Origin of the sequence: Enterocloster alcoholdehydrogenati (assembly GCF_013282095.1) — a bacterium.
Taxonomy (GTDB): domain Bacteria; phylum Bacillota; class Clostridia; order Lachnospirales; family Lachnospiraceae; genus Enterocloster; species Enterocloster alcoholdehydrogenati.
In genome coordinates this window covers 173014-230684 of record NZ_BLTJ01000007.1, presented here as the reverse complement: position 1 = coordinate 230684, position 57671 = coordinate 173014, and the positions used below count along the sequence as shown (strand labels likewise).

Sequence of the window (57671 nt, the reverse complement as noted above, 5' to 3'; positions counted from 1 at the left end):
TCGGACTGTATTTCTCTACCATCAGCAAAATGACATCGCCCTATGTTCTTCATGATGTGCTGACGGGGGTTTACAGCATCACGGGAAGTAAGTATAATGTAGTAGTCAAGGGTATTGATATGCATGAGCCGGGTACATTGAATCCCAGCTACTATGACGGCATCATCGTTCTGTCCCAGAAAAATGAGGATATGGATTTTATGAATGAGGTCATGGCGAAGGAGATCCCCATGGTGGTGATCTGCCGTTCTGTGGATATCGACGCTCCCAATGTGACCACTGACGAGGCCAGAGCCATGGAGCGGGCCATGTCGTACCTGTTGGATAACGGCCACAGGAAACTGGCAGTGATCGAGGGAAGGCCGGAGCTGGATTCCAACCGCCTGCGCCACCGGGGCTGGAGAATGGCCATGCGAAACCGTGGGATGGATCCCGATGCGGTGCCTGTGATCAATGGTACTTACCGCTATGCCAGCGGATACAGCGCGGCAAAACAGCTTCTGTCCTATGGGCCTACGGCCATCCTCTGCTTTAATGATGAGATGGCCTTTGGCGCCAGGACAGCCATCACTGAGGCGGGCCTGGCGGTGCCGGAGGATATTTCCCTGATCGGCTTTGATAACTGGGATTTGTCCGGGTATTCAGATATGCATCTGACTACCATAGAGCGGAATATGGGTGAGATCGCAAAAGAGGGAGCCAGGGTGCTCCTGCGCCGTCTGGACGAGGGCGTTATAGACAACCGGCGGATCTATCTCAACAACAAGCTCATTATTAGAAATACCGTGCGGAATCTAAATGAGGATTTATCCGACGAGAATGTTGTAAAACAAACAAAAAGAGAGGGCGAATCATGAAGAAACTGGAAGATTATGTAAGAAGTATCCCTGACTTTCCAGAGCCGGGGATCATTTTCAGAGATGTGACTTCTATTCTGCAGGACGCCGATGGCCTGCAGCTGGCTGTTGACAGCCTGAGAGCCATGGTAAAGGAACTGGACTATGATGTGGTCGTAGGACCAGAGTCCAGAGGCTTTATCTTCGGCGTGCCGGTGGCTTATGCGGAGCACAAGAGCTTTGTGCCGGTGCGCAAAAAGGGCAAGCTGCCCTGCGAGACTATTTCCGCAGAGTATGAATTAGAATACGGCACTGCCGAGATTGAGATTCATAAAGATGCTATCCGTCCAGGCCAGAAGGTTGTGATCGTAGACGACCTGATCGCCACCGGCGGCACCACAGAGGCGATCATTAAGCTGGTCGAAGAACTGGGAGGCCAGGTAGTGAAGATCTGCTTTGTGATGGAATTAGCCGGTTTGAAGGGCAGAGAAAAACTGAAGGACTATGCTGTAGATTCGGCGATTGTTTACGAGGGAAAGTAAGCAGGAAAGAATGCAGGAATATATAAGAGAGGCTGACATTTTATGGAAGCCTCTTTTTGTGTTTGCCCCATCTGAAGAGGACACATATTTTTCACAATTTTCCCCAAATAAAATGGCTTGACAATAAAATATAATCTCTGTATAATACCAAAAGTTAGGACACTAACTAATTGGATGAATACAAAGAGGTGGAAGGATGCAGGATATTGAGTGCAGAATGGAAACAATGCATATGGGGCGAATGATCCATATGCTGTCTCACCAGCTGAAACGCAGGAATGTTCTTGAAGAACTGGCGCCGGACGAGGGACTTACAGGATCTCAGAGGCATATTATGAGATTTATCCTGCTGCGTACGCTTCATACAGACGTTTACCAGAAGGATATTGAGGAGGAATTTCGGATCCGCAAATCAACAGTGACGGGGATTCTGAAGCTTCTGGAAAAAAATGGGTTTATCCGAAGAGAAAGTGTCCAAAAGGATGCCAGATTAAAGCGCATCGTGCCTACGGCCAGGGCGGAGACGCTGCGCCCTCAGATCCAAGAACAGCTTAAGAGGACAGAGATTCTTCTGATGGAAGGCATACCGGAGGAAGAGATCAGAGTCTGGCGCAGTGTGATGTGCAGGATGTTCGGCAATCTTGTGCGGGCAGAAAAGGAAGCATTAAAAGCAAATAAAGACATAAAGGAGGAAGCAGGAAAAGATGAATAAATTACTGTTAAAATCGGTTCGGGAATACAAAAAGCAGTCGATTCTGGCTCCGTTTTTTGTATTGCTGGAAGTGCTTATGGAAGTTATGATACCTATGGAAATGGCAAAGATCATTGACATCGGCATCGCAAAGGGCAATCTGCCCTATATCATTCAGAGAGGCCTGATCCTGGTGGTGATGGCTATGCTGGCGCTGTATTTCGGCGTGGTAGCCGGAAGGATGGCCGCTGTGGCGGCGGCAGGCTACGCAAAGAATCTGCGCCACGATATATTCTACCGGGTACAGGAGTTTTCCTTTAAGAATATTGACCATTTCTCTACGTCCGGCCTTGTTACCCGTATGACTACGGATATCACAAATATCCAGATGGCTTATATGATGAGCCTCCGCCTGCTGGCCAGAGCGCCCATCATGGTAGTATTATCCTGGTTTATGACCCTGGTGATCAACCCGAAGATTGCTCTTTTGTTTCTGGTCGTGATCCCGGTTCTGGGCGGAGCGCTGATCTTTATCGCGAAAAAGGCCCATCCTCATTTTGTAAAGGTTTTTGATGAGTACGATATTTTAAATAATTCCGTTCAGGAAAATGTAAACGCTTCCCGCGTAGTAAAATCCTTTGTAAGGGAAGGCCATGAAATCGACAAGTTCCACGGCATTTCCAAATACGTGTATAAGCTGTTTACAAAGGCAGAGGGCATTGTGGCCTGGAACTCTCCTGTAATGCAGTTTGTAATGTATACAGTGATCCTTCTTTTAGTGGCGATCAGCGGAAAGAGCATTGCGTTTGGAACCATGGAGACCGGAGAGATGACGAGCGTCCTTGTCTACGCTATGCAGATTATGATGTCTCTTATGATGGTAACTTTTGTATTTGTGCTGATCATGATTGCTGAGGCGTCTACAGACCGTATCACCGGCGTACTCACTGAGGAACCGGAGATGCAGCCGAAGGAAAATGCGGTGAAAGAGGTTTTGGACGGAGGTATTGTCTTTGACCACGTAGACTTCAGCTACGCCGGCGAAGGCGGAACCCTTTCCTTAAAAAATGTGAACCTTTCCATCAAGCCGGGCCAGACCATAGGCATAATCGGCGGAACGGGAAGCTCCAAATCCACTCTGGTGCAGTTAATCCCAAGGCTTTATGACGTAACAAAGGGAAGCGTAAAGGTAGGCGGTATTGACGTAAGAGAGTATGATCTGGAATCACTGAGAGATCAGGTTTCCATGGTGCTTCAGAAAAATGTGCTCTTTACGGGGAGCATTTATGAAAACATCCGCTGGGGTGATGAAAACGCCACGGACGAAGATGTGGAGAGAGTATGCCGCCTGGCTCAGGCCGACGGTTTCGTAAAGGAGTTCCCTAACGGATATAATACAATGATCGTTCAGGGCGGCAATAATGTATCTGGCGGTCAGAAACAGCGTCTGTGTATTGCAAGAGCCCTGTTAAAGAAACCGAAGATCCTGATTTTAGATGACTCCACCAGCGCCGTGGATACAAAGACAGATGCCCTGATCCGCAGGGCGTTTAGGGAGGAGATCCCTGATACTACAAAGATCATCATTGCTCAGCGCGTTTCCTCGATAGAGGACGCAGACCAGATCATCGTTCTGGATGAAGGCGAGATCGTAGGTATCGGTACTTCTCAGGAGCTGCTGCGCACCAATGAGATCTATCGGGAAGTATACGAGTCACAGGTAAAAGGAGGCGGAGACGATGAGTGATAAGAAATCGAGAATTTCCAAAAATACCCTTCAGACGGCAAAACGTCTTTTGAAATATGTGACAGAGACCTATAAACTGCGCTTTTTCCTGGTGTTTATCTGTATCTTTATCAGCGCCGGGGCAAGCATTTCCGTATCTTTGTCTTTAAAATTCATGCTGGATGATTTTATCATCCCTCTGATCGGGCAGCAGAACCCGAATTTTGCCGGACTGTATCACGCTCTCGGCATTTTAGGCTGTATCTTCCTTGCGGGCGTGCTGGCTACGTTTACCTATACAAGGCTGATGGTTTATATTGGTCAGGGTGTGCTTAAGCGGATTCGCGACGATATGTTTGAGCATATGCAGACCCTTCCTATCCGGTATTTTGACCAGAATACAAACGGCTCTATCATGAGCCTTTATACCAATGACACCGATACCCTGCGCCAGATGATCAGCCAGTCTATCCCCCAGGCGCTCACCTCCTTCTTTACCATCATAGTGACCTTTATTTCCATGCTGGTATTAAGCCCGATTCTGACGGCTCTGGCGGTTCTGGTCATCTTCCTGATGCTGTTTGTGTCCAGGAAGATCGGCGGAAACAGCGGAAAGTATTTCGTGCGCCAGCAGGTGGCTCTGGCGGATGTGACCGGCTTTGTAGAGGAGCGCATGAACGGCCAGAGAGTGGTAAAGGTATTTAACCATGAGAGCAAGTCCAAGGAGGAGTTTGACCGGTTAAACGAGTCCCTCTTTGAGTGTGCTTCTCAGGCAAACACATTTGCCAACATTATGGGACCTGTAATCGGAAATATCGGAAACCTGCAGTTCGTGCTGACGGCAGTATTAGGAGGTTTCCTGTCTGTTATGGGAATTGGCGGCATCACTCTGGGTGTGATGGCTTCTTACCTGCAGTTTACAAAGAGCTTTACCCAGCCATTTATGCAGGTGGCGCAGCAGTTTAACTCCATCATCATGGCCCTGGCGGGCGCAGAGCGCATTTTCGCCCTGATCGATGAAAAATCAGAGACGGATGAGGGCTATGTAACCCTGGTAAATGCGAAAAAGGATGCAGACGGAGTGATCTCCGAGTGCAGAGAGCGCACCGGTATGTGGGCATGGAAGCATCCTCACAATGACGGCAGCGTGACCTACACGGAACTGACCGGTGACGTACGGTTTGAGGATGTGACCTTCGGCTATGATGAGGAGAAGGTGATCCTTCACAATATCAGCCTGTTTGCAAAGCCTGGACAGAAACTGGCTTTCGTAGGCTCCACAGGTGCAGGAAAGACTACCATTACCAATCTGATCAACCGTTTTTACGATATTCAGGAGGGCAAGATCCGCTACGACGGCATCAATATCACAAAGATCAAAAAAGACGATTTAAGACGTTCTCTGGGAATCGTGCTTCAGGATACCCATTTATTTACGGGAACGATCCGTGACAATATTCGCTACGGAAAGCTGGATGCTACGGATGAGGAGATTTATGCAGCTGCAAAGCTGGCCCATGCAGACCAGTTTATCCGTATGCTGCCAGACGGATACGATACCATGCTCAGCGGAGACGGCGAGGAACTGTCCCAGGGGCAGAGACAGCTTTTGTCCATTGCCAGAGCGGCCGTGGCGGATCCGCCTGTACTGATCTTAGACGAGGCTACCTCCAGTATTGATACGAGAACGGAGAGCATTGTACAGAAGGGCATGGATAACCTGATGAAAGGACGTACTGTCTTTGTCATCGCTCACCGTCTGTCCACCATTCGGAACAGCGATGCCATCATCGTTCTGGATCACGGACGGATCATTGAGCGGGGCGACCATGAGGATCTGATCCGCTTAAAGGGAACCTACTATCAGCTTTATACAGGAAAGCTGGAGCTTTCATAATATTATTTTAAGAAAAAACATCCGATGCAGGATAGGCGTCAGGTCTGCTGATGGCCGGCTGCTGTATCGGGTGTTTTTTTGTTTGAAGCCGCAGGTAGGGCGGACGCCGCCCGGCGGAGCCTGGTTCTTCCCTTTTTTCAAGGCGGGCCTTGCTTTTTCGCAGAAATAAAATTATAATGTAAACTAAACTATTTCTAGGAAAAAAGGTGACCACACATATGGGAAAAGAGGGAACAAAAGAAAAACTGGATATTGAACTGGAAGCGCCGGCTGATTTTACCAGCCCGGAGGTACTCTATCAGGATCTGATCCGAGCGATCCGCAAGTATCATCCGTCCGACGACCTTACCATGATCGAAAAGGCATATAAGATCGCCGATGAAGCTCACAGGGAGCAGAAGCGCAAATCAGGAGAGCCCTATATCATCCATCCGCTCTGCGTGGCGATTATTCTGGCCGATCTGGAGATGGATAAGGAGACTATTGCGGCAGGCCTTCTTCATGATGTGGTGGAGGACACCATTATGACACTGGAGCAGCTGACAAAGGAGTTTGGCTCCGAAGTGGCGTTTCTGGTAGACGGCGTTACCAAGCTGACACAGTTAAACTGGGATAAGGATAAGGTAGAGATCCAGGCGGAAAACCTGCGCAAGATGTTTCTGGCTATGGCAAAGGATATCCGCGTAATTATCATCAAGCTGGCGGACCGCCTGCACAATATGCGAACCGGAAAATACTGGAAGCCGGAGAAACAGAAGGAAAAGGCAAGAGAGACGCTGGAGATCTATGCTCCCATTGCGGACCGTCTGGGTATTTCAAAGATCAAGATCGAGCTGGATGATCTGTCCTTAAAATTTCTTCATCCGGAGGTATATTATGACCTGGTGGAGAAAGTGGATCTTCGCAAGGACGCCAGAGAGGCCTTTGTACAGTCTATTGTGGACGAGGTCAGGGAGCATATGAAGGAGGCAGGCATCGACGCCACCGTAGGGGGACGGGTGAAGCATTTCTTCAGCATTTATAAGAAGATGGTGAAGCAGAACAAGACCCTGGACCAGATTTATGATCTGTTTGCGGTTCGGATCATGGTGGAGACGGTGAAGGACTGTTATGCAGCCCTGGGCGTGATCCATGAGATGTATAAGCCCATTCCCGGCCGTTTTAAAGACTATATTGCCATGCCGAAGCCTAATATGTACCAGTCCCTTCACACTACACTGATCGGCAGTACGGGCCAGCCCTTTGAGATCCAGATCCGCACCTATGAGATGCACCGCACGGCAGAATATGGTATTGCGGCGCACTGGAAATACAAGGAAAGCGGCAGCGGCCAGGTGGCGGCCGGCAAGGAAGAAGAGAAGATGAGCTGGCTGCGCCAGATTCTGGAGTGGCAGAAGGATACAGACGATTCAAGGGAATTTTTAAATATGGTAAAGGGCGATCTGGATTTGTTCTCCGACAGTGTATACTGCTTTACGCCCTCAGGAGACGTAAAGACGCTGCCAAGCGGTTCTACGCCCATTGACTTTGCCTATTCGATTCACAGCGCTGTGGGCAACAAGATGGTTGGCGCAAGGGTCAATGGAAAGCTGGTTCCTATCGAATATGTGATACAGAACGGCGATCAGATCGAGATTATTACCTCCCAGAACTGCAAAGGCCCCAGCAGGGACTGGTTAAAGCTGGTGCGCAGCACCCAGGCAAAGACAAAGATCAACCAGTGGTTCAAGACCCAGATGAAGGAGGATAACATCGTCAGAGGCCGGGAAGCAGTTGAGCATTACTGCAGGGCCAAGGGGATCAACTGGGCGGAGCTTGGCAAACCGGAATTTATGGAAAAGGTTATGAACCGGTATGCCTTTAAGGACTGGGATTCCGTTCTGGCTTCCATCGGCCACGGCGGCCTTAAGGAAGGCCAGGTTGTCAACAAAATGGTGGAGGAACGGGAGAAGAAGCGCAAGCGAGAGATCACTGACGCGGATGTATTAGGCGGGATCGCCGATACGGACGGACGGGCCGGAGAAGCGACTGTTCGTAAGAATAAGAGCGGCATTGTGGTAAAGGGCCTTCACGATCTGGCGGTGCGCTTTTCCCGCTGCTGCAATCCGGTGCCGGGGGACGAGATCGTGGGATTTGTCACAAGAGGCCGGGGCGTCTCGATTCACCGGACGGACTGCATCAATGTGATCAATCTGCCGGAGGACGAGAGAGGACGCCTGATCGATGCGGAGTGGCAGGTGGCGGAGGCTGCGGGAAGCACGGAGCAGTATTCCACCGAGATCCAGATCTTTGCCAACAACCGGATCGGTATGTTTGCGGATATTTCCAAGGTATTTACGGAAAAACAGATCGATATTACTTCTATGAATGTGAGAACCAGCAAGCAGGGCAAGGCCACTATTATTATGACCTTTGATATTCATGGAACGGAGGAGCTGAACCGGATCACAGAGAAGATCCGTCAGATCGAAGGCGTGCTGGATATCCAGAGAACTACGGGTTAAATCAGCGCCGGGCTGGATCTCTTATACCGGAAATAAAGCCGGCATGGGAAAATACAGATATACCTGGGTATCTTTAAAAGGAGAATATATATGAGCGATTTCAGGATAAAAACGTGTGTGGTGGGATCTGTGAGCACGAACTGCTATCTGGTATACAATGAGAGCACCAAAGAAGCGGTGGCAGTAGATCCCGGAGACAATGGGGATTTTATTTTAAATAAATGCAGTGAACTGGGAATCCGTCTGACGGCGGTGCTGCTGACCCACGGCCATTTTGATCATATTTGCGCGGCGCCTCAGGCAGCCAGGGCCTTCGGCATCAAAATATACGCCTCTGAGACAGAGGACGCCATGCTGGCAGATACATCATTGAACCTGACCGGCCGTTATTTTGAGAGCGGGGTGAGCTTTCATGCAGACTGCCTGGTTCATGACGGGGAGGAGCTTGAGTTTCTGGGATACAAATGGAAGGTCATTGCCACGCCGGGTCATACGTCAGGATCTGTGTGCTATTATGTGCCGGAGGAGGATGTGATTTTTGCAGGAGATACGCTGTTTCAGGACTCCTATGGAAGGACGGATCTGCCTACGGGAAGCAGCAGGGAGTTAGTGGATTCTGTGATCCATAAGCTGTTTGTACTTCCAGAGGATACCATGGTATATCCGGGACACGGGGAGCCCACGACGATTGGATACGAGGCTGGGAATAACCCCATCGCGTGCTATAGATAAAAGAATCCATTTTTCTGTAAATGGATGTATCATCAAGAGAAAGCAGGAACAAAATGATCGGTTTACTGATACAGGATAATGCATACGAACAGGACATCAGAGAACTTCTGATGTCTTTTTATCCGGGTGAGACATACGCCCATGAAATAAAGGACGAGGTGGATTTCTATGTGCAGACCCGCTTTGCTGGAGAAAGCGCTGAAATCGCCCTCTGGGAACGGGCGGTGGAAGGCCAGGCGGCAGACGGCAATCCTCATTTGCCTGTGCCCGAGGGGCTGGAGGGCTGGAGGATGAGCGCATTTTCCAGAGCCTTCTGCGACCTGTCAGACCACAGTGAGACGAAGAATGTGATTAAACAGGCGTTCTACAGTATGCTGACACAGCGTACAGGCCATGAACTGCCCTGGGGGTCTCTGACCGGGATCCGTCCTACCAAGATTGCTCTGAGCCGTCTGGAAGAAGGCTGGAAGGAAGAGGAGATCCGTTCCTTTATGAAAAAGACCTATCTGGCAAGCGACGAAAAGATCGACTTAAGCATTGAGATCGCCTCCAGAGAAAAAAGACTGCTGGAGCCCCTGGATTATGACCGGGGCTACAGTCTTTATGTGGGAATCCCATTTTGTCCCACGACCTGTCTGTACTGTTCTTTTACCTCATACCCCATCAGCAGGTGGAAGGGCCGCACAGGCCTTTATCTGGAGGCCTTATTTAAGGAAATGGAATATGTGGCAAAGAAGATGAAGGGCCGTCCTCTGGACACCATCTATTTTGGAGGCGGAACGCCGACCTCCCTTCCTGCAGAGGATATAGATGCCATTCTGACAAGGCTGGACCGCCTTTTTGATACAAAAAATGCCCTGGAGTTTACCGTGGAGGCGGGCCGTCCCGACAGCATTACAGAGGAAAAGCTGCAGGTACTTAGAAACCACGGCATCACGAGGATTTCCATCAATCCCCAGACCATGAACCAAAAGACGCTGGATCTTATCGGCCGCCATCATACCGTGGAAATGGTAAAGGAAACGTTTCATATGGCGCGGGAGCTGGGCTTTGACAACATCAACATGGATCTGATTATGGGGCTGCCGGAGGAGGACCTGGATGATGTGAGCCGCACACTGGAAGAGGTCGAGGCCCTGCGTCCTGATTCCCTTACGGTTCATTCCCTGGCGATCAAGCGGGCCGCCCGCTTAAATATGTTTAAGGAAGAATACGGAGGTTTAAAGATCAGCAATACCCCTGAGATGATCGCCTTAAGCGAGGCCAGCGCCCGCCGTCTGGGGATGGAGCCGTATTACCTGTACCGCCAGAAAAACATGGCCGGAAACTTTGAGAACGTAGGCTACTCTCTTCCGGGCAAAGCGTGCATTTACAATATCCTCATTATGGAGGAACTTCAGACCATTGCCGCCTGCGGCGCGGGAACCACCACAAAGGTTGTATTTCCTGCAGAAAACCGCAGAGAACGGTGCGAGAACGTAAAGGAAGTAGAGCAGTATATCAGCAGGATTGATGAGATGATTGGGAGAAAGGAGAGGATACTGGGGGGATGCTTATAAACCGGCCTCTATGATTTTCCCGTTAATTTCCTCAAAACACTTGCAAAATAGAAAAAGTACATTACAATAGTAATCACGAAACAACCGTTCACAGCACATGACGAGTATGATTAAGATAATGGAGAAAATACTATGCCGTTAACAAAAAAACCAGTAACCGGAATGAAAGACATCACGCCTGCGGAGATGCAGATCCGTGAGTACGTTATGAACCAGATCCGTGAAACCTATAAAAGCTTCGGCTTTTCCCAGATTGAGACTCCCTGTGTAGAGCATATCGAAAACCTGACCAGCAAACAGGGCGGCGATAATGAGAAACTGATCTTCAAGGTATTAAAAAGAGGCGACAAGTTAAACCTGGAGACGGCGCAGGATGAGAATGACGTAACCGACAGCGGCCTGCGTTATGACCTGACGCTTCCCCTGTCCCGCTACTACGCAAACAATGCCTCCAGCCTTCCAAGCCCCTTTAAGGCTCTGCAGATGGGCAGCGTATGGAGAGCGGACCGTCCACAGAAGGGCCGTTTCCGTCAGTTTACCCAGTGCGATATCGATATCCTAGGCGATCCCAGCAATTTAGCGGAGATCGAGCTGATTCTGGCAACCACCACTGCCCTTGGGAAAATCTGCCCTAAAAACGCATTTACCGTCCGTATCAATGACCGGGGCATCCTCTTTGGCATGGCCCGCTGCTGCGGATTCTCAGAGGAGTCCATGGACAGCGTGCTCATCACTCTGGACAAGATGGACAAGATTGGCTTTGAGGGCGTAGAAAAAGAGCTGCTGGAAAATGGCAATGCCAGGGAAAGCGTAGACCGCTATCTGGAACTTCTTCGTACCGTTACAAGAGACGCTGAGGGAGTAAAGGCGCTGGGCGAGACCTTAAAGGATGTGATGGATCCGGCAGTCTGCCAGGGACTGGTACACATTATGGAGACGGTTAAGGACGTAGCGGAAACAGACTTTGGCCTGGAATTTGATCCAACCCTGGTGCGCGGTATGTCCTACTATACAGGAACCATTTTCGAGGTATCCATGGAAGGTTTCGGCGGCTCTGTGGCAGGCGGCGGACGCTACGATAAGATGATTGGCAAGTTCACTGGCATGGAGACGCCGGCCTGCGGTTTTTCCATTGGTTTTGAACGCATTGTCACCATCCTCTTAGACAATGGCTTTACCGTTCCGGGAGCCGGAGAAAAGAAGGCATTTCTCTTTGAAAAAGGCATCGGTTCCGGGGAGCTGGCGGCAGTGATCCGGGAAGCCATGGAGGAGAGGAAAAAGGGAGTTCAGGTGCTGGTAGCCCAGATGAACAAAAACAAGAAGTTCCAGAAGGAGCAGCTTGGCAAAGAGGGATATGGGGAATTTAAGGAATTTTACAGAGAAAGCCTGAAACATTAAACGGTTATAAATCTTTACGATGATAAAGGAGAATAGAGCATGGCAGAATCAATGGCAGGGTTGAAGCGCACCCACAGATGTACAGAGGTAACTGCGGCGCAGATCGGTGAAAATGTCACCATCATGGGCTGGGTTCAGAAGAGCAGAAATAAAGGCGGCATTATTTTCGTGGATTTAAGAGACCGTTCCGGTATCTTACAGCTGATCTTCGAGGAGAGCGACTGCGGCGCTGAGAGCTTCGCAAAGGCTGAACGGTTAAGAAGCGAGTTCGTAGTGGCAGTGGAAGGCCGCGTAGAGGCCCGTTCCGGCGCTGTCAATGAAAATCTGGCGACAGGAGCCATCGAGGTGCGGGCAAAGTCCTTACGCATCCTGGCAGAGTCTGATACCCCGCCATTCCCGATCGAGGAAAAGAGCAAGACAAAGGAAGAGCTGCGTCTGGAGTACCGTTTCCTGGATTTAAGACGGCCTGACATCCAGCGCAACCTGATCACACGCAGCCGCGTGGCTACCCTTACAAGAGCGTTTCTGGCAGAAGAGGGCTTTCTTGAGATTGAAACGCCTACCCTGATCAAGAGCACCCCGGAGGGTGCGAGAGACTATCTGGTACCCAGCCGTGTGCATCCCGGCTCCTTCTATGCTCTGCCCCAGTCTCCCCAGCTGTTTAAGCAGCTGTTAATGGTATCCGGCTATGACCGCTATTTCCAGCTGGCCCGCTGCTACCGTGACGAGGATCTGCGTGCAGACCGTCAGCCAGAGTTTACACAGATCGATATGGAGCTGTCCTTCGTAGACGTAGACGACGTTTTGGATGTAAATGAGCGCCTCTTACAGAAACTCTTTAAGGAGATCTGCGGCTATGACCTGCAGCTTCCTATCCAGCGCATGACCTGGAGAGAGGCCATGGACCGTTTCGGCTCTGACAAGCCGGATCTGCGTTTTGGAATGGAATTAAAGAACGTTTCCGAAGTGGTAAAGGACTGCGAATTTGTGGTATTTAAGGGTGCTTTGGAAAATGGCGGTTCTGTCCGCGGCATTAACGCTGAGGGCCAGGGCCATATGCCGAGAAAAAAGATCGACGCTCTGGTAGAGTACGCAAAGGGCTTTGGCGCAAAGGGCCTTGCATATACTGCCATCAATGAGGACGGCACTTATAAGTCCTCCTTTGCAAAATTCATGAAGGAAGAGGAAATGGCCGCCCTTATAGCAGCTATGGACGGAAAGCCGGGAGATCTCCTTCTCTTTGCCGCTGATAAGGACAAGGTGGTATTTGACGTACTGGGCAACCTCCGTCTGGAGCTGGCAAGACAGCTGGAACTGCTTAAGAAGGATGAATTTAAGTTTCTGTGGGTAACAGAGTTCCCGCTTCTTGAGTATTCCGAGGAAGATAACCGCTTCGTGGCAATGCACCATCCATTTACCATGCCCATGGAGGAAGATCTGCAGTACCTTGACTCTGATCCAGGCCGTGTCCGCGCAAAGGCATACGACATCGTATTAAATGGTGTGGAAATGGGCGGAGGCTCTGTCCGTATCCATCAGGCCGACATCCAGTCCAGGATGTTTGAGGTTCTGGGCTTTACGCCTGAGAGGGCCCAGGAGCAGTTTGGCTTCCTGTTAAAAGCATTCAAGTACGGTGTTCCTCCTCACGCAGGCCTGGCATACGGCCTGGACCGTATGATCATGCTGATGGTTGGAGCAGACAGCATCCGCGACGTTATTGCCTTCCCGAAGGTAAAGGACGCCTCCTGTCTGATGACCGAGGCTCCTGCTCCGGTAGACAAAAAGCAGTTAGAGGAGCTGGGAATCCAGTTGGAAGAGGAAGAAAAGTAAAATAGACAGCTGCATAAGAAAATGGCGCAGCAAAGAGCAGTGCTCTCCGGGGACAGGAAACCGGAGAGCATTTTTGCGTTCATTTGTCATTTGAAAAAAGCTGGATGCGAACAAACTGATAAAAAATATCATTTTATTTTTTGAATACGGGTTGACTTTAAAAAAAAAGTGAATATACTGTAGATATAAACATATGAACATCTATTCATATGAATGGGCGTATGAATGAGATTTTCTGACCTATATGAAAGAGAAAGGAGGAGAATTATGGCGTTAAATGATGTAGAGTGCTGTGATTTTTATCAGGTTCATGAGGATGTGGTGCGGTCAGTGACAGAAAAGATGCCCAAAGAGGATCAGCTGTATGATCTGGCTGAGATTTTTAAGGTATTTGGAGACTCTACCAGGATCAAGATCCTGTATGTGCTGTTTGAGGCAGAGATGTGCGTGTGTGATATCGCCCAGCTTCTTAACATGAACCAGTCGGCCATTTCTCATCAGCTTCGTATCTTAAAGCAGAATCGTCTGGTGAAAAACCGGCGGGAGGGCAAGGCTGTGTTCTATTCCCTGGCAGACAGCCATGTAAAAACCATACTCAGTCAGGGTATGGAGCATATTTCAGAATAATTTAAAAACAGAGCAAAATATATCAGGAGGAATAAAAGAATGAAGAAGAAATTTAAATTAACCGATCTGGACTGCGCCAACTGCGCCGCAAAAATGGAGGATGCCATTAAGAAAATCGACGGGGTGACGGACGCAAATGTAAGCTTTATGATGCAGAAGATGACTATTGAGGCGGATGAAAGCCGTTTCGATGACATTATGAAAGAGGTTGTTGATGTGTGCAAAAAGGTAGAGCCAGACTGCATCATCAATATGTAGCAGGAGGATGACCATGACAACGAAGCAGAAACATATGCTCATAAGGATTCTTGGAACCTTTGTGATCTATCTTGGCCTGACGGCTGCGGATCATATGGGAGCGCTTCCCTTTGAGGAGGGGAGCCTTCCATTGCTGGTTCTGTATCTGGTGCCTTATTTTCTCATTGGATGGGATATCATTTACAAGGCCCTGCGCAATATCAAAAACGGCCAGGTATTTGACGAGAACTTTCTGATGGCTCTGGCAACCGTTGGCGCATTTGCGGTAAGCCAGTATTCAGAGGCCGTAGCTGTTATGCTGTTCTACCAGGTGGGCGAACTGTTCCAGAATTACGCGGTAAACCGCTCCCGTCAGTCCATCACCGCTCTCATGGACATCTGCCCGGAATATGCAAATGTGGAAACAGACGGAGAACTGGAGCAGGTGGATCCGGATGATGTGTCTGTGGGGGACGTGATCGTGGTCAAGCCGGGAGAGCGGATTCCTCTGGATGGAACCGTCATTTCAGGGGAGTCTATGATTGATACCTCAGCGCTTACAGGGGAATCGGTTCCAAGAAGGGCAAAAGCCGGAGACGAGGTGATCAGCGGCTGCGTCAATGGAAGTGGTCTTTTGCGTGTAGAGGTCACAAAGGAATTTGACGATTCCACGGTGGCCCGGATCCTGGAACTGGTGGAAAATGCCAGCAGCAAAAAAGCGCCTGTGGAAAACTTCATTACCCGGTTTGCCAGATATTATACTCCTGCGGTAGTGATCGGAGCCGTATTGCTGGCGATTCTGCCGCCGCTTCTTCTGGGGCAGAGCTGGAATGAAGGAATCCGCAGAGCCTGTACGTTTCTGGTAATCTCCTGTCCCTGTGCTCTTGTGATCTCCGTACCCATGAGTTTCTTCTCCGGCATCGGAGCCGCATCGAGAAATGGAGTTCTGGTAAAGGGAAGCAACTATCTGGAGGCGCTTGCCAGTGTCCATACGGTAGTGTTTGACAAGACGGGAACACTGACAAAGGGAGAATTTAAGGTGACGGGGATTTATCCGGCGTCGTCTGTAAAAAAGCAGGAATCTGTTTCTAACCAAAACAGCTGGTCGGATCGCCAGCTGGCCCTTCTGGAACTGGCGGCTTTGGCGGAAAGCTGCTCTGAGCACCCGATTTCCCGTTCTATCCGCGATGCCTGGGGGAAACCACTAGACCACAATCGGGTAGAACAGGCCGAGGAGATCTCCGGTCACGGAATCCGTGTTCAGGTAGACGGACATACGGTACTGGCCGGAAATGGACGCCTGATGGAAAAAGAGCATATTTCTTATGATTCTTGTTCTGAGGCCGGAACAGTGGTTTATATAGCTGAGGAAGGGACATTTCTGGGAGCTATCCTTATTTCCGATGTGATTAAGGATGGCATACCTGAGGCAATAGGCGCTCTCAAAAATGCCGGAGTGGTAAAGACGGTTATGCTTACGGGAGACCGGAAAGAGACCGGAGAAGCAGTAGCGGGGCAGATTGGCCTGGACGAGGTTTATGCAGAGCTTCTTCCTGGCGATAAGGTCGATCAGGTGGAAAAACTGCTCACAGAGTGCAAAGGCAGGGAAAAACTGGTATTCGTAGGTGACGGCATCAATGATGCTCCGGTTCTTTCCCGTGCGGATGTGGGAATTGCCATGGGAAGCATGGGTTCAGATGCGGCGATCGAGGCTGCGGATATTGTTCTTATGGATGATGACCCCCGAAAGATCGCATCTATCGTCCGCATTTCCCGCCGTACTCTGCGGATCGTGATGCAGAATATCGTATTCGCTTTGGGCGTAAAGCTGATCGTTCTGATCATGGGCGCATTTGGAGCGGCCAATATGTGGGAAGCAGTGTTCGCAGATGTGGGTGTGTCTGTGATCGCGATTTTGAATGCTATGAGGGCGCTGAAGGGGTAAAAAATTAAAACAAGAAAAGGACATGATATCTAGTACGCAGGGGTTGCGTATGGATGCCATGTCTTTTTCATTTGGAAATTATAGAAGCCCCGGCTCTGTTCTCCTGATATAGGATTCAAGAGTGTGGCGGTCTACAAGGGCAGAGGTGGTTCCCTGGCGTGTGGTGCTGAGTCCGGCGGCATAGCCTGCTATTTTTGCAGCTGAAAGTAGGCTGTAGCCGTATAGAAGGTAAGATACAAGGGCGCAGATAAAAGCGTCTCCGGCTCCCGAACTGTCCACGGTTACAACATCAATAGCTGGAAAGCTGTAGGTAAGTGAGCCAGAACGGATATAACATCCCTGATCCCCAAGTGTGACAATAACGGTTTGTACACCGCATGAAAGGAGAAAATCAGCTTTTGCTTCCATGGTCTGGTTTCCGGGACAGATTTCATTGAGCTCGTCCAGATTGGGAACAAGAATATCGGTAAACTGGAGGAGCCTGTCTGGAATCTGAGAACAAGCGCTGGGCTTTAAAACTGTAGTGAGGCCATATTTTCTGGAGAGCTCTCCGGCTTTGATGAGTGCATCGATGGGAACCTCCGTTTGCATCAGACAATAGCTGGCATTTGCAAACATATGCTCGCTGTCGGCAACATCTTTGGAGGACAGGCTGTTATTAGCTCCGGCCATAATGGAAATCATGGAGTTTCCGTCCTCCTGAACGAAGATGTAGGCCTGGCCGGTTTTCTGCCCTTTGCTCCGCCGGATGCCGGAAGTGTCCAATAGATAGTTTCGGGCATATTGGTACAGAAAATCTGCATCTGCATCATCACCCACACGACCGATGGCGCAGGCGCTGTGCCCCAACTTGCAGATGCCAACTGTTTCGTTCATACATTTTCCGCCGGGGAGTGTAACAGAGGCAGGTGAAGTGACGGTTTTTCCGGTATGCGGCAATTCTTTGAAGTTCATATAATTATCAATGTTGATACTGCCCAGTGAAATCACCTTTTTCGTGCGCGAATGGTAGGGGATGTCGATGGAATGGGTATGGTTTAGCTTTGAAAAAGGGGGAGCAGACAACGCCTCTTCTTTTTTTTTTCTACGATTTGAATCAGAAGTTCTGCGATATGTCTGGCAAAGGTAGTACAGGGAATCGTCAGGGCAGAAATATCAAAGCAGTAGCTTTCCTGAATATCTGTTTTTAGCGATACGACAGAGAAATCGCAGGGAATATGGTAATGCAGTGTTTCCGCTGTTTTAACCAGCTGTATGGCGGCGGAATAGTGGAATACGATAATGCCGCTGAAAAGATGGCTGGATAAGCGTTCAGAAGGGAACAGGCTTTCCTCGTGGAAAATCAGTTCTTCATTTAACGGTATATTGTGTTCAAATAAACATTGCTGATAACCATGGAGGAAGGAAGCGGATTTGCCAGTCTGGTCGATCAGACAGGCAATTTCCCTGTGGCCAGCGTTTACAAGAGCTTCGGCAGCCGTATAGCCCATTTGCCGAAAATCCAGATTGTACGCATCTGTGCGGTCGGTATCAAAGAGAAGGTAGGGGATCGCGGCAGTCTGCAGCTGCTTGATGGAAGAGTCACAGTCAGGGACAACTGGATCTAAAAGGATTCCGTCTACATTCATATTGATGAGAGCAGAAATATTTTTTATCTCTTCTTCAGACGAATCGCTGCTTTCACGAAATATAACACAATAGCCGTAGTTCTGGGTCGCTGTGAGAATACCGCTGGCATACAGACTCATTTGATTGACATTTTGCAGGATCACACCAATACACAGGCTTTTGGCAGAGTAGGAAGTCATGATTGAGGCGTAAGGCTTATAATTGTATTCTTTTGCAATCTGAAGTACGTGTTCGCGTGTTTCGGCGCGGATGCTGTCATCCTTTCCGTTCATAATTTTGGATACTGTAGAGACAGATACTCCGGCAAGTTGGGCAATTTCACGGATGGTCATTGTTATTTTATCATACTCCTTTACTGAATATATATTTATTATACAATAAAAAAACAAAAAAGTAAAATAAAATATAAAATATGACAAAATACTATTGACACAAAGATAAAAGTTAGGTATTTTAGATTTAAGAAAATGATTTCGGAAAGCATTTTATTATTAAATTATAACAATACATGGAGGGGCAGAAAAATGAGGGTTCTAAACATTGGTTCTTTGAATATAGATCGAACCTATACAGTCAGGCGATTTGTCCGGCCAAAAGAAACCATTCGCGCTTTAAAATATGAAGAGTTCTGCGGAGGGAAAGGTCTGAATCAGTCCATTGCGCTGGCAAAAGCAGGGGTAGAGACGTATCATGCAGGGGCAGTAGGGTGCGATGGAGAAACTTTAGTTGATATGCTGACAGATTCGGGAGTACATACGGAATATATTGAACATCTGGAAGGGCCGAGCGGCCATGCAGTGATTCAGGTAAACGAAGAAGGCCAGAATAACATCATTATCGTAGGCGGGGCAAACGAAAAAGTAAGCCGGGAATATATTTATCAGATTTTGCAGAAATTTGAGCCGGGTGATATGGTGCTGCTGCAGAATGAAGTGCCTAACATAGGATTTGCCATGGAGGAGGCAAAGAAAAGAAAGATGTTGGTCGCTTTTAATCCGTCGCCAATAAATGAGGCGATTGACCAGTGTGACTTGGGGCTTGTGGATTATTTTATTTTAAATGAAGTGGAAGGAGGTGCGCTGGCAGGGGAGTCAATGGATGATATTGAGGGAATCCAGATAAAATTGACAGAAATGTATCCCGATGCGTCATTTGTACTGACTCTTGGGGAGAAGGGAGCTGTGTTTTTTAATAAGAAAGAAGTACACAGACAGAACGGTTTTCAGGTAGAAACTGTGGATACTACAGGGGCAGGAGATACTTTTTGTGGATATTTTCTTGCAGGAGTAGCTACAGGAAACACTTATGGGGAATGTCTGAGGGTAGCCTGTTCAGCGGGTGCTCTCGCGGTGGGAAAGAAGGGAGCCGCAGCGGGAATACCGGAGAAAACAGAGGTTTTTGAATTTTTAGGCAGTAAATAACAGAGGTTATTTTAAGAATACAGAACAACAAATGATCAATTAGGGAGGGTTTACTATGAAGAAAATTGCAGCAGCGGTTTTGGCAACAGCGATATGTTTTAGCCTTACAGCGTGCGGAGGAGGAAAGGAAACTCAAAAAGCTGAGTCAGACGCAACCACAGTGGGGAAAGAGGCTGAAGAAGCGGATGGAAAAAAAGCGATCTTGATTGTAAACGGAAATTTGGGAGATTTGGGATTTTTCGATTCGGCAAACAGGGGAATGCAGAGGCTTAAAGAGGAACTTGGGCTTGATATTCAGGTGATTGAGACAGGTGATGATGAAGCCAAATGGGAACCGGCTCTGGCAGATGCGGCAGATGAGGATGCGGAATGGATTATAGCGGTTTCACCTTCTATGGTAGAGCCAATTCAAAAACTCGCTCCTGAGTATACAGATAAAAAGTTTATTTTGATTGATAATACGGTGGATTTTGAATCAGAGGATTTAAGTAACGTGTACTGCGCAACATTTAAGCAGAATGAAGGGTCTTTCCTCGCTGGAGTGGCAGCAGGACTGTCTGTAGAGGCAGGAGGAACTATTGGATTTATTGGGGGTATGGATATTCCTCCTATCAATGACTTCTTGATTGGATACATTGAAGGGGCTCAGAGCGTAAACCCGGATGTGAAGGTGATCAATACCTATACAGGAGACTATTATGATCCTGCAAAGGGGAAGGAACATGGTATTGTTCAGTTTGATCAGGGGGCAGAGGTGATTTTTGCAGCGGCAGGTCCTTCAGGTTTGGGAGCAATCGAGGCTTCTGTAGAGAAGGACCGCAAGATGATAGGAGTAGACTCTGACCAGTCGGCAGCATATGCGGAAAACGGTGATACTGCAACAGCAGAGCATATTGTGACATCCATGGTAAAAAACGTAGGAGACGCTATCTTCATGGCGATCCAAAAAGACTTAAACGGCGAGCTGCAATGGGGAACGGCAGAGAGCCTTGGCATTGCAGAGGATGGAGTAGGACTTGCGAAAAATGATGTGTATGAAGCATCCTTTACAGAGGAACAGAAGGCCAAAATTGAAGAAATGCAGGAAAAAGTGGTAGCGGGAGAAATTCAGGTAAGTTCTGCAATTGGTATGTCTACAGAGAAACTTGATCAGATCCGTAATGCTGTAAAACCCTGATATGATATGAAATGGGGCTGGTGTTCAACATATGGCAGCCCTATTTCTGCTAAAAGGACAAGGAGAAAGATGGGACAGAAGGTTGTTTTAAAAGCGGAAAATATTTTAAAGGTTTATCCCAACGGCGTGGTGGCAAATAAAGATGTAAATCTGGAGGTTTATGAGGGGGAAATTCATGCTCTGATTGGAGAAAATGGGGCAGGAAAATCCACTTTGATGAAAATACTCTTCGGAATGGAGACACCGGAGGGCGGAAAAATCTATTTGAACGGGCAGGAAGTTAAAATAGACAGTCCTAAGAAGGCTATTTCAATGGGAATTGGAATGGTGCACCAGCATTTCATGCTGGTAGATTCTCTGACGATTGCAGAAAATATTGTGCTTGGTGCGGAGCCGAAAAAATATGGTGCATTGATGAATCACAGGGAAATGCTTAGGATATCAGAAGTGTGTGCAGAGAAATACAAATTTGATATCAATGTCAATGAAAAAGTTGAGAATGTCAGCGTAGGAATCAAGCAGGAGACGGAAATTCTTAAGGCATTGGTGAGGGGGGCCAGGATCCTGATTATGGATGAACCGACAGCAGTGCTGACACCTCAGGAGACAAAGAAACTGTTTGAAGAGCTTCGCATTTTAAAAAGCCAGGGCCATACGATTATTTTTATCTCCCACAAGCTGAATGAAATTATGGAGATCTGCGACCGTGTGACGATCATGCGCCATGGAACAACAGTTGAAACCACTTGGGTAAAGGATACCAGTCCTCAGGATATTTCAAATAAGATGGTGGGGCGTGAGGTGGTGCTTCATATTGAAAAGAAACCGGCGAATATTGGAAATGTATGCCTGGAAGCAAAAAATCTTACTTATATCAATAGCATAGGAAAAAAGATGCTGGATCATGTAAGTCTGAAACTGCGATCAGGTGAAATTATGAGCGTTGCCGGTGTAGAGGGAAACGGGCAGTCAGAACTTGCATCCGTTTTAACTGGTGTTACAAAACCAATGCAGGGAGAAATCCATATTTTTAATAATCAAATAGAAAAATATGAACCTGCTGAGTTCCGTAAAAACCATGTGGTATATATACCAGAGGATCGAATGGAAGTGGGCTGTGCTGTTGGAATGACAATTAAAGAAAATATGTTTGCAGATAAGGTGGATCGCTATTTAAAGGGCAGGATTTTTTTGAATGGAAAGGTAATGAATGAAAAAGCAGAGCAGTGGGTAGATGATTTCAGTATTTTGTGTACTTCAGCGGAACAGACAGTCTCCATGCTGTCGGGCGGAAATATGCAAAAGGTTGTGGCGGCAAGAGAATTGACAGAAAATGTAGAAATTATTATTGCAGAGCAGCCTACCCGCGGGATTGATGCAGGGGCGTCAGAACTGATCCGCCATAAGCTGGTAGAACTTCGTGATCAGGGGGCGGCAGTGCTTCTGATTTCTGCAGATCTTAACGAAATTCTGGAACTGAGCGACAGCTGTATTGTAATGTATAATGGGAAAATTAATGCGTACTTTGAAGATACAACACATCTTACAGAGGAAGAACTGGGATATTATATGCTTGGCGTGAAGAACCAGAGTGAAGAAGAAGTGAGGGCGATGTTATGATAAAAAATAGCAAAAAATCAAAGGTTGACAGATTTAATGCCTGTTTTGCAGTTGTGCGTTTCGCCCTTGCAATTCTGATTGCGTTTGCCATTTCTTTTGTGATCATGAGTTTTTCATCCAGCGATTCGCTGACTGCAATTGGGAATTTATTTATCGGGCCGCTGACTACAATCCGGCGTTTCAGCACCGTTTTAGAAACAGCTATTCCTCTGACCTTTGCAGGCCTTGCGACTTGCGTTATGTTTAAGGCTAACCAGTTTAATATGGCTGCAGAGGGAGGTTTTTTTCTAGGAGCATTGGGAGCTGCAATGGTTGCAATCTATATGCCCGGCCCTCCTATTCTCGTAATTATCACAGCAATGCTGACGGCTGGTATTATTGGTTCCCTTGTTTGTGCGGTTCCGGGATTTTTGAAAGTAAAGTGGAACAGCAGTGAACTGGTTGTATCTCTGATGTTAAATTATGTGGCTCTGTATTTTGGAACCTTTATCTTTAATCAGTTTGCTAAAGACCCTAATTCTGCATACAAAGCCTCTCTGCCTTTCAGGGATGGTGTCAGTCTGGGAAAGCTGATTCCCAAGACAAGGCTCCATGCGGGAATTTTTATCGTAGCTGTGGCTGTGATTCTGGTTTATATCTTTATGTTTAAAACAAAATGGGGATATAAGCTCAGGGTGGTGGGAAGCAATCTTAGATTTGGTCAGTATGTAGGAATCGGAACGGCTGGAGTCATTATGATGGCGCAGCTTCTCGGCGGATTTATCGCAGGAGTGGGCGGAGCAACGGAGATGCTGGGAATGTATACACGTTTCCAGTGGTCAGCTCTTCCAGGCTATGGTTTTGATGGGGTAGTGCTTAATATCCTTGCAAAGGAGAATCCGGCATATGTTCCGATTGCAGCCTTTGCAGTGGCATATCTGAGAATCGGGGCTGATTATATGTATAAGCAGTCTGATGTGGCATCAGAGATTGTGGCTATTATTGAGGCGCTTGTGATTGTTCTGGTAGCAGCAGATGCGTTCCTTTCCAGATACCAGCATAAAATGATCACCAGGCTTTCTACAGATGGACAAGGAGGGATTTGACAATGGAAACAGTTTTAGATTCTGTATTAACCCCATCATTCCTGTATTCCGTGATAAGAGTTGCAACTCCCCTTCTTTTGGCGTCTCTTGGCGCTGTCATTACCTCAAATGCAGGAATTACAAATATTGGTATTGAGGGTGTTATGCTGATATCGGCTCTTGCAGGAGTGTTTGCCAGTGCGTTCGGGTTTGGTCCCTGGTTTGGGCTTTTCATTGCCATGCTTACGGGCGTGGTTTGTTCCCTGGCAATTGGATATGTTTCCATGTCCCTGAAAGCGAATAGTGTGCTTACCTGTATTGCTTTTAATACAATGGCAATCGGAGGGACGGTATATTTTATGTATGCAGTAGTAAAGGATAAGGGGACAACGCTTGCCCTTGATTCTGGAAAGCTTCCCAATATACAGATTCCGCTTATTAATGAGATTCCGGTGCTGGGAGACATTATTTCAAATCACAATGTAATTTCCTATGCGGCTATTCTGATGATTTTTGTAGTTTATGTTCTGCTTTATAAGACGCCTCTGGGCCTTCGTATCCGCTCAGCGGGAAAGGCACCAAAGGCCCTTTCTTCCGTAGGAGTCAGCCTCATTAAGACACGGTATATTGCATTAGCGATCAGCGGTGTGCTAGGAGGGATGGCCGGAGCGTTTATGTCTATGGGATACGTTACCTGGTTTTCAAAAAATATGACAGCAGGACGCGGATTTATTGCCCTTGCGGCAGATGCCATGGGCAACTCAACTCCTATTGGGGCGGCCCTTTCTTCCCTGCTTTTTGCGGTGGCTGAGGCGCTGTCGTATTCTCTGCAGGTAACAGCGATTCCCCCTGAGTTGGTTCAGATGCTGCCATATCTGGCAACAATTATTGGATTGGTTGCATATTCCGTAAAACGGAAAGCATCAAATGAAAAAATGAAAGCAGAGTATGCAAGACAAAACAGATGAGAATAGGATGGTAAAAATTATGAATAAAAAACCAATTATAATTGACTGTGATCCAGGGCATGATGACGCAATGGCAATCCTGTGGGCGTTGGCCTGCGAGGAACTGGAAATAAAAGCAGTTACAACGGTAGCTGGAAATCAGACAATTGAAAAAGTAACAAATAATGCAGTACGGGTTTTAACAAAAGCAAAGGCTTTCCATATTCCGGTGGCAAAAGGGGCACAGGAGCCTATGGTGAAAAAGCTGGTAGTAGGCGGTGAGCTGGTACATGGTGATTCCGGTCTGGAAGGGCCGAAACTGCCGGAAAATGGCTTTGAGATCTCACAGCTAAGCGCTCTCAGCCTTATTGAAAAGGTTTTAAAGGAGAGCAATGAAAAGGTGACAATCGTTGCTATTGGTCCTCTCACCAATGTAGCGGAACTGCTGATCACAAGACCGGATTTGAAAGAAAAAATAGAAGAGATATCTATTATGGGAGGTGGAACGGTAGGAAACTGGACGCCAGCGGCCGAGTATAATATTTTTGCAGATCCAGAAGCAGCTAAGGTTGTGTTTAACTGCGGAATTCCTGTGATTATGTCTGGGCTTGATGTAACACAGAAAGCATATGTAACAAGAGAAGAAAATGAAAGGCTCAGGGCACAGGGAAATGAAATTTCTGTGTTTGCAGCAGAACTGATTGACTATTTCAGCCGTTATCATTATGAGGTGGAGGGATTTCCTGGATGTACGCTTCATGATCCCTGCGCAGTGGCCGCCCTTGTACACCCGGAAATCTTCAGCTATAAACAGTGCAATGTGGATGTGGAACTGAGAGGAGAACTTACTACCGGAATGACGGTGGTAGATACGATTGACTACCAAAAAAAGCTGTTTGGAAAAACGGTCAATCATAATACAAAGTTTCTGTATGATGTGGACAGAGAAAAATTTGTTCAGTTCTTTCTGGAAGCAATGGGACGTTTGGGTTAATCGGAGGCAGACAGGATGAAAACATATTTAGGAAAGAGAACCATTGTATCTTTGATAGGATTGATACTGTGCGGTGTGGGAGTGGCGCTTTTCCTTTACAGCGGCTTGGGGGTAGATCCTGCCAGTGTATTTGAACTCGGAATTGCGAATGTGCTGCATATCAGCTATGGAACTTCTTCGGCTCTGATTAACGTAATTATACTGGCAGTCGTTCTGATAATAGACAGATCATATGTGAATGTTTCGTCTGTGCTTGCCATTTTCGGAATTGGCTATACAGCAGACTTTGTCCGTATGTTTCTGGATATGATGATTCTGGGAGATTTAAACCTAGTGGTGAAAATGCTTCTGGTATTTTTGGGCCTTATGATCATGGCAGTAGGAATTGCCACTTACATACGCGCGGATCTTGGAGTTGGGGCCATTGACCTTATTTCGGAGATCATCAGCCGTAAGGGAAACTTTCAGTACCGGATTGTGCGTATTGTAGGAGATATCAGTTTTGTGGTGATCGGTTTTTTCTTAGGAGGAACAGTTGGCCTGGGAACCATTGTAGCGGCGTTTCTTACGGGCCCGGCAGTACAGTTTGTGAGGCCTGCAGTACATAAAACAGTAGATAACATCATAGGCTGGACAGGAGAAGAATAATGAAAAAAAAGGTTATTATAGATGTCGACTCTGTAGGGGACGATATTTTGGAAATTCTCTATATGGCCTGCCATGAGGAGGCGGAGCTTTTGGGAATTACCACAGTAACAGGAGCAGCCGGGGATATAAGACAGGCAGCATGGGTGGCAAAAAACACCGCAGAACTGACAGGTCAGGAAATTCCAGTATATGCGGGGGCAGCACAACCTATTTCGTATCATAATGAAGATACTTCTGGAGATCCGGTGAACTTTTATGAGGAACTTCGCTGGAAGTTTGGAGACCGCCTGAAGAAATTTAATACTCCGGCAGGAAAACCCAAAGGGGAGATCGAAAAAGAGTATGCGGTAGATTATCTGATTCGGATGTTCCGTGAGAATCCGGGAGAAATTACGCTGGTAACAACGGGACCTCTGACCAACATTGCGTTGGCCTTAGAAAAAGACCCCGCTATTGCTTCTGATATAAAAGAAGCCTATATATTGGGAGGATCATTCCGTATTCATGGAAATATTACCCCCGTGACAGAGTATAATATATTTGCGGATCCTGAGGCGGCGCAAAAGGTATTGACTTCTGATCTCAAGATTACGCTGGTGCCGCTGGATGTATGTGAAAATAATATATTTGCGGACAGTATGCTGACAAGGGATCATCTTTCTGATCTGCGGTATCAGGCAAAGGGTGAGATGATTGATTACCTCTGTGATAAATATCCGATCTATATTGATATGTGGAGGGAGTATTTTCAGTTGGGCGGTTTTCCCATGGATGATGTGATTACAGCAGCTCTGGCGCTGGATGACAGTTTATGCCATTATACGGAACCAGTTCATGTAGAGGTAGAGTTGGAAGGCCGTTTAACTAGAGGACAGATTATTCCCTTTTTTGGTTATCAAATTAACAAATACCCTGAGAAGGAGAGGCGTAATGTAAGAATTGCCGTCTCAATTGAGGGGAAACTCTTTATGAACCTGTTTACAGATACTCTTATTAAAGGGTGCAGATAAACAGTCTGTGATTTGCCGGTGCGTCGTTTTCTGAAAACAGAAGGTGCCGCAGAAATAGATATTTGCCACGGTTGTGGAAAACGCTGTTTCTGCAGCACCCTATTATGATTCAGCAGGAATTGCTGACAGGGGATGTGTATGTATGTCACACCAAAATATCCCCCAACCCCCTCTTTGGTACATAGTGCACCTGATTCTCATCCCGGTAGTAGGCTGTGTTTCCATCCTCTTTTACCGGAACAATGCGCACCTCTTCTTTAGGCTTTCCGAGGGCCAAAACAAGGCCGACGGAGTATTTTTTCGGTTCTAACTGGAGAATGGAGAGGATCTCGCTGCGCCTGCAGCTGCCGATCATACAGCCGCCGTAGCCCATTTCCGTGGCTGCCAGCAGGATGGTCTGGGCAGCGATGCCTTCATCCCACTGCTTGTTTTTTCCAAGAGCCAGGTCGCAGAGGATAACGATATAAGCGGAGGGATGCTCTCCCTTTTCAGGGCCGTTCCAGTCTTTTAAAGCGCCGGCCCAGGCAAGGCAGGGAAAGAGCCTGTCACATTCTTCTGGGGAATCGACCAGGCGATATTTTAAGGCCTGGGAATTGGCGGTGGAGGCAGTGAGGCGGGCAGTATCCACCATCTCTTCCAGTTCTTCCCGCGATATAGGCGTATCCTCATAAAAGCGCCGGTAAGAACGGCACTTCTTTACCAGATCTTTAAGCATGGATAGATTCCTCCTTGATTTCCTCCGGCAGTTCATTGCCCTGCATAATGTGTTTTTTAATCGCGTCAAAGCTTTCTGTGCTGAGTACGTGCTCGATGCGGCAGGCATCTTCGGCGGCCACCTCAGGATCTACGCCAAGGTAAATGAGCCAGTTAGACAGCATGATGTGGCGTTCGTACATGACGTTTGCAATGGCCTGTCCGGTTTCTGTAAGGCTGATGTGTCCCTGCTCATCCATGTGGATATAGCCGTTCTCCCGCAGATTTTTCATGGCTACACTGACGCTGGGCTTTGAGAAACTAAGTTCATTGGCAATGTCGATGGAGCGCACATATGGTTTGTGGCGGCTCAGCATATAGATAGTTTCAAGATAATTTTCAGCAGATTCCTGTATTTTCAAATTAAACACTTCCCTTCTCCGGTCTTGGTTCCCGTTTTGGAAAAGAACGGGAATTGCTATGAAATCAGTTTATCATATAACCACAGGAAAGACAAGCAATGGAAAATGAAGATTTGTCTCAACGGAAGTATGCTGTTGTGTATAATAGGAATATTGTTCATATCTTTTGATAGAACGCAGAAGATACAATATAAAAAAGCCCGCACAAAATATACCGTTTGTACGAGCTGAAAAATTATGATACTGCTGGGGCTATCACTATATACTGTTTTATTAGCTGCTTTTTATGGACAATGGGGAATGAACATATTGTCCATGTTTTTTTGTTTTGTTTTCGTACTGTATTGCAAATTTTGGACAGTGATGCAGACAAGAAAGACACATAACACACTGTTCCTTATTCCATGTTGGTTTTTGTTTGACTATATCTATGGCAGAAATGGGGCATTTCTTAGCACATAAGCCACAACCTATACAAGTATCTTCGACGTGAAAATGATTTGTTTTACGCATAGTGTCATACTCTGTGTTGTAAAATAGCTTTGCAATAGGTATAGGAACTTTTCTTTGCATATAGTCCCCAGCAGTATGATTTTTAATTTTATCTATTATAGTGTCAATTTGAAGTTCTGCCTTTGCGTTTATTTTTTGTATGCGTTCTTTATTGCTTAAATTAAAAGTAGGTGTCCAAGTATCTGGCATTTTAACGCTAAAATATGCAGAAATTGAGAAATTGTGCTTTTGCAATATCTGGTTTGCAAAATAACCAGTTTGGCCTGTCGTTGTGCCGTAAGTTGCAATAAACCATATATAAGATGGTTTTGTATTCAAGTTCAGTTTTTGCAAAAATTCTTTCACAATCTCTGGCAATCCCCATGAATAAGTAGGACTGATAATTCCTAAAAACTCATCTTCATAAATTTCAAACTGGAATTGGCGATTTTTCATACATGAGGTAATAGAAACCGTTCTGTCGTTTGTTGCCTGAGCGATTCTTTCTGCTACGTATTGGCTGTTTCCGGTCGCTGAAAAGTAGATAATCATAAAAATCTCCTTTAATAAAACTTTTTGGCACTTTTTCTGACGCTGAAAAAATAGTTCCCATCGAAGTGTCAGCAGTCCATGTCTTTGAGATGAATATCTAATTAAAAACATGGTATAATCCGGGAATGTCTTCTAAGCCTTGCAATGATGGCCCTGATCATGACGGTTTCAGTGATACTTCCGATTCGTCAATTTGCTTCTGTATACAGGGGAAAAACAGGGTATTAATATGAGCCGGACGAAATGGGGCTGGTTTTTTAATTGGCTTTCACCTGTTTCCACATCTCATTATACATATCATTGGCTTCCTCGCCCAGGTAGTGAACGCTTTCACTGTTTTTCAGCGCAGACAGATCCGGGAAAACGGCCTTATTGTTTTTCAGATCATCATCTAACAGTTCAAATGCGCCCTTGTTAGGCGTTGCATATGTGATGTAGTCAAAGTTTTTCTTGGCAATATCAGGGCGGCATAGGAAGTTAATCCACTTTTCCGCATTCTCCTTGTGCTCGGCATTGGCGGGAATCACCCAGCAGTCGATCCAGTAGGAGGTGCCTTCTTCCGGAATCACATATTCCAGATCATAGCCGGAATCCTGTTCCCTGCTCATTTCCTGTATATAGAGCAGGTCGCCGGAATAGAGCATGGCTACGGCTGCCTCGCCGTTTATCATCTTATCTCTTACCTGATCAATCACATAAGCCTGTACCAGAGGTTTCTGCTCGATCAGCATATCCCTGGCTTCGGCCAGTTCATTAGGATCGGTGGTGTTTAAGGAATAGCCCTTAATTTTCAGTGCGGCCATGAATGCGTAGCGCAGGGTGTTGTGCATGAGGATCTCGCCCTTTAATTGGGGATTCCACAGATCCGCCCATTTTGTGGGATAAGGCACGCCCAGCTCATCCAGGCGCTGTTTGTTGTAAAGGATCCCCTCTGTGCCCCAGCAGTAGGGAACAGCGTACTTGTTTTCAGGGTCGAAATCCTTTGCCATATCCATATACTCCGTCCCGATTTCCTTAATGTTGGGAACATTATCATAATTGATCTCTGCCAGAAGGTTATTCTGGATCATGCGCTGGATGGTGTAGTCGGAGGGGCAGACAACGTCATATTTTACAGCCCCGGCCTCGATGATGGGATACATTTCCTCATTGGTTTCAAATACGTCATATACTACCTGGATACCTGTCTCTTCTTCAAAATCATCGATCACGCTTTCGTCGATATACTCCCCCCAGTTATATACATAGAGCTTATTGTCCTCGCCGGAGCTGTTCTGGCTGCCGGACGAACGGTCTCCGGATCCGGATCCGCAGCCGGTAAGGGCACCGGCTGACAACAGGAGCAATGCAAGGGCTTTCAGGGAAGCCGCAGTTTTCTTTTTCATCATTCTATCCTCCGTAATGGGAAAGGCGTCTGAGTGCGCCTTCCGATTATTTTTTAGCTGACGCGGAAATAAAAGCGGGAAGATCAGTTTGCCTTGATTTCTTTCCAAAGCTCATTATAAAGAGCATCTGCCTCATCTCCGGGATACTGGATGATTTCACAGTTTTTCAGAGAAGAGATATCAGGAAACAGGGCCTTATTATTCTTCAGCTCATCATCTAACAGCTCGTAAGCGCCTTTGTTAGGCGTTGCATAGGTGATATACTCAAAATTCCTCTTGGCAATATCGGGACGGCACAGAAAATCAATCCATTTCTCTGCATTTTCCTTATGCTGCGCATTGGCCGGGATGACCCAGGAGTCCACCCAGTAGTTGGTGCCATCCTCAGGGATTACGTATTCCAGGGAGAAATCCGCATCCTGTTCTTTTACCGCATTCTGGATATAGAGCATTTCCCCCGAATAAATAGCGCCTACGGCCGCCTCTCCGCCGATCATCTTGTCTCTTACCTGATCGATCACATAGGCCTGAACCAGAGGCTTTTGCTGGATCAGCTTCTCCTTTGCCTGCTCCAGCTCGTCAGGATTGGTAGTATTCAGGGAATAGCCCAGGCTCTTTAAGGCAACGGTAAATGCGTCCCTTACGCTGTTCTGCATCAGGATTTCGCCGGATAAGCGCGTATCCCACAGATCCGCCCATTTGGTGGGAGCGGGAACACCGAGTTCTTCTATGCGCTTGGTGTTGTAAAGGATCCCCATGGTGCCCCAGCAGTAGGGAACGGAGTATTTGTTTTCAGGATCAAAGCCTTTGGAAATATCCAGATATTCCTGTCCGATTTCCTTATAATTGGGGATGTTGTCAAAATTGATCTCAGACAGAAGATTATTTTCAATCATCTTCTGGATCATATAGTCAGAGGGACATACCACATCATACTTGACAGCCCCGGCCTCGATCACCGGGTACATTTCCTCATTTGTTTCAAATACGTCATAAACCACCTGGATGCCGGTTTCTTTTTCAAAATCGTCAATAACACTTTCGTCAATATATTCGCCCCAGTTGTATACATACAGCTTATTGTCAGCCCCAAAAGCTCCTGTATCGGCTTTGCTGCAGCCGGTGAGAAGGCCTGCTGCAGCCAGGACGGCAAACGCACCGGCCGTCTGGCAGATTCTTGTTCGTTTCATGGATCGTTCTCCTTATGATTAAATCAGTGTAAAAGATCTTTAGTTTCATTTGTCCGGTGAATCAGCCCTTCTTTTTAAAGGATCGGAAATTTACGATCAAAAGCAGGATCAGTACAGTCAGGAAAATAACCGTAGACAGCGCGTACATAGACGGCTTGATCCCACGGCGCACCTCGCTGTAGATCAGGGTGGACAGTGTGTTGATGCCGGCTCCCTTTGTAAAATGGGTGATAATGAAATCGTCCAGCGACATGGTAAAGGACAGCAGAAAGCCTGACAGCACTCCCGGCATAATATCCGGAAACACGACCTTGAAAAATGCCTGCAAAGGCGCGGCACCCAAATCCAGAGCCGCCTCATAGGTGCTTTTATCCGTCTGCTTTAGCTTGGGCATCACGCTTAAGATCACATACGGTATGTTGAAGGTGATATGTGAGATCAGCACCGTCTGAAATCCCAAAGATACCCCGAATGCAATAAAAGACAGCATCAGGGAAATGCCTGTAACGATATCCGCGTTCAGCATGGGAATATTGGTGATCCCCATTACTACAGTGCGGGGAACCGGTTTCATGGACTGGATGGCAATGGCCGCCGCTGTTCCGATGATGGCGGCCGCCAGGGCGGATACAAAGGCGATGATCAGCGTGGTGGACAGTGCGCTCATAATGGAACGGCTGTCAAACATCTGGGCGTACCAGTCCAGAGTAAAACCTCCCCAGTGGGAACGGGACTTGGACTGATTAAAAGATAGTACCATCATAGTGAGGATGGGCGCGTATAAAAAGATCAGGATCAGCACCATATAGAAATCGGAAACAAATTTCCGCAATCGTTTTCTGCTCTTTTCCATTAGAATGTGCTCCCTTCTCCATTTTTATCATATTTGGCGATCATAGCCATACTGATGAGGATAAATATCATCAGCACCAGGGAAAGCCCGCTGCCCTGGTTCCAGTTGCTTCCCCGGGTAAATTCCTGTTCGATCACGTTTCCGATCAGGAGAATCTTGCTTCCGCCCAAAAGGTCGGAAATCACAAAGGTAGTCAGGGAAGGCACAAATACCATGGTAATACCGCTGATGACGCCAGGGATGCTTAATGGGAGCCATATTTTTACAAAGGTCTGAAAGCTGTTGGCTCCTAAGTCCTGAGCTGCGTTGATGACGCTGTCATCGATCTTTACCAGTACATTATAAATAGGAAGAACCATAAAGGGCAGGAAATTGTATACCATACCCAGCACAATGGCTGCCGGTGTGTTGATAATGGAGATATTTGGCAGGTGAAGGAAGGAAAGGATTCCGTTGATCACGCCGTTTTTCTCCAGCAGTGTCTGCCATGCCAGGGTGCGCAGCAGGAAATTCATCCACATAGGAAGGATGAAGATAAATACAATGAAGCTCCCGGCGCTTTTTCCGCGGCCGCGCAGGATCATAGCCAGCGGATAGGCCAGCACAAGGCACAAAACGGTACTGATCAGAGACAGTCCCAGAGACAGGATCAGCGCTTTTATGTGATCCGGTTCTGCAATGGAACGAATATTTTCCAGAGTAAAGGCTCCGTTTCTGGCGGTCAGTCCGTACCAGAGGATCATAAGCAGGGGAATAATGGTAAAACCGATCATCCATACAATATAGGGGCCTGAGAGCAGGGCTTTTCCCAGGCGCACGCTTTTCTTTTGGTTATTCATCGACTCCCAGCGCCTCCTCATCCTCAGACGCAGGTTTGTTCATGATCTGGATATCAAAGGGATCCACATGGATGCCAACCTGCTTTCCAACGGGGAACATATCTGTGGAATGCACCAGCCACTCGAACCCGTCCGGGGTAGTCACTTCCATTTCATAGTGAACGCCCTTGAAAATGAGGTGGGTTACGGTGCCGGTGAGCGTGCCCTTTTCAGGCTCTACCAGGTCAATATCCTCCGGGCGGATCACTACGTCTACAGGCCGGTTGCTGCCAAAGCCTTTGTCTACACAGGCGAACGCTGCGCCGAAGATCTCTACCAGTTCATCCCGTACCATAGTGCCGTGGACGATGTTGCTTTCGCCGATGAAGTCGGCCACAAAGGCATTTTCCGGCTCGTTGTAGATCTGCTCCGGGGAGCCCATCTGCTGAATGTAGCCCTGGTTCATGACCACGATGGTGTCGGACATGGTCAGAGCCTCCTCCTGGTCATGAGTGACATAGATAAAGGTGATGCCGAGCTCATTTTTCAGTCGGATCAGCTCGTACTGCATATCCTGACGCAGCTTTAAATCCAGAGCGCCTAAGGGTTCATCAAGCAGAAGCACTCTTGGTTCGTTGACAATGGCTCTTGCGATGGCGATCCGCTGCTGCTGGCCGCCGGAGAGAGAGGTCACATTCCGTTTTTCGTAGCCGGAGAGATTGACCAGCTTTAAAGCATACCGGATCTTGTCGTCAATATAGCTTTTGGATTTGTTTTTGATCTTCAGGCCAAATGCGATATTTTCCGCAATGCTCATATGGGGGAACAGGGCGTACTTCTGGAATACGGTATTTAACTGACGTTTGTTGGGCGGAAGCTTTGTAATGTCCTGTCCGTCGAATAAGACCTTGCCCGAATCCGGGGTAGTAAAGCCCCCCAGGATCCGCAGAGTAGTAGTCTTTCCGCAGCCGCTGGGGCCAAGGAGAGTGACAAAACTGTTCTCCTTAATGGAAAGATTCAGATCATCCAGGATCAGTTCGCCGTCAAAGCTTTTGGAAATATGCTGTAAATCGATCAATGGCTGGCTCATGTATTTTCTTCTCCTTTATTATCATAGTAAATTCTCCCCCCGTTTGTCCGGTTCGGCTGTCTGAAAAGTCCGGTCAGAAGCTTGGCGGCGAGCTGACCCATATGAGAGCTGCTCCACCTTTGCTGGAGAGATAGTGCTGTTTATCTGCTGTGTAGTAGAAGGATTCCCCTTTTTTTGCTTTGTAGGTTTTTTTGCCCAGATGGATGGATACGCTTCCCTGGAGGATATATCCGAATTCTTCTCCCTCATGGGGGGTATCGGGGCAGGTGGAGCCTCCAGGCTTCAAGGTTAAAAGAATAGGCTCCATGGTGTTTTTCTGAGCATTTGGAATGATCCATTTGATCTCGTTGCTGTATTCAGGATCTACTTTTTCAAAGTAATCCTGCCTGCCGAATACGATCTGCTCCTCCGGCTCCTCGTTGAAGAACTCCCCAATGGTCGTACCCAGGCACTGGAGGATGTCCAGAAGAGTGGCGATGGAGGGAGAGGTCAGATTGCGCTCCAGCTGAGAGATAAATCCCTTGGAAAGCTCCGAGCGGTCGGCCAGTTCCTCCTGAGTCAGCCCTTTTAAGACACGAAGCTCCTTGAGTTTGTTTCCGATATCCATATGATTCCTCCCGGCATGGTTATCCCGTCCTGCGGGATGGCGGCTTTGCGGGACGGGATGTGAAAACTGCTATAAGTTATACAAAAAGTTTACAAATACTAACCCAATATATAAATAACTAAAAAGTTTAGTAATAATAAACAAGGGCGAGTTTCATTATACCGTAAATAAATCCTGTGTCAATACCTTTTCTTAAACTTAAGAGTTAACAAATAAAGAAAACTATGATATGATAAGTTTTGATTGATTCGGACTGAACATACAGATCCGATCCGAGAGGATATATTTAATTTCAGGAGGTAAATACAGGTATGAGCGGCAGATATATGGCATATGTGGGATCTTATTCCTATACCGGGAAAGCAAAGGGGATCACTGTATTTGACGTAGATGTAGAAAATGGAATTTTCAGGGAGCGCTGTGAGATGGAAGTGAATAACTCTTCTTATGTAATTGCCTCCAGCGACGGAAAGACGCTGTATTCCATTGCAGATGAGGGTGTAGTGTCCTTCCGCATCCTTCAAAACGGTGCTCTTGCAAGATTAAACAGCGCCCCCATTCGGGGAATGAGGGGCTGCCATCTGTGCAGCGATGCAGAGGACAAGTATGTATTTGTTTCCGGCTACCACGATGGAAAAACCACCGTTTTAAGCCTGAATGAGGACGGTTCTGTAGGTGAAATCGTAGACGGCGTATTCGACAAGGGATACGGCAGCGTGGCAGAGAGAAACTTCCGTCCCCATGTGACCTGTACCCGCCGGATGCCTGACAACAAATACGTTCTCAGTGTGGACAACGGAGTGGATCAGGTTAAGATCTACCGCTTTAATAATAAGGATCAGAAGCTGATCCAGGTGGACGCCATCCGCTGTGATCTGGAATCAGCGCCCAGACATTTTCGTTTCAGCAGGGATGGCCGTTTCCTCTATCTGATGTATGAATTGAAAAATGTGATCGACGTGTTTACCTATGAAACAGGAGAGAGAGCGCCTGTAATCGAGAAGATCCAGACCATTTCCACGACATCCACCAGGAATCCAGGCAACCTCACCGCAGCCTGCGCGATGCGTATGTCCCAGGATGAAAAATACCTCTACTGCACCAATGCCGGGGAAAATACGGTGAGCGTCTACCGCAGGGATGAGGAAACCGGGCTTTTAGACATGATCTGCTGCCTGCCTGTAAGCGGAGAGTACCCCAAAGACGTGGCTGTTTTCCCGGATGGACGGCATATTGCTTCTATTAACCATGACAGCGGCACGATCTCATTCTTTAAGATTGACTACGAGAAGGGACTTCTTGTAATGAGCGGCAGAAGCATCCAGGTCAATGAGCCCAACTGCTGCGCTATTGTAAAGATTGGAGACTAAACATGGCAGGTTCGATTTATGGAACACTCTTTTGTGTCAGCACCTGGGGAGAGTCCCACGGAAAGGGGATCGGCGTGGTCATTGACGGCTGCCCTGCCGGTTTGCCCTTAGACGAGGAAGATATTCAGAAATATTTAGACCGGAGAAAACCGGGACAGAGCCGTTTTACTACGGCCCGTCAGGAGGGAGACCGGGTGGAAATCCTTTCCGGCGTATTTGAAGGAAGAACCACCGGAACTCCCATTGCCCTGGAGGTGCGAAACACAGACCAGAGATCCCGTGATTACGGTAATCTTATGGACGTATACCGTCCGGGTCACGCGGACTTTACCTTTGATGAAAAATACGGTTTCAGAGACTACAGAGGCGGCGGCCGCTCCTCAGGCCGGGAGACCATCGCCAGAGTAGCGGCGGGAGCCGTGGCGTCCAGGCTGTTAGAGCGCCTGGGCGTGAAGGTTCAGGCTTATACCTGTTCCATCGGCCCGGTTTCCATTGACCGTGCCAGGATGGATATCTCCAAAATGTGGCAGAATCGCCTCTATATGCCCGATGAAACTGCGGCAAAAGAGGCGGAAAGCTATCTGGACGATATGATGGCGCGAAAAGACTCCTGCGGCGGCGTGGTAGAGTGCGTTATTGAGGGGCTTCCGGCAGGAGTGGGAGAGCCGGTGTTTGACAAGCTGGATGCCGGACTTGCCAGAGCCATGCTGTCCATAGGCGCGGTAAAGGGCTTTGAACTTGGAGACGGCTTTGAGGCGGCCCGTTCCCTTGGATCCCGCAACAATGACGGCTTTTATATAAATGAGGATGGAACGGCCAAAAAGCGCACGAACCATTCCGGCGGAACTCTGGGAGGCATGAGCGATTCTGCGCCTGTGGTGATGCGTGCGGCCTTTAAGCCTACCCCTTCCATTGCGCAGCCCCAGCGCACCGTGGATCGTTTTGGAAGGGAAAAGGAGATCGAAATCAGGGGACGCCACGACCCCATTATCGTTCCGCGGGCCGTGGTGGTGGTAGAGGCTATGGCTGCTTTGACAGCGGCGGATCTGCTTTTGCTGTCCATGACCTCCCGACTGGATCGGATAGAAGAATTTTTTGGAAAAAAGGAGAAATAAATGATGAAGATCGCAATGGGAAACGACCATTCAGCTATTGAGCTTAAGAACATTATCAGGGAATTTGTAGAGGAAAAGGGCTATGAGGTCATTGACTTTGGTACCAACTCCACAGAAAGCTGTGACTATCCTGTATATGGCGAGAAGGTAGGCCGCGCCGTAGTTTCCGGCGAGGCAGATCTGGGAATCGTGATCTGCGGCACCGGAGTAGGTATTTCTCTGGCAGCCAACAAGGTAAAGGGAGTGCGCGCCTGCGTATGCAGCGAACCCTACAGCGCCAGACTTTCCCGTATGCACAACAACAGCAACGTCCTGGCTTTCGGGGCGAGAGTCGTAGGCAGTGAACTGGCAAAGATGATCACGGAAGAATGGCTGAACGCTGAATTTGAGGGCGGACGCCATGAGAGACGGGTAAATATGCTTATGGAGATCGAAAACAGGTAAAATCTTCAAATAAGGTATAGACAAAGCAGTATATTTATTATAAAATAAAATTAAATCCTCGATAATTATTAGAATCACTAATATTATCAGGAAGGGAACGTACGGTACAAATTACGATTTGTTCGGACTGAAAGGGAGTAAAACGCTTATAGGATATCTGAAAGCTGTTTGCTCCCTTTCTTTTACGGTTTGGGTGCTGGAACATCTGCGAAAAAGGAGGCTGAAGATGAAGGAACTTCTGAGAATGGAGGGCATCACGAAAAAATTCGGCGAAGCCTATGCCAACCGGAATATCAACCTGTCTATTGAAGAGGGAGAGGTTCACACTCTTTTGGGTGAAAACGGGGCTGGAAAGAGTACGCTGATGAACATTTTGATCGGTCTGTATCAGCCTACGTCCGGAACCATCTGGCTGAACGGTAAGAGGGTTCGGATCGATTCACCGAAAACAGCGGTGAAAATGGGGATCGGAATGGTTCATCAGCACTTTATGCTCATAGAGGCTATGACGGTGTTTGAAAATATCATTCTGGGAACCAAGAAGGATCGCTCCATTTTCATCAAAAAAGATGAACTTCGCAAAGAGATCATGGAGCTGTCTGAGAAATATGGGCTGGAGGTTGAGCTGGACAAGACCGTCTCGGAGATCTCCGTAGGAGCCCAGCAGAGGGTAGAGATCTTAAAGGCTCTTTACCGGGGGGCAAAGCTTTTAATTCTGGACGAACCCACAGCGGCGCTTACGGATCAGGAGGTAGAAGGCCTGTTTGCCATTATCCGCAGGCTGACTGGTGAAAATAAGTCTGTGATCTTCATTTCCCACAAGATGCGCGAGGTGATGGCGATCAGCGACCGCATTACCATTTTGCGGGCCGGCGAGACGATAGAGACATTGAGGCGGGAGGATACCAACGCAGCCCAACTGGCAAACCTGATGATCGGCCATGAGATGACGGTAAGCCGGTATCAAAAGGTGACAAAGACAGAGGAGACGGTTCTTCGCCTGGATCATGTAGACTACCATAAGGAGCATAAGCACAGCGGGTTAAACGACGTCAGCTTTTCCATTGGGAAAGGGGAGATCCTTGGAATCGCAGGTGTGGACGGGAACGGGCAGTCCCAGCTGGCACAGCTTGTGACGGGGGTGATCGCTCCGGATTCTGGCGAGGTGGATCTGAAATCCAAAAAAGTAGCCCAGTTTATTCCAAATGGCTTTATCCTGTCCCATGTATCCCATGTTCCTGAGGACAGAAACAAGATGGGACTGGTGGGAAATATGACCGTAGAAGAAAATCTGGTGCTCAAATCTACGGAGGATCCAAGATTTTCCTGCGGAAAGGGTGCATTTTTAAAGAAAAAGGCCATTCGTGAGTTTGCTCTTGCACTGCAGAAAAAAAACGATATCCGGTGTTCATCCATTGAACAGGAGGCCAGAAACCTTTCCGGTGGAAATCAGCAGAAGATCATCCTTGCCCGTGAGCTGGAAAATCATCCGGAGCTTCTGGTTGCGGTTCATCCCACCAGAGGGCTGGATATCGGCGCGTCCCAGTATGTCCACGATACTATGATCGAGGCAAGGGATAAGGGCTGCGGGATCCTTCTGATCAGTGCGGATTTTGACGAGGTATTAAAGCTGTCGGATCGTATTATCGTTATGTTTGAGGGAAAAGTAATGGGAATCTATTCAGGCGAAAATCCGCCCATTGAAGAGATCTCTCTGGCCATGGCGGGAAAGGAGGAGTAGGAACATGAAGATAAAAGACAATCTTGTGAAGATCCTGGTTCCTGTGCTTGCTATCCTGGTCGCTTTTGCGGCGGGTGGGATCATCATGCTGTGTATGGGAAAAAATCCCTTTCAGGCATACGGCTTTCTGTTTTCCGGCGCGTTCGGAAGCACAAGGAAGATCGCTCAGACCCTTGTGATTGCCTGTCCTCTGATTTTTACCGGTCTTGCGGCGTCCTTTGCCTATAAATGCGGCGTATTTAATCTGGGCGGCGAAGGGCAGTTTATCATGGGTGCTGTGACCAGCATCTTTGTATCTGCCAAACTGGGAGATGCGGGGGTATTCGGCCTGCTTTTAAGCCTGGCGGCCGGAACCGCAGCCGGAGGTCTCTGGGGGGCGATTCCCGGTATCCTTAAGATCACACGGGGGCTTAATGAGATCATTGTCAGCATCATGCTCAACTATGTAGCCACCTTGTTTATGGGTTATGTCTACACAACGCTTTTAAGAGACGGAAGCGTGCCGCAGACGGTGGCAGTGGCTGACAGCATGAAAATTGCCAATATTTCCAAGGGTTTTCCGGTTCACTGGGGAATAGTGGCAGCTATCCTGCTGGCAGCTGCGCTCTATTACTTTATCTTTAACACGTCCAAAGGCTTTAAGCTGCGGGCAGTGGGGATGAATTCGACGGCGGCATTTTTCAATGGTTTCCCGGTCAATCAATACATCCTGTTTTCCTTTATCGTCTCCGGTGCTATCGCCGGACTGGGAGGAAGCATTGAGCTTCACGGAAAGCAGCTGCGCCTGATGAGCGGGTTTGGAGCAGGCTTTGGCTTTGACGGAGTGGCCATTGCGCTGATTGCCCAGCTGAATCCCATCGGTACGGCGGTTGTGGCGTTTATCTTTGCGGTGCTGCGCAAGGGCGCCAGCACACTGCAGACGGGTATGCAGGTGCCAACCTCGGTGGTAGATATTATCCAGGCGCTTGTGATCATTTTTGCAGTGGCAGGAACGGCGCTTTTGAGACTTCCCGCAGTTAAGCAGTTTATTATCAATCATTCACAGAAAAAGGAGGTACGGGGCTGATGTCATCATTTTTCACTGCAAATTTCCTTGTGGAGCTGCTGCTTTCAGCGGTGCGTATGGCGACGCCCATCCTTCTGGTGGCGCTGGCGGAAACCTATTCAGAGCGCGCGGGCATGGTAAATATCGGTCTGGATGGAATCATGTCCATCGGAGCTTTAGTGGGCTTTCTGGTGGGGTATCGAACCGGAAGCCCATGGGCGGGAATCCTGGCAGGGGCAGCCGCCGGTATCCTGGTAAATATGATCTATGCGTTCTGTACAATTACTCTCTGCGCAGAGCAGACCGTGTACGGAATGGCGATCAATATTTTTGCGCCTGCCCTTGCGTCTTTCATCTACAGACTGTCATTTTCAGATACCTCCACACTGATCCAGGGAGTTTCCATGGAAGCGTTTCCTATCCCGGTGCTCAGCCAGATTCCGGTGCTGGGAAACATCCTTTTTAATCAGAGTATTCTGGTGTATGCGGCTTACCTGATGGTGCCTGTTACCTCTGTCTTTTTAAACAAAACCAGGGCGGGACTGAATTTTAAGGCAGTGGGAGAGTTCCCCAAGGCTGCGGAGACCCTGGGCATCCATGTTGTATTTCAGAAATACATAGCCTGTATCCTGTGCGGAGCCATGGCAGGGATCGGAGGCGCTTATCTGACGATCTGCTATACCAGCACCTATTCTGAGGGAATCGTGGCAGGAAGAGGATTTATTGCGCTGTCTGCGGTGATTTTCGGGCGCTGGATGCCTTCCGGCGTGCTGATGGCCTGTCTGCTCTTTGGTTTCTGCGACGCCCTTCAGATTCGCCTGCAGCTGATCAGTCCATCCACGCCGTACCAGATCCTGCAGATGATACCATATCTTTGCACTCTGTTCGTACTGGCCTTTTTCGGTATCAAAAAGAGCGGGCCAAAGGCGAACGGGCAGCCCTATTACAGAGAGGAACGGTAATTGCAGAGAAGCTCTGCATCCGTTAAAATATGTACTCAAGGAGGAAATTATTATGAGAAAATCAAACACGAAGGCAGTTTCACTGATCATGACAGTGGCTCTTGCAGCAGTCAGCCTGTCTGCCTGCGGCGGCTCCGGTTCAGGGGAAAAGGAAACCCAGACGACAGCGGCAAAGGCCGGAAGCGAGGCCGCAGATAAGGGAACGGAAAGCGCCGATAAAAAGGAGGGCGGCTACAAGGTAGCAATGATTTGTGATTCCTCTGTTTCAGACGGAGGATGGGGAGCAAGCTGCTATCAGGCCATGGTAGACGCGGCAGAAGAGATGGGATGGGAGACCGTTTATACGGACAACATCGCCACCTCCGACTATGCAACCGTTATGACTGATTATGCAGAACTGGGATATGATCTGATCTTTGCGCCGGGAAATCAGTACACCGATGCGGTAAAGCAGGTTGCAAGCGAGTACCCAGAGATCCATTTTGCCCTGTTAAACGGAACGGTAGAGACAGAAAACATTGAGTCCATCCTTCCGGATGCGGATCAGATCGGCTACATGGCAGGCGCTTTGGCCGGACTGATGACAAAGACCAACAACATCGGCTTTATCGGCGGAATGGAGCTGGATACCACAAAGGCAAAGGTAAGCTGCTATGAGAAGGCAGCCCAGAAGGTAAATCCGCAAGTAAAGGTATCCTCCGCCTACGCAGGCTCTTTCAGCGATACAGCGAAAGGAAAGGAAATCGCCGCTTCTATGGTAAGCACCTATGACGTAGACGTAATGTTCGGTGATGCTTCCGCAGTGGATACGGGCGCAAGGGAGGCTCTTGCAGGCCTGGAGGGCAGATATGACATCGGACAGCCCGGAAATCTGGGCTCTGCAGACGATAAAGTGATCATCTGCTCTGTAGTAACAGACAACGCAGCCCTTGTAAAGGCCTGCATGGAGACCGTAGAGGACGGAACCTTTGGAAATAAGACTGTATACGGCGACCTGAGCAACGGCTGTCTGAGCGTGGGAACCTTCTCCAGCCTGGTGCCGGAGGATGTTCAGAAGCAGTATCTGGAGTATGTAGAGCAGATTAAGGCAGGAACCTTCTTAGAATAAGAGAAAATAAAACAGCAGAAAAACCGGCCCCGGCTGCGCCTTTTACAGACGCGTCCGGGGCCTTTGCGCGTGAAAGAGCCGGGCGGAGCATGGACAGATTTTTGCCGATTTGGCTTTACAAAGGCGGGAGAGATGTTTAAGATAAAAGAAGGGTTTTTCTCTTGCAAAGGGCATTAAGGAAGATGTCCCATACTGAAAAGTTACAAAACAAATAAGAAAGAGGTGCAGCAGCCATGACAAATGAGAGAGAAATGAAAATAATTGAAGATTCCGTCCGCATCATCCGTGAAAAGACAGATTTTGAGCCTGAGATCGGGATGATCCTGGGCAGCGGGCTGGGAGATTACGCAGACAAGATCGAGGATCCGGTAAGAATTTCCTACCATGATATCCCGGACTTCCCCGTATCTACAGTGGCAGGCCATGCAGGACAGTTTGTAATGGGAACCTGTATGGGAAAGAAGGTAATCGCCATGCAGGGAAGAGTACACTATTACGAAGGATACAGCCAGAGACTGATCACGCTGCCGATCCGTATTATGAAACGTCTGGGAGTGAAAAAAATCCTTCTCACCAATGCGGCAGGCGGAGTAAACCGCGCCTATGAGCCGGGTACGCTGATGATCATCAGGGATCATATCAACTATTCAGGTTCCAATCCCCTTACAGGCCCTAATTTTGAGAAAGACGGCCCCCGTTTCCCGGATATGAGCTGCGTATATGATGCCGGTTTCAGAAAGAGCCTGAAGGAAAAGGCAGAGCAGAAGGGAATCCATCTGGAGGAAGGCGTATATATGATGTTCTCCGGCCCCAACTATGAGACGCCGGCAGAGGTCCGCATGGCGGGTATTCTTGGAGCAGACGCGGTGGGAATGTCTACGGTGCCGGAAGCCATTGTCTGCGGCCACTGCAAAATCCCGGTATTGGGAATCTCCTGCGTTACAAATCCCGGAGCCGGAATTTTAGATCAGCCCCTGAACCATAAAGAGGTGGTGGAGACAGCAGCCAGAGTGAAGGCAACCTTTGAAGAGGTTGTGGATCTGGTATTACAGGAAGTGTTCTAAGTAAAAGGAGATAAAAATGCCGGATTCCAGCATTTTGATTAAACCATCTTCGGGAATGTGCAATATGCACTGCGAATACTGCTTTTATTGCGATGAGAGCCGGAAAAGGACACAGGAATCCTACGGTTTTATGTCGGAGGATACGTTAAGGCAGGTGATCCGCAGAACCATGATCCACGCAGACCGGCAGGTCAGCTATGCCTATCAGGGAGGGGAACCGGCCTTAAGAGGACTGGATTTTTTCAAAAAGGCGGCAGAATTTCAGAGAAAGTACAACCGCAGAGGGATCCAGGTACATAATGGGTTTCAGACCAATGGAGGGCTTTTGGACAGAGAATGGTGCAGGTTCTTTGCGGAGGAACATTTTCTGGTAGGCCTGTCTATTGATGGAACGCGGGAAATCCATGATGCGTACCGTCACAGTAAGGATGGCGGCGGAACCTATGATGTGGTATTGAAAGCGGCGGAACTCCTGGATGCATACGGCGTGGAGTATAATATCCTTACCGTTGTAACCGGGAAAATGGCACAGCAGGCGGAAAACGTTTATAAGGAATACAGACGAAGAGGCTGGAAATATCAGCAGTATATTGCCTGCCTGGATCCTCTGGGTGAAGGCCATCAAAAGACAGAATATGCTCTGTCCCCCCAGCAGTACGGCATATTTCTTACACAGCTGTTTGAACTCTGGTATAGAGACTGGAGAAAAAACAGACAGCCCTATATTCGCCAGTTTGAAAATTATATAGGGCTGCTTAAGGGATATTATCCTGAGGCCTGCGACCAGAGGGGCGAGTGCGGTATCCAGTATGTGACAGAGGCTGACGGAGGTGTCTATCCCTGTGATTTTTATGTGTTGGATAAATACAGGCTGGGAAATTTTAACGAAAATACACTGGAGGAGATAGACAGGAAACGCCATGAGATCGGTTTTGTAAAGCGGTCTCACCGTCTGGATCCCCAGTGCCGGGAATGTCCGTATTTTTCTCTGTGCCGCGGCGGCTGCAGGCGCAGCCGGGATACCGATTTGCCGGGTGGATATGACAGGAATTATTTTTGTGAGGGATATAAGATATTTTTTAAAAACTGCCTTGAAAAGATGAAGGATGTGGCGGGGACAGTGTAGATAAACATTTCATAATGCAATAAATTGGACTGGTTAAAAATATTCAAAATGGATATTTTAATCAGTCCAATTTTATGGTACAATGCGGGAAACGAGTGACAGTGCAATGATAAGGAGGAACGGTTTATGAAGGCAGTATCTGTAAAAAAACTGGTATTCGCGGCATTGTTTGCAGCTCTTATCTGTGTTTCGACGATATCCATCCGTATCCCCACTCCCGGTACCGGCGGCTATATCCATCCGGGAGACGCAGCGGTGATTCTGGCAGGAGTATTTTTAGACCCGGCAACGGCCTTTCTGGCAGCAGGGATCGGCTCCTGTATGGCAGATCTGTCAGGCGGATATTTTATCTATGTGCCGATTACATTTTTTATCAAGGGGTTTGTGGCATGGGGCACCGGACTGGTGTACAGAAGGGCGATCTCTAAGGGAAAAAGCAGAAAAATAGCCGTCGTGCTGGGAGGAGTTATAGATATCTTCCTGGTAGCGCTGGGGTATTTTATCTGTGAGACCATCCTGTATGGATCAGGGGCCTCCCTGGCAAGCGTCCCCTCTAATCTGTTACAGGGAACAGGCGGCCTTGTGATAGCAGAAGTTCTGTACCCCCTGTTGGAACGGCCTTTGGGGATTGTTGCAGAATGGGACGCAGAGGGGACGGAAGTCTGAGAAAGAGGATGAAGAGATGTTGAAAACTGAAACAAACAAGTAAAATAAAAATTCTTGACAGTTCCCCCTGGACGTGATAGCATTATTTATCAGTAAGGGAGTAGTCAGCGCAGTTTGACCGGATGTAGGAAACCGGAAAACCGTGTAGCGAAGTCAACAGCATCGGAGCGTGTCCGTGGCTTGGTTTTAAATGGCGAGACTTATCGGAAGCCTGTTTCACACATGGAAAGTGGCTCTGGTAAGTCTCGCTTTTTGTTACAAAGACGGAACCTGCCCGGATTTTTACCGGGTCAGATGTATAACGGATGGCCGTGCCGGGCATGATGACAAAGACGCTCCTGAGGGTACATCAATGCGGGCTTACTGTGAAAAATGGTAGCGCGCCAATATCAAAGGAGGAAGAAGCAATGAAAGAGTACCTGTCCAGTATTCAGGATGTGCTGAATGAGAAGAAAACCTCAGAAGAGGGTCTTTCCTCACAGGAGGCGGCCAGCCGCCTGGAAAAATTCGGTCACAACAAGCTGAAAGAGGGAAAAAAGGATTCCCTGTTAAAGAGATTTCTCGATGAACTGGCAGATCCCATGATCATTATTCTGATCGTGGCGGCGGTTATTTCCGGAATTACCGCTTACTATGAGGGTGAATCATTTACAGATGTTATCATCATCATGGCGGTAGTTGTGATCAATGCTGTTTTGGGTGTTGTTCAGGAGAGCAAGGCAGAGGCAGCCATCGCAGCTTTGCAGGAAATCGCAGCAGCCACCAGTAAGGTTATGCGTGACGGAAAACTCGTGACATTAAAGAGCGAAGAGCTGGTTCCGGGCGATGTAGTGATCTTAGAGGCAGGTGATTCCGTTCCGGCTGACGGACGTATCATCGAGTGCGCCAGCATGAAGATCGAGGAAGCGGCTCTGACCGGTGAGTCTGTTCCGGTTGACAAGATCATCCAGGTGTTAAATCTGGGCGGTGAGAAGGACGTTCCCTTAGGCGACCGCAAGAACATGGTTTACATGGGCTCCACCGTAGTTTACGGCCGCGGCAAGGCAGTGATCACAGCTACCGGTATGGATACGGAAATGGGTAAGATTGCTGACGCTCTGGCTCAGGCAAAGGATGAGGAGACACCTCTCCAGATCAAGTTAAACCAGTTGAGCAAGTTCCTGACCGTCCTGGTTGTGGGAATCTGCGTGGTTATTTTCGCTGTGGGCCTGCTGCGCGCGCAGGGAAGCTCTGGCGGCATCACAGGCGACACCATTTTAAGTACCTTTATGGTAGCCGTTTCTCTGGCTGTAGCTGCTATTCCTGAGGGCCTGGCAGCCGTTGTTACCATTGTTCTTTCCATCGGCGTTACCAATATGTCAAAGAGAAACGCCATTATCCGTAAGCTGACAGCGGTAGAGACCCTGGGATGTACTCAGATTATCTGTTCCGATAAGACAGGTACTCTGACTCAGAATAAGATGACGGTAGTGGAGCACGTTGCAGATGATGAGAAGATGCTGGAGATCGCCATGGCGCTCTGTTCCGACGCTTCCTTAAGCCCAGACAGCGGCGAGGCAGTAGGAGAGCCTACGGAGTGCGCGCTGGTAAATGATGCTGCAAAGAACGGACTTCCGAAGGATCAGCTGGAGAGTGAATATGTCCGCGTGGCAGAGGCTCCTTTCGATTCCATGCGTAAGATGATGACTACCATCCACAAGACGGCGGACGGCAGCTTCATTCAGTTTACAAAGGGCGCTCCTGACGAGGTATTAAAGCGCTGCACCAGAGCCTATATCGGCGGTCAGGCTGTGGAAATGACTGAAGAGATCCGCAGTTCCATCTTAAAGAGCAACAAGGCAATGGCAGATAAGGCGCTGCGCGTGCTCTGCGGTTCCATGAGAGAGTGGAAGGTACTTCCAGAAAATACAGATGCTTCTAATCTGGAGCAGGATCTGATCTATCTGGGTCTGTCCGGTATGATCGACCCTGTCCGTCCTGAGGTAAAGGCTGCAATCGTTGAATGCCGTGAAGCAGGCATCCGCCCCATCATGATCACCGGCGACCACAAGGATACAGCTGTGGCGATCGCTAAGGAGCTGGGAATCATTGAGGACGCCAGCCAGGCGATCACAGGCGCACAGTTAAACGAGATCAGTGATGAACAGTTTAAGACAGATATTGAGAAATACTCCGTTTATGCCCGCGTACAGCCGGAGCATAAGGTACGTATCGTCAATGCATGGAAGGCTAAGGGCCGTATTACAGCGATGACGGGCGACGGTGTAAATGATGCTCCTTCCATCAAGAGCGCTGATATCGGCGTGGGAATGGGTATCACAGGTACGGACGTTACAAAGAACGTAGCGGATATGGTACTGGCAGACGATAACTTTGCAACCATCGTATCTGCAGTAGAAGAGGGCCGCCGTATTTACGCAAATATCCGTAAGGCGATCCAGTTCCTTCTGGCATCCAATCTGGCAGAGGTGCTTGCAATCTTCTTCGCAACCCTGATCGGCTTTACGATTCTGGAACCGGTGCATCTGCTGTGGATTAACCTGATCACAGACTGTTTCCCGGCGCTGGCTCTTGGTATGGAAAAGAGCGAGGCTGATATCATGAAGCAGGCTCCAAGAGATCCAAGAGAAGGTATCTTTGCCGGCGGTATGGGCTTTGACGTATTCTTCCAGGGCTTCGTGGTTACGGTGCTTGTTATGATCTCCTACATTGTAGGTCATTACATCGAAAGCGGCGTATGGGAGTTTGTAAACAGCCCGGATGGAACTACCATGGCATTCCTGACCCTGTCCATGGTAGAGATCTGCCACTCTCTGAACATGAGAAGCCGCAGAGGCTCTATCTTTACAATGAAAACAGGAAATGCGTTCCTTTACGGCGCTATGATCGTTTCTCTGGTTCTTACTACTGCCGTAATCGAAGTACCATTCCTTGCAAAGGCATTTGAGTTTACTCCAATTGATCTTCACGAGTATGCGATTGCACTGGGACTGGCTGTAATGATCATTCCTATCATGGAAGTTGTGAAGTTTATACAGAGAAAGCTTGGAGTATAAACATTCCGGATAAAATAACAGATGATATAGTAAAAGGCCCTGGCCTGCGAAAATGTATCCGCAGGCCAGGGCCTTTTTTCATAATGTGTCAGAAGATATATACTGACAGAAAGAACCGCAAAAAAATACCCCAGGCAAATATGTATTGCTGCCGGGGGTATTTTTGTGAAATGAAGCAATATGGAGAGCGCTTTATATAATGTCAGGAATTAACCAAAGTATTTGTCCAGCAGACCCTTAAATGCTCTGCCGTGACGGGCCTCATCCTTAGCCATTTCATGAACAGTATCATGGATAGCATCAAGGTTAGCAGCCTTGGCTCTCTTAGCCAGGTCAAACTTACCTGCGGTTGCTCCGTTCTCAGCGGCGACTCTCATCTCCAGGTTCTTCTTTGTGGAGGAGGTAACAACCTCGCCTAAGAGCTCAGCGAACTTGGAAGCGTGCTCAGCCTCTTCGTAGGCAGCCTTCTCCCAGTACAGGCCTATCTCAGGATAGCCTTCTCTGTGAGCAACTCTGGCCATAGCCAGATACATACCAACCTCGGTGCACTCGCCCTCGAAATTTGCTCTTAAGTCAGCCATGATATCCTCAGGAGACCCCTGAGCTACGCCAACCTCATGCTCACAGGCCCAAGCCATCTCATCAGAAGCCTGCTCTTTGAACTTAGAAGCGGGAACGCCGCACTGAGGACATTTCTCAGGAGCCTGCTCTCCCTCATAAACATAACCGCAAACTGTACAAACCCATTTCTTCATAGTAGTGATCTCCTTTTCATTTTATAGTGTGGGTGCCGGGGAAGGCCCGGCGCCCATTCGATTGTCAAAATCAATAATAGTAACGATTACTGATATCAATATAAATGATTTATGCTGATTTGTCAATAGTTTTTTAAAAAAATTTTATAACTACTATTTTGCTGCCCTAAGTTACTGTGAATCCAGTTAAAAAAACTTGACAAATACTGCTAAAAATGTCATTTTAGAAAGCAGGTGAATCTATAACAGTGCTGTCGCTATATGGCATTGGGCATTGCAGCCTCGTGGTGATAATCAGGCGGGAGTTATTTATGGCTGTATGGATTGTGAGGATTTTAGAGTACAGCGGATGTGTTATAATCACTTGTATGCCGAAAAAGGAGGAATATGGATGGAGAACGTGACTAAAAAGGAGTTTTTTGCAAAATACGCAAGCAAGGAAAGCAAAGACAATATAAAATCTGCTGCAATATTTAGTTATATATGCGCCGCGATCTCTGTTGCACTTGGCCTGTATACACACAACTATAGCATGATGTTTGATGTTGTGCTGGTTATAGGCTTTGGCCTTGGAATTCAATTTGCCAGAAGCCGGGTATGCGCTGTATTGATGTTGGTTTACAGCATTCTTAATGTGATTTATATGGTAATGAGTATAGGAAGGATTGCCGGATGGTGGCTGATTCTCATAGGAATTTACGCTGTAAAGGGTACATTTAATCTAAATAAAGAATATAAGAGGTTTTTAAAGGACGGTACAATTCCTGAGAATACTAAGCGATAAGGCTTTAAAAAGTAAGTTAGGTCAGAGAGGATATAGAGCAGACGTAAGGACAGCCCCCCAAAATTGGATTTGAGGGGGCTGTCCTTCCATATATAAAAGAGATTTATAAATATCGTTCAAAGAATTCCTGTGCAGTATTTATGCGTATATCTTCGCCGCCTCCATGCTCCAATCCAGAAAGAATTTCAAGACAAACAGACAGTCCATTAGCTTCGAGATTTGCTTTGAGGCTCTTCATCCGTTCCAAGCGATTGGAACCATAGGGGGAATCACCGATAAATGCTGTATCCCGTTCGCCAACTGTAATCTGCACCGGAATTTTGCATATCTTTTCCAGATCAGGGTCCTTATCAAAATATACTTTGAAATCCCGAATTCCCCAAAAGTAATCTTCATTAGAATTAAGGAAAGTGGGGCGTCCCGGCGCTCCGATAGAAACAGCTTTCAGCCGTTCCGGGTGCACAAAAAGGAATCGGTTTACAAACTGTCCGCCGCCGGAATGTCCGAATAGAAAGAAACGGTCTGTTTCCAGTCCTGGATAGCGTTTTTTCATATCCTCTATCATAGATAAAAGAATCTGATCGTAGCGGATCCCATCGCAGGACAGAAGCTTGTAGCTGTTAAAATCATCATGGTCAATAAGACCTCCGGGAAATACGGGGGCAAGGATTGCAACGTGCTGTTTATCAGCCAGAGTTCGGGCCGATCTGATATATTCCTCTATTCCGCAGCCGGTTCCGTGTATGATGACAAGCAGCTGATAATGGGGATCTGGTTCGTCATAATAACAGTCGGGCAGGTGAACCCAATAGTGAAAACGGGGATCGCTTGGACAATGCCAGAGCATATTGAGGTATGCATTTCCAAACAGATTTTTTTTCATTTCCTGTGTCAGGTCAGCAGACAGAGAAGTTTTTTTAGGCATTTTATGTACCTCCTGGTAATAAAGTGTAATTTTGCAGTAAAGCAAGATGGATTATGTATTCAGCATACCAAACATGGCGCTGGCTATGACCAGCATGATAGCCCCTCCGATTCGGGACGAAATTTGAGCAAAAGACATAAGTTCCATTCGGTGGCTGGCTCCCAGGATCTGAACATCCCCGGCCCCTCCGCCTCCGGCCATATCTAAACCGGCAGTGATGGCAATTTCTACAGGGTAAAAGCCAAAAAGAACGCCAACCAGCACTGCACCTGCTACAGCGCCTACAACACAGGCTATGATCATAACAACATTGGCAAAGGTAAAAGCGCCGGCAAATTCAGTCAGATCCGTTCCGATTCCTACAGTAACCATGAGAGGCAGAGACATATATTTAGTAAAAAATGTCTGCATTCCCCGTGCTCCGGCTCGAATTTCAGCAGGAATCAGTCCAAGTGCATTTAATATCGCAGCGAATATTACCATAAATGCAAATTTGTGTATGGTGAATCCAAGTCCGGCATGATTGATAATAGATAGTTTGGAGGCATAAAAATCGGCAAATATAAAGAGGCAGAGACCAAGAGCGAAGCCGGAGGCATACTCGCCAATTCCGATCTTGATTTCTGTGGGGGCATCAGCACCGGTAATGCTTTTCTTTTTCATCATAGTTCCATTGCCAGTCAGTGATGGATATTTTTGCCCCATACGATCAAGAAAGGCAGCAGATACAACGGCAGCCAGATTTCCAAGGGACATTACAGCAAACGCTGGAGCATACCATGATTCAGGAGCATTACCAGTCATTTCACCCCACATTTTACTCATGGGAATGCATCCGGCCCCATTTCCGCCTCCCATAATGGGAAGGGCTACATTGACTAAGCCAAGAAGAGGATCCTCTCCAAGGATCAGAGCTGCAGCGGCGGTGAACAGAAATGATACAGAGATTGATCCCAGAATAGCTGGAATAAAACCTGCAAAGGCTTTTAAAAGCAATTTTCGGTCGATTGACAGGATGGCTCCAGTGATCAGTACGAGAATATACAGATCGAGGAAACCTACGGTGTTATTGAAACTGTTTAGTGTTTCAACTACAGAGTCGGGAAGAATGTGAAAGGTGGAAAGGGCCCCGGTGGCCAGACAGGTGAGAAACATTCCTCCTCCCAGCCAGTTATTCCAGATAGGAATTCGGTCGCCGATCCAACCTATGAATGCGCCCCAGATCATTGCAAAGCCCAATGCGCCAACCATATTTCCCAACATACCGCCTGAAAGCGCAATCGCCATAACTCCCGCAAAGAGAACCAGAAAGCCGGGGAGCGGAAATCCTAACAATTTAATGGATTTTACTTTTTCCATAATGAATACCTTCCTGCTATTTGTTTTAAAATGAATAGTGAAAATGTTATAATAATTTAAAATTACCGGTAAAATTTATAGAATAATTATAGATAAATATGATCAAAAAGACAACAAAACAGAAGATGGGGGGATATTCCTGCTGAGACGGGCAATATAACAATAAGGAATATATTAAAAGAAAAATAATGATTCAGGACAAGGGGTCTCCTTGAATGCTTTTCGCCATTTGGGAAGCGTCGAAGGTTCCCATGATGTGAAAACAGGCGCAAAGAAAATACCGCCCAAACTGCAATGGGCAGTTTAAGCGGTTATGCAAAATAGTCCAGAGGCTATTCCTGTTTGCTATGGGTATGAAAACGTCGGTCTATCAGAAAACGCCAAAAAAGTTCGGCATTTTCTGATAGGGCACGTCCTTTTTTTCTCGCAATGACAATGTAACGGTACAGATTGCTGCCGCGTATGGTACAGAATACAGCATCGGAGGAGAGAGAAATCCTGGATACGGTAATTGCGGGAAGAAGAGCAATACCAGCGCCCCCGGCCGCTATAGAATACCGGGTATCCACATAATCGACCCGCAAACTTTGAGCGGGGATAATCTGGTATTTACTTAAAAATGCACACTCAGCATGGTAAAGACTATGATTAGGAGTGGAGAGAATAAAGGTAAGCCGGTGCTCCTGCAGTTCCAGGGGATCAAGCATCAGGGGGGTGGACAGGCTGTTTCCGGAAAGCTCTTTCCCCTGGAGAAGGATATTATTCCGGGGAACAACAAGAAGGAGCGGATCCTCTTCCAAAGGCATATATTCCAGTTGGTTTGAAATAACCGGATCTGTATAGACTGCAAGATCGGCAGTTTCATCTTCAAGAGCAGCTTCACATTCATTGGCACTGACGTTCATATACTCCAGCTGAATCCCTTGATAATGGCAGAGAAATGAGGCGGTAGAAGGCCCGATATAAGTGCCTCCGCGAGGAGTCGTTGCAACTGTAACAACAGCGGATTTGGATGGATCGAGAAGACGGAGTTTATTTGTCAGTTCATTCTCCAATTTTACATACCGGTCTGCAAATTCCACAAATAGTTCTCCAGCTGATGTAAGTGATAAGGGGGTTTTGGTGCGGTCGAATAGTTTGAAGCCTAATTGCGTTTCCAAACGGCTGATCTGTTTCGTCAGGGCTGGCTGAGAAATATATAGTCTTCGTGCTGCCGCAGAGATACTTTTACATTCGGCCACGGTTGTGATGTAGCGGTACATATTTGTATCCATTTATTTACCCCCATATACGTTTTAGAAACTTTAGTACATAAATAAAATACCAGGATTAAAAGGTAAAAGGCATGAATCAAAGCGGTTTCCCCTTTTCTGATCCTGGAGTATGGTTATTTCATAATAAGGATAGTATAACATACGTTTTGAGACTTTACAATTGAGCAGGATATATCTGATGCAAAAAGAACCATCGACTGAATATAGCCGATGGTTCTTTATTAGAAACTTTTAATCTACATTATGCCTTTGCGATCAGTAAATACTGTCTGTTCCGTTCCAGGAATTAGCCAAAGTATCTCTCCAGCAGACCCTTAAATGCTCTGCCGTGACGGGCCTCATCCTTAGCCATCTCATGAACAGTATCATGGATAGCGTCAAGGTTAGCAGCCTTGGCTCTCTTAGCCAGGTCAAACTTTCCTTCAGTTGCACCATTCTCAGCGGCAACTCTCATCTCCAGGTTCTTCTTTGTGGAGGAGGTAACAACCTCGCCTAAGAGCTCAGCGAACTTGGAAGCGTGCTCAGCCTCTTCGTAAGCAGCCTTCTCCCAGTACAGGCCTATCTCAGGATAGCCTTCTCTGTGAGCAACTCTGGCCATAGCCAGATACATACCAACCTCGGTGCACTCGCCCTCGAAATTTGCTCTTAAGTCAGCCATGATATCCTCAGGAGACCCCTGAGCTACGCCAACCTCATGCTCACAGGCCCAAGCCATCTCATCAGAAGCCTGCTCTTTGAACTTAGAAGCGGGAACGCCGCACTGAGGACATTTCTCAGGAGCCTGCTCTCCCTCATAAACATAACCGCAAACTGTACAAACCCATTTCTTCATAGTAGTGATCTCCTTTTCATTTTATAGTGTGGGTGCCGGGGAAGGCCCGGCGCCCATTCGATTGTCAAAATCAATAATAGTAACGATTACTGATATCAATATAAATGATTTATGCTGATTTGTCAATAGTCTTTTTCTCTTTTTTTCTGTTTTCCTCATCCATACACTCCTGGCATTGTCCATAGAACAGAATGGAGTGGAAATCAATACGGCCTGGGGCCTGATCCTGGACCGCAGCGTTTAATTCACGCATTTCCTGAATATCCATATCATAGACACGGCCGCAGCAGCTGCAGACAAAATGGTAATGGGGCGAAATATTGCCGTCATAGTGGTCTGCTCCGTTTCCGCAGCTTAATTTACGGATTTCGCCCGTCTCCACCAGCAGACTGAGATTCCTGTAAACAGTACCGAGACTGATGTTGGGAAATTCCTCGCGGATGCTGGCGTATAGGGCGTCTGCCGTTGGATGATCATGCCGTTTCATCAAACTGGCTTTGATGGCTTCCCTCTGACGGCTATACTTTAATACTTTCATAGGCGTCTCCTTTAATAATATGATAACAATAATGATTACTGTTTATTATATTATAAAAGGAGACAGCTGATATGTCAAGGTTCACATAAGTTAAAATGGAGTGATTTTATGAGCGGAATAATTTCAGAGAAATACGGATATTTCTAATCTACGTGGATGTATTGATGTTACGGACAGGTGTATGGCGTAAAGGGGTGAGAATAGCTGGATATAGTTGATAAAAATCATAAAAAAACGGTAAATAAAATAAAAATATTATCAATCTTGACATATAATAATATATAATGATATAATGATAAAAGTAAAAATACACAAAGGAGGGGTTGGGATGATTCGATACATAGTAAAAAGGCTGTTATACGCAATACCTGTCTTTTTAGGAATTACATTTGTAATCTATACCTTAATTAACCTTGCACCAGGTGGACCATTATCAGTGCTTGCTGCCTCAGGTGAGCTTTCCTTAAGTGATTTGGAAAGTTTGAAAGTATCTTTGGGACTGGATAAACCGCTTATTGTAAGATATTTTATATGGCTGGGGAATCTTCTTAGGGGAGATTTTGGAATTTCGTACCGTACATCACAGCAAGTTAGTATGATGATCAGTCAGAGAGTCATTCCATCTCTGATGCTTACAGGAACAGGAATTGTTGGAGCGATTCTTATTGGGATTCCCCTTGGAATTATTTCCGCGTATAAGCCGAATTCTGTATGGGATCATATAAGCACCTTTGTGGCCTTTATTGGTGCCTCGATTCCCAATTTTTTCTTAAGTCTTTTTCTAATCTATGTATTAGCAGTAAAAATGAAACTGTTTCCTACCAGCGGTATGTATTCAGTTGGTACAGGCAGCGATTTAGGCGATTTACTGCATCATCTGGCTTTACCAGCGTTTGTTTGCGGGATTCAGCCGATTGGAAACTATATTAAACAGACAAAATCCAGTGTGTTGGAAGTGCTGAACGAGGAGTATATTAAGACAGCACGTTCAAAAGGGCTTACCAACACAGTTATTGTGCTGAAACACGCATTTCGTAATGCATTGATTCCTATTGTGACTACTATTAGCTTAACAATTCCATTTTTAATTGGAGGAGCAGTAGTTACAGAACAGATTTTTGCCTGGCCTGGAATCGGAAGCCTTATGATCACTGCAATTACAAGCCGTGATTATCCAGTAATTATGGGAGTAGCGGTACTGATATGTGGAGTGGTACTTGTGATGAATCTAATTCTTGATTTGATTTATGCAGCCCTTGATCCGCGAATAAAATTTAAATAAGGGGAGGGGATAGTTATGGAGAAGGTATTTCAAAACCAGGCAGTGAAAAAAATGATTCATAATAAAAAGGCAATGCTTGGGCTGGCTATTGTAACCTTTCTTGTATTGGCTGTTATATTGATTCCGGTTTTTATGGAGCTGGATCCGTATACGACGGACCGAACGGCTGGATTCAATAAACCTCCTTCCTCAGAGCATATTTTGGGAACAGATGATGTGGGACGTGATTTATTTGCAAGGCTCTTATATGGCGGAAGAATTTCATTGTTTGTAGGAATTATGTCAACTATAATTTCCGTTGTTATAGGAATTCCGCTGGGGCTGATTGCCGGATATTTCAGGGGAGTGGCTGAATCAATTATTATGAGAACCGCAGATGCCTTTATGTCGTTTCCCTCTATGGTGCTGATTCTTGTTCTGGTGGCGGTGTACGGGCCTTCCGTACTGACGGTTACGGTAGTGATTGGTGTTCTTGGGTGGACTGCAATCGCCAAACTGATTTATGGAAATGTGCTGTCGATTCGAGAATGTGAATACATACAGGCGTCTAAAGCAGTAGGAGTGGGGGCGTTTCGCATTTTGTTTTCAGAGGTGCTTCCAAATGCAATTCCGCCTGTTTGGGCAAATATTTCATTTCGTGTGGCTGGGGCAATACTGACAGAATCTTCTTTAAGCTTTCTTGGAATGGGAGTACAGACCCCTCAGGCATCCTGGGGCAATATAATATTTGCCGCTCAGAACCTTTTGGTATTGACGGCCAGGCCATGGGTATGGCTGCCGCCAGGTATTTGCATTATTTTAGTTGTAGTTGGTTTTAATTTTATTGGTGAGGGCGTAAGGGATGCGCTGGATCCAAAAACGAAAGTGTAAATTTTAACATAAAAAACAAGGAGGACAAGTGATGAAAAAAGGTAAAAATCAGATAGCTGCGTTCTTGCTCTCGTCGGTCATGCTGGCAGGAATTCTTGCAGGCTGCAGCAAAAATGCGGAAAACAGTTCGGCTGTATTGCAGCAGGATTCCACAGTGGTGAGCGAAAAAGGATCCGAAGGCGGGGATTATTCACAGGATGTTATTACATATGGAATGAC

At 47.3% G+C, this 57671-nt stretch carries 53 protein-coding genes (2 of these 53 only partly in view); 36 read left to right on the top strand and 17 right to left on the bottom strand.

All coding sequences use genetic code 11. The features are described 5' to 3' along the window. The 13 genes from HW447_RS10125 to HW447_RS10065 all read left to right on the top strand — a co-directional run. Positions 1-857 carry the 3' portion of a LacI family DNA-binding transcriptional regulator gene (locus tag HW447_RS10125; RefSeq protein ID WP_176255181.1) on the top strand. 187 nt of this gene lie to the left of the window's left edge, so 857 of the gene's 1044 nt are visible here — the last part of the coding sequence; the start codon falls outside the window, past its left edge; the stop codon is at positions 855-857. Beyond that, entirely contained in the window at positions 854-1378 is a 525-nt protein-coding gene (locus HW447_RS10120) for an adenine phosphoribosyltransferase (RefSeq protein WP_176255180.1), read from the top strand. The genes HW447_RS10125 and HW447_RS10120 overlap by 4 nt, the downstream gene beginning before the upstream one ends. A gap of 217 nt (positions 1379-1595) precedes the next feature. Continuing rightward, complete coding sequence (locus HW447_RS10115) at positions 1596-2090, top strand: MarR family winged helix-turn-helix transcriptional regulator (RefSeq protein ID WP_243176265.1); 495 nt, start codon at positions 1596-1598, stop codon at positions 2088-2090. Next, on the top strand, positions 2083-3816 hold the full coding sequence (locus HW447_RS10110; protein WP_176255178.1) for an ABC transporter ATP-binding protein: 1734 nt from the start codon (positions 2083-2085) through the stop codon (positions 3814-3816). Before HW447_RS10115 ends, HW447_RS10110 begins: the two co-directional genes overlap by 8 nt. After that, on the top strand, positions 3809-5692 hold the full coding sequence (locus HW447_RS10105; protein WP_176255177.1) for an ABC transporter ATP-binding protein: 1884 nt from the start codon (positions 3809-3811) through the stop codon (positions 5690-5692). The genes HW447_RS10110 and HW447_RS10105 overlap by 8 nt, the downstream gene beginning before the upstream one ends. Before the next feature lie 218 nt (positions 5693-5910). After that, positions 5911-8196: a RelA/SpoT family protein gene (locus HW447_RS10100; RefSeq protein WP_176255176.1), complete on the top strand. Its 2286-nt coding sequence runs from the start codon at positions 5911-5913 to the stop codon at positions 8194-8196. 90 nt (positions 8197-8286) lie between these two features. Beyond that, positions 8287-8928 carry an MBL fold metallo-hydrolase gene (locus tag HW447_RS10095; RefSeq protein WP_176255175.1) on the top strand — a complete coding sequence of 214 codons (642 nt, stop codon included), beginning with the start codon at positions 8287-8289 and terminating at the stop codon, positions 8926-8928. 53 nt (positions 8929-8981) lie between these two features. Then, a complete protein-coding gene (gene hemZ / locus HW447_RS10090; RefSeq protein ID WP_176255174.1) occupies positions 8982-10487 on the top strand; it encodes a coproporphyrinogen dehydrogenase HemZ in 1506 nt (501 codons plus the stop codon). A gap of 132 nt (positions 10488-10619) precedes the next feature. Then, entirely contained in the window at positions 10620-11885 is a 1266-nt protein-coding gene (gene hisS, locus HW447_RS10085; protein WP_176255173.1) for a histidine--tRNA ligase, read from the top strand. A 39-nt stretch (positions 11886-11924) separates the two neighbouring features. Further along, complete coding sequence (gene aspS / locus HW447_RS10080) at positions 11925-13715, top strand: aspartate--tRNA ligase (RefSeq protein WP_176255172.1); 1791 nt, start codon at positions 11925-11927, stop codon at positions 13713-13715. 267 nt (positions 13716-13982) lie between these two features. Next, positions 13983-14342, top strand: a complete 360-nt coding sequence (locus HW447_RS10075) for an ArsR/SmtB family transcription factor (RefSeq protein WP_176255171.1) — start codon at positions 13983-13985, stop codon at positions 14340-14342. Between the two features lie 39 nt (positions 14343-14381). Continuing rightward, complete coding sequence (locus HW447_RS10070) at positions 14382-14600, top strand: cation transporter (RefSeq protein WP_176255170.1); 219 nt, start codon at positions 14382-14384, stop codon at positions 14598-14600. Between the two features lie 13 nt (positions 14601-14613). Further along, positions 14614-16524: a heavy metal translocating P-type ATPase gene (locus HW447_RS10065; RefSeq protein ID WP_176255169.1), complete on the top strand. Its 1911-nt coding sequence runs from the start codon at positions 14614-14616 to the stop codon at positions 16522-16524. 78 nt (positions 16525-16602) lie between these two features. Here the strand turns inward: HW447_RS10065 and HW447_RS10060 are convergent, their stop codons facing one another. After that, positions 16603-17514 carry a ribokinase gene (locus tag HW447_RS10060; RefSeq protein WP_279285682.1) on the bottom strand — a complete coding sequence of 304 codons (912 nt, stop codon included), beginning with the start codon at positions 17512-17514 and terminating at the stop codon, positions 16603-16605. A gap of 47 nt (positions 17515-17561) precedes the next feature. Further along, a complete protein-coding gene (locus HW447_RS10055; protein WP_176255167.1) occupies positions 17562-18485 on the bottom strand; it encodes a LacI family DNA-binding transcriptional regulator in 924 nt (307 codons plus the stop codon). Positions 18486-18677: 192 nt separating this feature from the next. Between HW447_RS10055 and HW447_RS10050 the strand changes: the two genes are divergently transcribed. From HW447_RS10050 to HW447_RS10015, 8 genes are all read left to right on the top strand, one after another. Next, positions 18678-19574, top strand: coding sequence for a ribokinase (locus tag HW447_RS10050; protein ID WP_176255166.1), 897 nt, complete (start codon positions 18678-18680; stop codon positions 19572-19574). A gap of 55 nt (positions 19575-19629) precedes the next feature. Then, entirely contained in the window at positions 19630-20751 is a 1122-nt protein-coding gene (locus HW447_RS10045) for a BMP family ABC transporter substrate-binding protein (RefSeq protein ID WP_176255165.1), read from the top strand. Positions 20752-20820: 69 nt separating this feature from the next. Next, a complete protein-coding gene (locus tag HW447_RS10040; protein ID WP_176255164.1) occupies positions 20821-22371 on the top strand; it encodes an ABC transporter ATP-binding protein in 1551 nt (516 codons plus the stop codon). Continuing rightward, entirely contained in the window at positions 22368-23456 is a 1089-nt protein-coding gene (locus HW447_RS10035; RefSeq protein WP_176255163.1) for an ABC transporter permease, read from the top strand. Before HW447_RS10040 ends, HW447_RS10035 begins: the two co-directional genes overlap by 4 nt. A gap of 2 nt (positions 23457-23458) precedes the next feature. Then, the gene (locus HW447_RS10030; RefSeq protein ID WP_176255162.1) at positions 23459-24403 is read left to right on the top strand and encodes an ABC transporter permease; all 945 of its coding nucleotides are present in this window, start codon (positions 23459-23461) and stop codon (positions 24401-24403) included. Between the two features lie 19 nt (positions 24404-24422). Next, the gene (locus tag HW447_RS10025; protein WP_176255161.1) at positions 24423-25376 is read left to right on the top strand and encodes a nucleoside hydrolase; all 954 of its coding nucleotides are present in this window, start codon (positions 24423-24425) and stop codon (positions 25374-25376) included. A gap of 15 nt (positions 25377-25391) precedes the next feature. After that, positions 25392-26024, top strand: a complete 633-nt coding sequence (locus HW447_RS10020) for a YczE/YyaS/YitT family protein (RefSeq protein ID WP_176255160.1) — start codon at positions 25392-25394, stop codon at positions 26022-26024. Beyond that, the gene (locus HW447_RS10015) at positions 26024-27034 is read left to right on the top strand and encodes a nucleoside hydrolase (protein WP_176255159.1); all 1011 of its coding nucleotides are present in this window, start codon (positions 26024-26026) and stop codon (positions 27032-27034) included. The genes HW447_RS10020 and HW447_RS10015 overlap by 1 nt, the downstream gene beginning before the upstream one ends. A 145-nt stretch (positions 27035-27179) precedes the next feature. On the opposite strand, the gene HW447_RS10010 is transcribed toward HW447_RS10015, so the two are convergent. From HW447_RS10010 to HW447_RS09970, 9 genes are all read right to left on the bottom strand, one after another. Further along, a complete protein-coding gene (locus HW447_RS10010) occupies positions 27180-27749 on the bottom strand; it encodes a nitroreductase family protein (protein ID WP_176255158.1) in 570 nt (189 codons plus the stop codon). Beyond that, positions 27742-28149, bottom strand: a complete 408-nt coding sequence (locus HW447_RS10005) for a metal-dependent transcriptional regulator (RefSeq protein ID WP_176255157.1) — start codon at positions 28147-28149, stop codon at positions 27742-27744. Before HW447_RS10005 ends, HW447_RS10010 begins: the two co-directional genes overlap by 8 nt. 273 nt (positions 28150-28422) lie before the next feature. After that, positions 28423-29193, bottom strand: a complete 771-nt coding sequence (locus tag HW447_RS10000; protein ID WP_176255156.1) for an EFR1 family ferrodoxin — start codon at positions 29191-29193, stop codon at positions 28423-28425. 257 nt (positions 29194-29450) lie between these two features. Continuing rightward, the gene (locus tag HW447_RS09995) at positions 29451-30578 is read right to left on the bottom strand and encodes an ABC transporter substrate-binding protein (protein WP_176255195.1); all 1128 of its coding nucleotides are present in this window, start codon (positions 30576-30578) and stop codon (positions 29451-29453) included. An 83-nt stretch (positions 30579-30661) separates the two neighbouring features. Further along, on the bottom strand, positions 30662-31768 hold the full coding sequence (locus HW447_RS09990; protein ID WP_176255155.1) for an ABC transporter substrate-binding protein: 1107 nt from the start codon (positions 31766-31768) through the stop codon (positions 30662-30664). 61 nt (positions 31769-31829) lie between these two features. After that, positions 31830-32621 carry an ABC transporter permease gene (locus HW447_RS09985; protein WP_176255154.1) on the bottom strand — a complete coding sequence of 264 codons (792 nt, stop codon included), beginning with the start codon at positions 32619-32621 and terminating at the stop codon, positions 31830-31832. Further along, the gene (locus tag HW447_RS09980; RefSeq protein WP_176255153.1) at positions 32621-33460 is read right to left on the bottom strand and encodes an ABC transporter permease; all 840 of its coding nucleotides are present in this window, start codon (positions 33458-33460) and stop codon (positions 32621-32623) included. Before HW447_RS09980 ends, HW447_RS09985 begins: the two co-directional genes overlap by 1 nt. Then, entirely contained in the window at positions 33453-34529 is a 1077-nt protein-coding gene (gene potA, locus HW447_RS09975) for a spermidine/putrescine ABC transporter ATP-binding protein (protein WP_176255152.1), read from the bottom strand. Before potA ends, HW447_RS09980 begins: the two co-directional genes overlap by 8 nt. 73 nt (positions 34530-34602) lie before the next feature. Beyond that, positions 34603-35136 (bottom strand): helix-turn-helix domain-containing protein, encoded by a 534-nt coding sequence (locus HW447_RS09970; protein ID WP_176255151.1) that lies wholly within the window; start codon positions 35134-35136, stop codon positions 34603-34605. A gap of 311 nt (positions 35137-35447) precedes the next feature. On the opposite strand from HW447_RS09970, the gene HW447_RS09965 reads away from it, so the two are divergent. The 11 genes from HW447_RS09965 to HW447_RS09915 all read left to right on the top strand — a co-directional run bounded on the left by HW447_RS09965 (position 35448) and on the right by HW447_RS09915 (position 48833). Further along, complete coding sequence (locus HW447_RS09965) at positions 35448-36506, top strand: lactonase family protein (protein WP_176255150.1); 1059 nt, start codon at positions 35448-35450, stop codon at positions 36504-36506. A gap of 2 nt (positions 36507-36508) precedes the next feature. After that, entirely contained in the window at positions 36509-37621 is a 1113-nt protein-coding gene (aroC, locus tag HW447_RS09960; RefSeq protein ID WP_176255149.1) for a chorismate synthase, read from the top strand. Between the two features lie 3 nt (positions 37622-37624). Further along, complete coding sequence (gene rpiB / locus HW447_RS09955; protein WP_279285681.1) at positions 37625-38065, top strand: ribose 5-phosphate isomerase B; 441 nt, start codon at positions 37625-37627, stop codon at positions 38063-38065. Positions 38066-38291: 226 nt separating this feature from the next. Then, on the top strand, positions 38292-39806 hold the full coding sequence (locus tag HW447_RS09950; RefSeq protein ID WP_176255147.1) for an ABC transporter ATP-binding protein: 1515 nt from the start codon (positions 38292-38294) through the stop codon (positions 39804-39806). A 4-nt stretch (positions 39807-39810) separates the two neighbouring features. Further along, positions 39811-40872 carry an ABC transporter permease gene (locus tag HW447_RS09945; RefSeq protein ID WP_176255146.1) on the top strand — a complete coding sequence of 354 codons (1062 nt, stop codon included), beginning with the start codon at positions 39811-39813 and terminating at the stop codon, positions 40870-40872. Beyond that, entirely contained in the window at positions 40872-41813 is a 942-nt protein-coding gene (locus tag HW447_RS09940; protein ID WP_176255145.1) for an ABC transporter permease, read from the top strand. Before HW447_RS09945 ends, HW447_RS09940 begins: the two co-directional genes overlap by 1 nt. A gap of 52 nt (positions 41814-41865) precedes the next feature. After that, positions 41866-42921 carry a BMP family protein gene (locus HW447_RS09935; RefSeq protein ID WP_176255144.1) on the top strand — a complete coding sequence of 352 codons (1056 nt, stop codon included), beginning with the start codon at positions 41866-41868 and terminating at the stop codon, positions 42919-42921. 233 nt (positions 42922-43154) lie between these two features. After that, complete coding sequence (locus HW447_RS09930; protein WP_176255143.1) at positions 43155-43985, top strand: purine-nucleoside phosphorylase; 831 nt, start codon at positions 43155-43157, stop codon at positions 43983-43985. Between the two features lie 16 nt (positions 43986-44001). Then, positions 44002-45111 carry an anaerobic sulfatase maturase gene (locus HW447_RS09925; RefSeq protein ID WP_176255142.1) on the top strand — a complete coding sequence of 370 codons (1110 nt, stop codon included), beginning with the start codon at positions 44002-44004 and terminating at the stop codon, positions 45109-45111. A gap of 126 nt (positions 45112-45237) precedes the next feature. Further along, positions 45238-45777 (top strand): ECF transporter S component, encoded by a 540-nt coding sequence (locus HW447_RS09920; RefSeq protein WP_176255141.1) that lies wholly within the window; start codon positions 45238-45240, stop codon positions 45775-45777. Positions 45778-46184: 407 nt separating this feature from the next. Beyond that, complete coding sequence (locus HW447_RS09915) at positions 46185-48833, top strand: cation-translocating P-type ATPase (RefSeq protein WP_176255140.1); 2649 nt, start codon at positions 46185-46187, stop codon at positions 48831-48833. A gap of 209 nt (positions 48834-49042) precedes the next feature. Here HW447_RS09915 and HW447_RS09910 read toward each other — a convergent pair whose 3' ends face one another. Continuing rightward, the gene (locus tag HW447_RS09910) at positions 49043-49588 is read right to left on the bottom strand and encodes an NADH peroxidase (protein ID WP_176255139.1); all 546 of its coding nucleotides are present in this window, start codon (positions 49586-49588) and stop codon (positions 49043-49045) included. Between the two features lie 391 nt (positions 49589-49979). Here HW447_RS09910 and HW447_RS09905 point away from each other — a divergent pair, with 391 nt between their 5' ends. After that, positions 49980-50372 carry a hypothetical protein gene (locus HW447_RS09905; RefSeq protein ID WP_176255138.1) on the top strand — a complete coding sequence of 131 codons (393 nt, stop codon included), beginning with the start codon at positions 49980-49982 and terminating at the stop codon, positions 50370-50372. A 103-nt stretch (positions 50373-50475) separates the two neighbouring features. Here HW447_RS09905 and HW447_RS09900 read toward each other — a convergent pair whose 3' ends face one another. The 5 genes from HW447_RS09900 to HW447_RS09880 form a co-directional block, all read right to left on the bottom strand. Next, entirely contained in the window at positions 50476-51297 is an 822-nt protein-coding gene (locus HW447_RS09900; protein ID WP_176255137.1) for an alpha/beta hydrolase family protein, read from the bottom strand. A 51-nt stretch (positions 51298-51348) separates the two neighbouring features. Beyond that, the gene (locus HW447_RS09895; protein ID WP_176255136.1) at positions 51349-52656 is read right to left on the bottom strand and encodes a 2-hydroxycarboxylate transporter family protein; all 1308 of its coding nucleotides are present in this window, start codon (positions 52654-52656) and stop codon (positions 51349-51351) included. Between the two features lie 332 nt (positions 52657-52988). Beyond that, positions 52989-53930, bottom strand: a complete 942-nt coding sequence (locus HW447_RS09890) for a LysR family transcriptional regulator (RefSeq protein ID WP_176255135.1) — start codon at positions 53928-53930, stop codon at positions 52989-52991. A 286-nt stretch (positions 53931-54216) separates the two neighbouring features. Further along, the gene (locus tag HW447_RS09885; protein WP_176255134.1) at positions 54217-54762 is read right to left on the bottom strand and encodes an NADH peroxidase; all 546 of its coding nucleotides are present in this window, start codon (positions 54760-54762) and stop codon (positions 54217-54219) included. Positions 54763-54871: 109 nt separating this feature from the next. Then, positions 54872-55300, bottom strand: a complete 429-nt coding sequence (locus HW447_RS09880; protein WP_176255133.1) for a Fur family transcriptional regulator — start codon at positions 55298-55300, stop codon at positions 54872-54874. A gap of 328 nt (positions 55301-55628) precedes the next feature. Between HW447_RS09880 and HW447_RS09875 the strand changes: the two genes are divergently transcribed. The 3 genes in view from HW447_RS09875 to HW447_RS09865 are tightly spaced (at most 31 nt apart) and all read left to right on the top strand, a layout consistent with a single transcriptional unit that may run on beyond the window. Continuing rightward, on the top strand, positions 55629-56582 hold the full coding sequence (locus tag HW447_RS09875; RefSeq protein WP_176255132.1) for an ABC transporter permease: 954 nt from the start codon (positions 55629-55631) through the stop codon (positions 56580-56582). Between the two features lie 15 nt (positions 56583-56597). After that, positions 56598-57452: an ABC transporter permease gene (locus HW447_RS09870; protein ID WP_176255131.1), complete on the top strand. Its 855-nt coding sequence runs from the start codon at positions 56598-56600 to the stop codon at positions 57450-57452. 31 nt (positions 57453-57483) lie between these two features. Then, positions 57484-57671 carry the 5' portion of an ABC transporter substrate-binding protein gene (locus HW447_RS09865; RefSeq protein ID WP_176255130.1) on the top strand. The gene runs 1459 nt beyond the window's last position, so only the first 188 of its 1647 coding nucleotides appear in the window; the start codon lies at positions 57484-57486; the stop codon falls past the right edge of the window.

What these genes read in the sequence shown, in the direction of transcription:
- HW447_RS09940 (WP_176255145.1), top strand. Translation starts at nt 40,872, where the DNA reads ATGTCATCATTTTTCACTGCAAATTTCCTTGTGGAGCTGCTGCTTTCA.
- HW447_RS10110 (WP_176255178.1), top strand. Translation starts at nt 2,083, where the DNA reads ATGAATAAATTACTGTTAAAATCGGTTCGGGAATACAAAAAGCAGTCG.
- rpiB (WP_279285681.1), top strand. Translation starts at nt 37,625, where the DNA reads ATGAAGATCGCAATGGGAAACGACCATTCAGCTATTGAGCTTAAGAAC.
- HW447_RS10095 (WP_176255175.1), top strand. Translation starts at nt 8,287, where the DNA reads ATGAGCGATTTCAGGATAAAAACGTGTGTGGTGGGATCTGTGAGCACG.
- hemZ (WP_176255174.1), top strand. Translation starts at nt 8,982, where the DNA reads ATGATCGGTTTACTGATACAGGATAATGCATACGAACAGGACATCAGA.
- HW447_RS09890 (WP_176255135.1), bottom strand. Translation starts at nt 53,930, where the DNA reads ATGGATACAAATATGTACCGCTACATCACAACCGTGGCCGAATGTAAA.
- HW447_RS09880 (WP_176255133.1), bottom strand. Translation starts at nt 55,300, where the DNA reads ATGAAAGTATTAAAGTATAGCCGTCAGAGGGAAGCCATCAAAGCCAGT.
- HW447_RS09965 (WP_176255150.1), top strand. Translation starts at nt 35,448, where the DNA reads ATGAGCGGCAGATATATGGCATATGTGGGATCTTATTCCTATACCGGG.
- HW447_RS09870 (WP_176255131.1), top strand. Translation starts at nt 56,598, where the DNA reads ATGGAGAAGGTATTTCAAAACCAGGCAGTGAAAAAAATGATTCATAAT.
- HW447_RS09895 (WP_176255136.1), bottom strand. Translation starts at nt 52,656, where the DNA reads ATGGAAAAAGTAAAATCCATTAAATTGTTAGGATTTCCGCTCCCCGGC.
- HW447_RS10050 (WP_176255166.1), top strand. Translation starts at nt 18,678, where the DNA reads ATGAGGGTTCTAAACATTGGTTCTTTGAATATAGATCGAACCTATACA.
- HW447_RS09995 (WP_176255195.1), bottom strand. Translation starts at nt 30,578, where the DNA reads ATGAAAAAGAAAACTGCGGCTTCCCTGAAAGCCCTTGCATTGCTCCTG.
- HW447_RS09915 (WP_176255140.1), top strand. Translation starts at nt 46,185, where the DNA reads ATGAAAGAGTACCTGTCCAGTATTCAGGATGTGCTGAATGAGAAGAAA.
- HW447_RS09925 (WP_176255142.1), top strand. Translation starts at nt 44,002, where the DNA reads ATGCCGGATTCCAGCATTTTGATTAAACCATCTTCGGGAATGTGCAAT.
- HW447_RS10020 (WP_176255160.1), top strand. Translation starts at nt 25,392, where the DNA reads ATGAAAACATATTTAGGAAAGAGAACCATTGTATCTTTGATAGGATTG.
- aspS (WP_176255172.1), top strand. Translation starts at nt 11,925, where the DNA reads ATGGCAGAATCAATGGCAGGGTTGAAGCGCACCCACAGATGTACAGAG.
- HW447_RS09920 (WP_176255141.1), top strand. Translation starts at nt 45,238, where the DNA reads ATGAAGGCAGTATCTGTAAAAAAACTGGTATTCGCGGCATTGTTTGCA.
- HW447_RS09950 (WP_176255147.1), top strand. Translation starts at nt 38,292, where the DNA reads ATGAAGGAACTTCTGAGAATGGAGGGCATCACGAAAAAATTCGGCGAA.
- aroC (WP_176255149.1), top strand. Translation starts at nt 36,509, where the DNA reads ATGGCAGGTTCGATTTATGGAACACTCTTTTGTGTCAGCACCTGGGGA.
- HW447_RS10010 (WP_176255158.1), bottom strand. Translation starts at nt 27,749, where the DNA reads ATGCTTAAAGATCTGGTAAAGAAGTGCCGTTCTTACCGGCGCTTTTAT.
- HW447_RS10040 (WP_176255164.1), top strand. Translation starts at nt 20,821, where the DNA reads ATGGGACAGAAGGTTGTTTTAAAAGCGGAAAATATTTTAAAGGTTTAT.
- HW447_RS10030 (WP_176255162.1), top strand. Translation starts at nt 23,459, where the DNA reads ATGGAAACAGTTTTAGATTCTGTATTAACCCCATCATTCCTGTATTCC.
- HW447_RS09985 (WP_176255154.1), bottom strand. Translation starts at nt 32,621, where the DNA reads ATGGAAAAGAGCAGAAAACGATTGCGGAAATTTGTTTCCGATTTCTAT.
- HW447_RS10105 (WP_176255177.1), top strand. Translation starts at nt 3,809, where the DNA reads ATGAGTGATAAGAAATCGAGAATTTCCAAAAATACCCTTCAGACGGCA.
- HW447_RS10045 (WP_176255165.1), top strand. Translation starts at nt 19,630, where the DNA reads ATGAAGAAAATTGCAGCAGCGGTTTTGGCAACAGCGATATGTTTTAGC.
- HW447_RS10070 (WP_176255170.1), top strand. Translation starts at nt 14,382, where the DNA reads ATGAAGAAGAAATTTAAATTAACCGATCTGGACTGCGCCAACTGCGCC.
- HW447_RS09905 (WP_176255138.1), top strand. Translation starts at nt 49,980, where the DNA reads ATGGAGAACGTGACTAAAAAGGAGTTTTTTGCAAAATACGCAAGCAAG.
- hisS (WP_176255173.1), top strand. Translation starts at nt 10,620, where the DNA reads ATGCCGTTAACAAAAAAACCAGTAACCGGAATGAAAGACATCACGCCT.
- HW447_RS09930 (WP_176255143.1), top strand. Translation starts at nt 43,155, where the DNA reads ATGACAAATGAGAGAGAAATGAAAATAATTGAAGATTCCGTCCGCATC.
- HW447_RS09935 (WP_176255144.1), top strand. Translation starts at nt 41,866, where the DNA reads ATGAGAAAATCAAACACGAAGGCAGTTTCACTGATCATGACAGTGGCT.
- HW447_RS09970 (WP_176255151.1), bottom strand. Translation starts at nt 35,136, where the DNA reads ATGGATATCGGAAACAAACTCAAGGAGCTTCGTGTCTTAAAAGGGCTG.
- HW447_RS10000 (WP_176255156.1), bottom strand. Translation starts at nt 29,193, where the DNA reads ATGATTATCTACTTTTCAGCGACCGGAAACAGCCAATACGTAGCAGAA.
- HW447_RS09910 (WP_176255139.1), bottom strand. Translation starts at nt 49,588, where the DNA reads ATGAAGAAATGGGTTTGTACAGTTTGCGGTTATGTTTATGAGGGAGAG.
- HW447_RS10075 (WP_176255171.1), top strand. Translation starts at nt 13,983, where the DNA reads ATGGCGTTAAATGATGTAGAGTGCTGTGATTTTTATCAGGTTCATGAG.
- HW447_RS09900 (WP_176255137.1), bottom strand. Translation starts at nt 51,297, where the DNA reads ATGCCTAAAAAAACTTCTCTGTCTGCTGACCTGACACAGGAAATGAAA.
- potA (WP_176255152.1), bottom strand. Translation starts at nt 34,529, where the DNA reads ATGAGCCAGCCATTGATCGATTTACAGCATATTTCCAAAAGCTTTGAC.
- HW447_RS09980 (WP_176255153.1), bottom strand. Translation starts at nt 33,460, where the DNA reads ATGAATAACCAAAAGAAAAGCGTGCGCCTGGGAAAAGCCCTGCTCTCA.
- HW447_RS10065 (WP_176255169.1), top strand. Translation starts at nt 14,614, where the DNA reads ATGACAACGAAGCAGAAACATATGCTCATAAGGATTCTTGGAACCTTT.
- HW447_RS10055 (WP_176255167.1), bottom strand. Translation starts at nt 18,485, where the DNA reads ATGACCATCCGTGAAATTGCCCAACTTGCCGGAGTATCTGTCTCTACA.
- HW447_RS10015 (WP_176255159.1), top strand. Translation starts at nt 26,024, where the DNA reads ATGAAAAAAAAGGTTATTATAGATGTCGACTCTGTAGGGGACGATATT.
- HW447_RS10120 (WP_176255180.1), top strand. Translation starts at nt 854, where the DNA reads ATGAAGAAACTGGAAGATTATGTAAGAAGTATCCCTGACTTTCCAGAG.
- HW447_RS10100 (WP_176255176.1), top strand. Translation starts at nt 5,911, where the DNA reads ATGGGAAAAGAGGGAACAAAAGAAAAACTGGATATTGAACTGGAAGCG.
- HW447_RS09945 (WP_176255146.1), top strand. Translation starts at nt 39,811, where the DNA reads ATGAAGATAAAAGACAATCTTGTGAAGATCCTGGTTCCTGTGCTTGCT.
- HW447_RS10025 (WP_176255161.1), top strand. Translation starts at nt 24,423, where the DNA reads ATGAATAAAAAACCAATTATAATTGACTGTGATCCAGGGCATGATGAC.
- HW447_RS09990 (WP_176255155.1), bottom strand. Translation starts at nt 31,768, where the DNA reads ATGAAACGAACAAGAATCTGCCAGACGGCCGGTGCGTTTGCCGTCCTG.
- HW447_RS09875 (WP_176255132.1), top strand. Translation starts at nt 55,629, where the DNA reads ATGATTCGATACATAGTAAAAAGGCTGTTATACGCAATACCTGTCTTT.
- HW447_RS10035 (WP_176255163.1), top strand. Translation starts at nt 22,368, where the DNA reads ATGATAAAAAATAGCAAAAAATCAAAGGTTGACAGATTTAATGCCTGT.
- HW447_RS09885 (WP_176255134.1), bottom strand. Translation starts at nt 54,762, where the DNA reads ATGAAGAAATGGGTTTGTACAGTTTGCGGTTATGTTTATGAGGGAGAG.
- HW447_RS10115 (WP_243176265.1), top strand. Translation starts at nt 1,596, where the DNA reads ATGGAAACAATGCATATGGGGCGAATGATCCATATGCTGTCTCACCAG.